This window comes from Sphingobium sp. B2, from assembly GCF_007693735.1.
Lineage (GTDB): Bacteria > Pseudomonadota > Alphaproteobacteria > Sphingomonadales > Sphingomonadaceae > Sphingobium > Sphingobium xenophagum.
Genome location: NZ_VDBZ01000004.1, coordinates 89360 through 147030, shown reverse-complemented (window position 1 = coordinate 147030; position 57671 = coordinate 89360). Strand labels below are relative to the sequence as shown.

The following is a 57671-nucleotide window of genomic DNA, read 5'->3' as shown; positions in this document are numbered from 1 at the left end:
ACGGGTCGAACGCGAGCGGGCTGAGGGTGTAGTCGTCGATGACCTCAAACTTGCCGCGCAAATTGAGCAAGCTAGGCGGGTGGGTTTCACCAAGACTCGCGGAACTGTCGTACCGGGACTATCTGCGACGTCGGTGCCGGTCCTGGATTCTCAAGATCGCTTGGTCGCGACGATGAGTGTTTTGGCTCGTGCAGAACCAAAGACGTTTTTCAGCAAGGTCAAGATCGATAAGATAATTGATGTAGCGCGCAGTGCAAGCAGGGCCATCGGTTGGCAGGGTTAGGGCCGAAACCAAATTAATCACACTAACAGGGTGAGAAGTAAAAAAGTTGAGGCCGAGGCGTATGCACGCAGCATTGCGCCATTGCGACGTACCTAACCTCTCTTATTCACGACGCTCGGTTTCGGGCCCGCTCTGGGCATTTGCTGCGGCTGGCTGTATTGCGCGGACGACCGGCATCGCTGGCGTTTGTTTCACCGCATTCGGATTGATGGGCTTTTCGGGTTGAAGGGCTGGGCTCGGAGTTCTGCGGCGCTGCCGCATGGGCTACGTCGGCGCAGGCTTCAGCCGGAGAACGAGGGCGCGGAACAGGTCGGCATCCGGACAGGCGGAAGCGAAGGCAATGCGGATGCGGCTAGCACTTTCTACGACGCGCGCAGCGACCTTGAGCAGCCGCAGGCGCAAGGTGGTAAACTCCGCGCTTGCCAGAGCAGCGGTCCTGGGCATCGCCTGCTGGATGCGCCATAGCAGCCAGTATGCGGCAGTGTGCAGTATCAGGCGCATCTGATTGGCATTGGCCGAGCGGCACGAGGTTCGGTCGCTGGCGAGCTGGGACTTGTGGCGCTTGATCAGGTTCTCGGCCTGACCACGCGCGCAGTAGAGCGTGTCGTAGATGTGCTCGGCCGATCCTGTTGCCAACGAGGTGACGACATAGCGGATGTCCATGCCCAGCGTGCTGGCCTCGATCCGTGCAACGACGCGACGCTGGCACTTCCAGGTCTTTGCCCCATAGCGGGTCTCGGCATAGTTGCGCAGGACGGGACACTGACGCTGGGCGCGCTTGACCGCGCAGGCATCGGCGACCGCAACAATGGCGGGATCGGCGCGCAGCGCTGAATTGGTGGGCAGGCCGAACACGTAATCGACGCGGGCCGCATCGCAGTAGGCCATGACCTCGGGTCGACCATAGTGCCCGTCGCCGCGGATAGTGATGTGGGTATCGGGCCAATTACGGCGCAGGTGACGCACCAGGCGTCGGATGTGCCCCGCCGCCTCCTTTCCAGAAGGCGTCTTGCCTGTGCGCAGCAGCATGGCCACCGGCCTGCCGGTCGCGGTGTCGTAGATATGGATCGGTAGGAAGCAGCGCTCCCCATGATGCCCGTTCCAGAACGAGAGCTGTTGATAGCCATGCACGACGTCGCACGTGTCGTCGATATCCAGCGTGACCGCTGTCGGAGGGGCGGGATAGCTGGCGCAGTAGATGTCGATCATCGCGGCCATCATGCTGGCCAGTCCGCGCGTAGTCGGTGCATTTTCCCACCGGCTCATCGTCGGTTGGCTGGCCAGCCCCGCGCCCGATTCCGGCAGCTTGCCGAGCGCCAGGCGGAAGCCTGGATCGTCGCGCAGAGCATCGAGATCATCGGCATCCTCATAGCCGCACGCAATCGCGAACACACGGGCACGCAGAATGTCATCCAGGCGATGGATCACCCGCGCTGGATCGCGCGGATCGGCAATACAAGCCGCCAGGCGCTGGCAAATCCCCATCGCGCGCTCGGCCTGTGCAAGCAGTAGAACACCGCCATCCGAGGTAAGCCGGCCACCGTCGAACGCAGCTGTGATTTTCTTGCGGCCGACTGCTGGGAATCCAAATGAGCTTGCGATATCATCGTTCATGGCGGGTGTGGCCCGTGGCATTTTCTGCCCTGCGGCAGGTTCGGCTTAGACACCCAGTTCCTAATTCAGATCAGAGGCTTACGCCACTCCCGCCAACCCTTCAGGACACTTTTGGTGAATAAGGCGGGCTAACCCGGATTATGCATGGGGCTGTGCCTGAAGGGGTGGTGAGAGTAGCGTAAGGTATTGTTCTGCTGTAGGAAAGGATTGATTGGATCAGCCCTGCAGCGAGGCACAAAATGCCACAAGCTACTCCCGCCACCCCTTGGGAGTGTCAGGATGAAGCGCCCCGGGTTTTCAGGAGGCAGTTTTCATTTGGCTATGCAGCCATATCGAGGTTCTCGAGGGCTGCATAGTAATTGTCTTCGGCCTCAGCGGGCGGGATGTGCCCGATAGGGCCGAAGAGCCGGTGATTATTGTACCAATCGACCCAGCGCAGCGTTGCCATTTCCACGGCCGAAACGCTTGGCCATGATCGCTGCCGCCAGATGACCTCGGCCTTGTAAAGGCCGTTGATCGTCTCGGCTAAGGCGTTGTCGTAGGAATCACCGACGCTACCGACCGAGGGGACGAGTTTGGCCTCGGCCAAGCGCTGGGTATAGTTCATGGCAAGATATTGAACTCCCCTGTCGCTATGGTGGATCAGTCCATCATCGGGACCGGGCCTACGGGCATGGATCGCCTGCTCCAGGGCATCCAGAACGAAGTTGGCAGTGGCTGACGTTCTGACCTTCCATCCGACGATCCGCCGGGCAAAAGCGTCAATCACGAAGGCAACATAGACGAAGCCCGTCCAGGTGTGCACGTAGGTAAAATCGACGACCCACAGGGCGTTTGGCCGGCTGACGCGAAATGCCCGATTGACCTTGTCCAGCGGACACGGCGTATTCGGGTTGCTGACGGTGGTGACCGTCTTCTTTCCACGCCGGACGCCTGCCAGCCCCATGGCGCGCATTAATCGTTCCACCGTGCATTTCGCCACCATTATGCCTTCACGCCGCATCTGGTGCCAGACCTTGCGTGCGCCATAGAGGCCGAAGCTGGCCTCATGGACCCGCTTGATCTGCTCCCTGATCTCCTCATCGCGCCGGGTACGTGCCGGACGTCGGCCAGGATCGATACGGCGTGCGGCATGTTCATGGTAGGAGGAAGGGGCGATCGCCAGTTCACGGCAGATCGGCTAGATCCCCAAATCCTCGCGATGGGCGTCGATGAACGCCATCATCATCTTCCGGGGCGGTCAAGCTCCGCCATCGCAAAATACGCAGATGCCTTGCGCAAAATCTCGTTGGCGCGGCGCAGTTCCTTCACTTCGCGCTCTAGCAGCCTTAGCCGCTCACGGTCATCGGCAGCCAACGCCGCTGGCCCCGCTCGTCGGCCCGCCTCCTCGCGGCACCAGCGGCGCAGCGTCTCCAGCGAGCAGCCGAGCTTCGCAGCGATCGACTTCATCACTTCCCATTCCGAGCCATATTCGGCCCGCTGCTCCATCACCATACGAACCGCCCGTTCGCGAACTTCAGGTGAAAATTTGTTGGTTGTCTTGCTCATAACGGATGCTCCTTCTCACAAGTTGGAGCCTCCTGGAAACCCGGGGCGCTTCAGGATTTCCGTGTGCGGGCGGGCATAATGGGTAAAAAGGGAGTCCCACTATGTCTCGACGCAAAGAGCCTGCCATACCGAATGAGCTTCTCGATCAGCTTTTGGCGGGCGGCGCTGCCAGTGCCGCTTTCGAGCAGGGCGGTCTGCTCGATTCGCTGAAGAAGGCGCTGACAGAGCGTGCCCTGAATGCGGAGATGGATCACCACCTCGCTGGCGAAGACGGCGTCGGCAACATGCGCAACGGCTACGGTCGAAAGACGGTAATGACCGACACCGGCAAGTTGGCGATCGACGTGCCGCGCGATCGCCAGTCGAGCTTCGACCCGCAGTTGATCGCCAAGTATCAACGCCGCTTTACCGGCTTCGACGACAAGATCGTGTCGATGTACGCGCGAGGCATGAGCACCCGCGAGATCACCAGGCACCTGCACGATCTTTACGGCATCGACGTCTCACCCGATTTGATCGTAAGCGCGCATTTCGCAGCACGTTGCTTCCGGAGGCAGAGCGGCCATCATAGTTGACGCTGGACGAGACAGGCCACCGCAACGACGTCGGCGGGTCAGGCGTGTCTTTCGAAGTTGAATGGCAGCAGGTCGTCGATATCGGCGTCGTGAGGTCGCTGGGGCAGTTCAGTGAGGACATGGCGTAGCCACGCGAGAGGCTCGACGCCGCAGGCGCGGCAAGTCAGCATCAGGCTGTAGGTGACGGCACTCGCCCGTGCGCCGTCCACGGTGTCAGAAAAGCCAGGATTTTCTTCCTGTTGCAAAAACCCTGATGTCGCGTTCGAGAAGATTGTTATCGATCGGCATCCTGCCGTCTTCGACGTAGCGCGTCAGGTATTCCCACTGGTTGAGGGTGTAGGATACCGCATCACCAAGCTTGGTGTCGGGCACAACCTTAGGTGCGATGTCATCGAGCCACGCCTTGAGTGCGTCCAGGACCGGGACGCTATGTTTCTGGCGGAAGCGGCGCATGTAGCTGGCCTGTGTAGCTTGCGATTACATAGAGTAATCGCGGGGTTGGGAACACCGGCGCGATCAGCGTTGCGTTGGAAGGGTGGTTGCCCCCCGATAGGATGAAAAACGGGCTCACGATTGACACCGGGCCCAGCATCAAACGGGAGACAACCATGGGACAGTTTATCGGCATCGACGTGTCTTTAAAAGAGAGTTTTATCTCGGTGCGCCAAGGTGGCCAGCGGATTTGGCGCGGCACATGCCCATCTGATCCCAAGCTGATAGCGGAGATCATCCGCAAACGTGCGCCGAACGCGGAACGTGTCGTGTTTGAAACCGGACCGCTGTCAGTCTGGTTCTACCACGCGCTGAAGCAGGAAGGCTTGCCCGCGATCTGCATTGATGCGCGCCATGCCAAGCCGGCGCTCGATATGGCGCGGAACAAGACCGATGCGAATGATGCAGACGGCCTGGCGCATCTTGCCGAGGTCGGCTTTTACCGCGCAGTGCGCGTGAAGAGCTTCGATAGTATGCAGACCCGCACGCTGGTTGCAGCACGCAATCAGCTGGTCAAGATGACGACCCAGCTGTCAAACCAGATTCGCGGTCTGATGAAGACGTTTGGCTTGGTCGTTCCCAAAGGCGCCGGGCGCGTGTTCGAGGGTCATGTGCGCAGTTTGCTGGCGAGCAACGCCGGGCTTGAGCAGATCATCCTGCCGGTGCTCGAGGCCTGGCGAAGCATCCGCGCCCGTACTGCCGAATTGAGCAAGCAGCTTATTGCCTCCGCGCGCGTGAGCGAGCAATGCCAGCTGCTTTCGTCGATTCCAGGCGTCGGTGTGGTGACCGCCTCTTCCTTCGTTGCGGCAATCGAGGACCCTGAAAACTTCCGGAAGTCGCGTTCGGTCGGTGCCTGGGTCGGCTTGACGACCAGGCGCTACCAGTCAGGCGAAGTTGATTACGACGGTCATATCTCCCGGCGCGGCGACAACCATCTGCGCGGACTGCTGTACGAAGCGGCGACCGTGATCCTCACGCGCACCACGGCGGATAGCGCGCTGCGTATCTGGGGGCTGAAGCTCAAGGAGAAGATCGGCTTCAAACGAGCCGCCGTCGCGGTCGCGCGCAAACTCGCCGTGATCATGCATACCATGCTTCGAACGGGTGAGCTGTTCGACCGTTCGATCCCTGCCGAGGCCTGACATGAGCAACATGACAGCAAGGACCGCTATGATGCGCTGAACTCAACTTCCCTATCGTTTGCGTCCATGCCGTGGACGCGTCGATCCGTCCCTGTCGGGACGCGGACAGGATCATTCCGCTTTGTGGGCTGCGCTTGCCACTATTCTGGTAGCAAAGTGCGTTAATTACATTGGAAGATCCGTCCCACGAAGACCTATCCTGCGGCGGGCATATCTCGACCGCGTAAACGACCCTGTACCCGACAAACGGTAGTACCGGCGCGACCGAAACTGAAGCCGCTGACAACCTCGCTCACACTATGCCATCTGCGATGCCGCAATCGTAGATCAAAGACAGCTGTACGAAATCGTCCTTGACGGGGCCGCGATTATACGACCCACAAGTATTTGAATCGCTTGCGTGTCTCCGAGAGAAAATTGTTGAATCGGATGAATCAGTTGTGATTCATTCACGAGCACCGTGATTGTGTTCGTGAGGTGCGCGATGCAGGCCGAAAGCGAAAAACTGCTGCCTTTGGGTGACCACTGGTCGCGCAGCGAGGTCGATGAAACAGCTTTCAGAGATGCTCGTCTCGGGCGCCGGTTCGGCGATTTGCTTCGCCGCCTGAGCGACAGAATGGGAGGATCAATTCCTCTGGCCTGTCAGGACTGGGCGAGCACCAAAGCCGCATATCGGTTCTTTTCCAACCCAAAGGTCGAGGAAGGGGACATCCTTGCAGGCCATATCGAGGCGACGAAGGCGCGGTATGCCGCATCTGACGGACCGATCTTGGTGCTTCAGGATACGACAGAGTTCACCTATCAGCGGCGGAACCCGCACGACATCGGTTTCACCAAAAGCGTCAACAGTGGTCGCGACAAGAGTGGTCGGCTCCGCCATCATGCGGTTTGCGGAATACTTATGCATTCCAGCCTCGTTGTCACGGATGAGGGACTGCCCCTCGGCCTGGCCGCGGTCAAATTCTGGAACCGCGATAAGTTCAAGGGTACTGCCCAGCTCAAGCGGAGAATAAACCCGACGCGGGTTCCGATCGAAGCGAAGGAGAGCGTTCGTTGGCTCGATAATCTTCGCCAGTCAGTCGCTCTGTTGGGGCAGCCGGATCGGTGTGTCCATGTCGGCGATCGAGAGAGCGACATTTACGAACTCTATTGCCTCGCCAAAGATCTCGGCACTCACTTCGTCGTCCGCACCGTTGTCGACAGGCTCGCTGGCAACGGCGATCACACCGTGAAAATCGAAATGCAAGAGGCTCCAAGCGCGGGCATGCATAGCATCGAAGTGAGGGTCGATAATGACACGGTCGAACGTGTAACCCTTGATATACGGTACAAACGAATCCACGTCTGCCCGCCGATCGGGAAGCAAAAACGCTACCCGGCGCTCGATCTGACGGTGATCCATGCGTCGGAAGTCGGTGTCCCATTGGGCCGGAAGCCGATACTGTGGAAGCTCGTCACCGATCTGGAAGTTGCCGACCTCGACGCAGCGATCGAGAAAATACGTTGGTATTCGACGCGCTGGAAGATCGAAGTTTTTCATAAGATTCTGAAGTCAGGATGTCGTGCTGAAGATGCCAAGCTTCGCACCGCCGATCGTTTAGCCAACCTTGTCGCGCTGTTTTGTATCGTCAGTTGGCGCGTGATGTGGATGACCATGATGGCACGTGCTGCCCCCGATGCCGATCCGGCGATCGCATTTACAGCAACGGAAATTGCAATCCTCGACCGCCTCGTTACCGATAGCGGGAACCGCCGAGCAAAGCCGGGAACGCTCCAGCTATATCTCACCAAATTGTCCCGCCTTGGCGGTTATCTTGCGCGGATGTCTGACCCCCCGCCTGGCAACACCGTTGTCTGGCGCGGCCTACGACGCCTCGTCGATATCCAAATAGGCGCGGAGCTTGCCACTTGTGGGTAATCGCAAGCCTGTGTAGCTGGCCTGTGTAGCTGGCCTGTGTAGCTGGCCTGCGTTTCTCCCTCATCGGGTATTTCGTCCCGCGCCTGCCTTTCGATCCGGTAGAGCTGGTCGAAGAACTTGAGGGCCTGCGTGGGTGGACCTCGGAACTGGTGTTATCCACCCTGCAGCCTGCGCATTGAAGCAGGGATCAAACCGCAGCCAATGTCGAACCTGAACAGGTGCACGCCCAACAAGCGCAGCGATGCGAGGTATCCACCAACTGTTGATCTGCAAGGGACCAAGATCATAAGAGCCATTGCTGTTACGAACTTCAGCGCCAATCCAGCCCGCTTCCTGATCACGCAATCCCCAAAGCGTTTTCTCGAGCCAGGGCTGACCAAGCGAGGCTTGCCGAATACAGGCGGAGACGGGACGCGACAGCGCGCTGGCCGCATTGCGCCGAGCCGATGTCGTCGCTTGCGATGAAACAGGTGTGCGGATCGAAGGGTGCAATGCCTACCAGTGGGTATTCTGCTCGGCTGAGGCCATCGTCCATACCGCCGACTTTACCCGGGCAGGCCAAGTCGTGCGTGACATCATGAATGGCCACCAGCCCGACGTCTGGATATCTGACCGTTATACCGCCCAGCAAGGGCATGGCCGGCTGCACCAGACGTGTCTCGCCCACCTCGACCGAAAGGCCCGCTTTGTTGCCGAACATGGCAGCGATCTGACAGGCGTGCGTCTTCAGCTCTGGCTTGATCGTGCCTTCAGCCTCGCCCGAAGTATCGCCGAACTGGCCTCTTCCACCGTAAGAAGCCATAAGCGTAAGCTTGAGCGCGACCTCGGCGCCATCCTCGCCAGCGCGACCGATTGTCCGTTGGCCAGTGAACTGCTCGGCCAAATCCGCCGTGCCCGTGACCAATTGCTCACCTTCTGCGACTTTGCCGGAAAGGTCGATGCCACGAACAACGTGAGCGAGCGGGCGCTGAGGCCAAGCGTCATCCAGCGAAAAGTCACCAACGGCTATCGCGCCAAATGGGCTGCGGACGCGGAGGCCGCACTGCGGTCAACCGTCGACACCGCGCGCCTCACCGGACAACTGCCATTCCGCACCATCCTGGGCGCTATCTCCGCCTGAGCGACCCTACGAGGAGGTTGGTAGTTACTTCGAAAGTGTGGGGGTGGTGTACAATGCCATACTGATGACGGCAGTGCATAACAGCCTGGGGATGCCGTATGACGTCATCTGACCCTCCGGATAGCGGTTCCAGGCGTAGTGATCGAATTGGTCGGATCACTGTAAAGTGACAGCGCCGCAGCTGGGCCACCTTTGAGAAATGCAAAGAGCGCTCTCCCCGAATTGATCTCGGCGGCGGCGCTACGACTGACAGAAGTCCTGCTGTGCGGTTTGGTCCATCCAATGCGGCTCAGGGAGACTCTACACCCTCTGGTCTGGCGCGAAGTACTGAATTCAAATAGATACTCAGGCGGGACGGCAACTGCTAAGCGCTTTGCATGGGTCAGCTGAAGGGCAAATTTGGAGCGAAGCATGGGCAGTGACCTTATCGTTCGGGGCCATGGGAGGGTTCGGGTCGAGGTGCAGGAGAGTGATTTTCCCGGTTGATGCCGGTTTTCGGCGCTCTCCCTTCGGCGCGCGCATGGTCGGGAATGCCTGCGAGAAACCTGTCGAGCACCTGCGCGATGCTCCGGGCACCGTCGGCAAGATGCTCAGCCGCGCCACGGGGTGAGCGGTCACGATAGTGGTGTTGTCGATCGAGAGCCCAATCGCGCCGCTCGTTTCGGTCTCGCTCCTGCTCGGCCCTCAGACTTGCCAAATGGTCTTCCCGGCGTTTCGAAAAGGCATCTACGCGGTCAGTCTTCAACCGGCCCAACCCTTCCAACGAAGACGTCTTCTCTCCTGATTGGCGCTCAAGCTTGGCAATCAGTTCCTTGACGTTGTTGGTCCAGAGCCTGGCGCCGAATGCCGCGCGGGTGATAGCCGTGTAGAAATTCTGGGCGTTGACCAGCGGAGATTCGACGGGCGCTAGCACGAAAACGCGCGGATAGGTTTTGGACTGAGCGGAATAGACCGTCTCTGCATAACCATGATCCCAGGTCCGGTGTTCTGACAGATCAACCCGCTGCACGCGCCCATCTCGATCCCATCGTATCGTCGCTAAGGGGCCGTCAAGTTTCTCCACGGTGCCGCGCTCGGCATTGCGCAGACCAAGTTCGCGACTGACGAGCCGCCACTGGATACGGTCGCCCTCGGCGATTTCCCGTTCTTCAGGATTGAACACATTGATGTGACGGGCCCTTGTCGTCTGCGGATCCCAGCGTATGACGCGCCCCTGATCGTCGACAAAACGCACAACCTGGCGCCCATTGACCTCCCGGCCTAGTCCTGCGACGCGATAATCGGCGTGCTGTGCGATACCGTGGCCAGCGATGTCCCGATCAAAGCGCACCACCTGCCCCGCCCCGTAGAAGCGGGCCATATGCTTCTGGATATCGGTCAAGCCCGCCGGGGCCAGGATGGAAAACCGGCTGTCCTCGGCAGCCAGCCCATTCTCGTTTTTCAACACATCGCGAATCTTACTGTTGACGATCAGCCGGGTCGCATTGTCGAGAGCAAGGATATTGGTCCCTGTCCGTGATTCCGGCTTGAGCCGTATCCAGGCATTGACGACCTGCTCCGCCATCTTTTCATTGTCGTCGACGGTGTTGACGCTATCGAGCTTCGCCAATGCCTCGGCAAAGTTCCCCGTCCGCGCGGCTGTGACGGCGGCCTTGATTGATTTGGTTTCCTGCCGCACGGCGTGCGTCAACTCGACCGTTGGCAAGCCCAGCCTTCGCATCAACCAGAAGGGTTTACCCTGCTCGATTGCCCCTGTCTGTTTCTCGTCTCCAAGGAAAAGCAGCCGTGCGCCGGTTGTCCTGCTGATCTCCAGCATCCGCTGGGCCTGCCGGTTGCCGAGCTGCCCTGCTTCATCGAGAACCAGCACATGGCGGTCCGTGATCCCCTGCCCGCCGCGCGCGACGAAGCTGGCGACAGTATGAGACATGATGTTCGCCTTACTTCCCAGTTCCGCAGCGGCCGATGATGTGGGTGCTAATGCAATCAATGACGTTCCCGGCTCGGCCGCCTCAGCGAGAACTCTCACCAGCGTAGATTTTCCAGAACCGGCAACACCGTGAATCGCCGTGACCCGATCCCGCGTCAGCGCCGTCTCGACAAGTGCGCGCTGCTGCTGCGTGTTGAGCGACGTCCCGTCGAGCACGGCCAGCAAGCGATCGCTGGTGGCGATTGGACGCGCGTCATCAAGGCCAAGCGCGATATGCTGGGTCAATGCCAGCTCCAGACGCCACGACTTCCGGCTGGTGCGGCCACGGGTCAACAACCTGTCACCGGTCTGATCAGGGGTCGGCAGCAATTTGCGCAGGACCTCATGTGCTGCGATCCGGGGACGGATATGGTCGAGCCGGACTTCACCGACATAGGCAGCAAGACCAGTGCGCAATATATCGCCTAAATTGTTGACCGCCTCGGATGTCTCCAGTTGCCGCAAGCCGAAAAGAGCCGCACGCGACGCATCGCGTTCCGTGGGCGCCGGATGCTCCCCTTCCCGACCCCGCGCCAGCGCAGCAATCTCCTGCAGCGTTTCGAGACGCTGGCCTGTCCGCTGATGCCATTGCGCGCCGAGTTCTTCCTGGCTGATCTTAACCTTCGCCTTGCGGGTGGCGTAGAAGGAAGCACGCTGGGCTTTCTGTCCCACCAGACCATGCTCGCGCGCATGATCCTCGATCGCTTCGGCGCGCTGCGAGAATTGGTCAATCAGGTCCTTCGGCACGCCTTGTATCTCGAACAATCCGGAACGCGGATCAGCATCGATTTCGTAGCCCGCTTCGCGCAAGCCGAAAGCCAGCGCGTTGCGATAGATCTGCCCGGCCACGCGCTGTTCGCCATACATGACCCGGCTTTCGAGGCTTGCCATGGGATCGCCATTCTCGCGGTTCGTCATGTTGAGCACGACGAGATGCGTATGCAGATGCGGATCAAGTTCCCGGCTGCCATGCTCGGTAAAGCGAGCAACCAGGATCCGACCCGTTGTTTCATGAACAATCTTGCCCTCATCGCGGCGGCGCAACTGCGCCTGCTCCTCCAGATAGGAAATAGCTGCGGTCACCCCGTCCTCATGGGCGGCAAGCACGCGTTCGTCACCTGCCACCAGCCCCATGATCGAAACCGACTTTGGCGCATTGACCGCAAAATCCCAACCGGGGTGATGCTGAATTTCGCCATCCGCGCGGTGCCGCCCGAGTTGTTGATCGCCGACTTTTCCAGCAAGAAGGTCGCGCAGCAGCTTCGGATCAACAGCGCCGAAGAGGCCGAGATCGGCTGCAAGCTGCCCACTCCATGCAGACGGTTCATTGCCGCCCTTGGTGTAGTAATCGCCAACCGTGTAGTAGCGGGCGATATTGGCTGGTGTACCATGGAGACGTTGCGGCTGGATCATGCTGGCCTCGCCCGCTCACGCGGTCCGTCATCCCGGCCATGCTGGACAAGATCGGACCGGATTTCTCCCTGCCTGCCGGCAAGGATCGTCCAAAGGGTGCGGGCGGGCGCAGGAAGCTCGGCATTCTCGTCATTGAGCAATATATCTTCCACGCGCTGCGGGTCGATGTTCTGCGCTGGAAGCGTAAACAGTTCCGGCTGCGGTGGTGGCGTCGGGACGGATTCTGAAGATACCGAAGGCTTCGCTGGCTTGATCTCGCCATGTGTCGCCGGCGGAGATGACTGCGTGGCTTCCCGCTCCATCGCTTCGCGAACACGCGCTTCGGCGTGAGCGATGCGAACGAGCATCCCGGCCTTGTCGATCTGAATGGGGGGCGTCGTGCGTTCGAGGAAAGCTGGTCCCAACGATGGTACATTGTTGAACCGGCTATCGAACCTCACCACGGGCAAATTGCGGCCGAAGCGCAGGAAGCCCACCAGGTTTGGCAGGTTGGTGACCTCGGTCGACATGACCAGTGGCCGCGTCACCTGCATCCGCGACAGATTGACCCCATCGCGCATGTCGTTGACCCCATAGGACATGCCCTCGTTGGCTTCGACCTGTTCGACCTGACCAAGGTTGATCGAAACATGCTCGGCGGTATCGGTGTCGTTCGCGCGCAGCGCCACCCAGGTCGAGCAATAGCCAGTGATAGCGGCCGCATCGTCCTTGCCGTAGGTCGCCTTGAGCTGGGGATAGGACTGGAAGCCCAATATGCCGCACCCCCCATATTTGCGGGCACGGGCGAGAAAGTCCGAGAGCGACGGCAGCTTATGCAGCGTCGGCAGTTCATCGATCACGCAATAAAGCCGTCGGTCGCGATCGGGCGCCAGGCTCATGATCGCGCTGATTGCGATGTCGAGCCAGACGGTGATAAGCGGGCGTAGCGAGGGAAGCTGGTCGGCTTTCACTGTGATGAAGAGCCAGCTTCCATCAGCGCCCTTTTCCACCCAGTCTCGGATCGAGAAGCCGTCTTCGGTATCATCGAGATAGCCGAAGCTGCGCATGACCGATGCAAGTTCGGCCTGGATGCCGGCGGATGTCCGTTCGCCTTCGGTGCTGATGAAGGCGGCGGCATCAGTGCCGGTGACAAAGGCGGCGAGGTCCTTCAGTTTGGAGCGCAGCAGACGATCGAGCAGCACCGATACATAGGTATGTTTCTGGCGCGCCAGCTTGCGCATGACCGCAACCAGCGTGCCCCGCGCCGCCTTCGCCCAGAAGGGATCGCCATGCTTGTCGGGAATGGTCGATTCCGCGATCTGATCATAATGATAATCGCGTGGCACATCGACCCAGGGCGACCAGCGCGCCGCGCGTTGGTCGAGTGGGTTGAGCAACATGTCAGTGCCCTGCCGATAGAATTTCTCGACGAAGGTACCGGCGGTATCATAGACGATGGCGCGCCGACCCGATTTGCGGATGCCGTCGAGCATGCCGACGATGAGGTTTGTCTTTCCCGTGCCAGGCGCACCGCACAGCAGGATATGCTCAGGCTCATAGGCCTCAGGCACCGGCACATTGCCGATCACCAGAGGTCCCTTGGTCTGTCGCCATAGCGCACGTTTCACCTGGCGGATCGTGCCGAACCTTGCCCCTCGCAGATATTCGTTGGAGCCAAGGCCCCTACCCGTCCGGGTGAAGTAGAACCAGGCCCAGGCGAGCATAACAAGGGTGAACAGGCCAGAGAGCAGTGCGCCATGCAGCAGATAGACTTCAAATGCATGCATGGTCTTTTTCGCAAGGGTGGAGGCAACCAGCCAGTCCGCCGAGGTCCAGTAAGCCTGGCCTTCGGGGGTGCGAAACTGCACCGGATCATTGGTCCCGGCGGCCGCATCCACCTTGATCGTCGCCTCAGCCAGTTTGACCAGAACGAACCGCTCATACTCGGTCGATTTCTCGAACGCATACCAGAGTGTGCCGATGATCCAGATGATGAAACCCGCTAATATGGTCTGATAAAAGACCTGGGTCGTCATGCGGACATTGTGGACGATCGCCTGGCCACCGCGCGTCCAGGAGCCTAATGTGTCGTTGCGAAAGATGCTCATGGGATCTCCTCCCCGCCAAGCAGTCCGCGTTCGGCAAGGATCATTCGGGCTTGCGCCATGCCCTGTTCCAGCGCTTTGGGGGATTGCTGGCCGACGGACGTCGCGACAATCGATAGGATCTGGATCGACGTGGCGAGGATTTCATCCTGGGAGGAGAAAACATAGCGTTTGCGCTCATCGACCGCCTGTTCAAGGAGCTGACGGATGAACCCCGATAAGGACAGGTTCGCACCGAGCGCACGGCGCATCAAGGCGGCATGCAGCGATTCATCGAGGCGGAAATTAAGTTTGGGCAAGCGAAGGGTCTCCTTATCCAGAGACCTTCGAAAATATCATGAAGCGGTCGCATATTACCGGAATGGCAATATTGGCGCAAGCCGCCCTATCACCAGATTGATCCAGAGATTGAGCGCTGAGGATATGTGCCGACAGGAACAGGCTGAGCAGCTCAATCAGTTGCCTCTGATGATGATGGACGGCGGCGGCGTTCCGCCTGTCTCGTCGCGGTATCGACGGATTTCGCCGATCCCCAGTCTGATCTTCTTGGCTACAACGTCCGACATGCGCCGCACCTCACTGGGCGTATCGAGACCAGGGACGCCCTCCAGAAACTCGGCCAGCAAAATCGTGAGCATCTGACAGACTTCGGCTGAGCCGATATAGAGTGTGTCCCCCTTCCCCGCTTCCGGAGAGTGCTGCCTTTGCGCCGACACTTCGCAGATGGCCTTGACCACCGCCCGGCGGAGGTCGCTGATATATTCCTCGTTCAATTCCGTCATGGCGCTATCCTTTCTGCCGCGGCAAAAAGACCATGAATTCGGCCAGGATTCAACGGGCGGTGACCTGCCGTCACAGCATTCTGGGATCCGCAATGGCGTACGACGCGTATCACGAAATTCCCGAAGTCATTTCAATACGATATGTGGCCCCGTGTGAGCCCTGTGTTCCGCGTACGACAGCCCACCGGTTCGACGTGTGACATGTGATACAGACTTATCTCGATGTTTTCAGGGCATAATGCGCCCGCAGCACCCGTGCGTAGGGTCCATTACAAAACGGCCTTGCGCCGTGCGTCCCGCCTTACGCAGCGCGCTCGCGCTGCGCTGCCTCGTGCCGGTAGGCGCGGGGCAACCTTTCGGTTGATTTTCGGGGGCCGATATCGGGGTGGTTTGACGGGTAGAGCTCATTGGGTTGTTCTCCAAGAATATAAAAGAGAGGACCTTGCATCAGGGCCGGTCCCGCGAGCGGGATTACCTTCATCAGGGGATTTAACGACAGGCTTCGCATGCCAGCATCGCCCCCTCGTCGGCGCGCCCTCCACCCCGCCAGTTCCGCAAGAAGCGACAAGCCGCTCTTGCTTTGGCCTATCGATATGGCACAGTTGCGTATGACGGGCAGCCCATCTGGGAAGGACGATGGAAATGCCAAAGATGACCGAAAGGGATCGGCTTGCCGATCTCGAAACACGTCAGCGCAAGCTGACGGAAGATCTGGAAACCGCCCGCCGCGCTCTGCGCGGAAAATATGCAGCCATGGTGAACGACGTGCCGATCGAGACGCTGACGGAGCGCGAGTTTCGCGAACTTCTGATGCAGGCGATCCAGGTTGGTGGCAGCGCAGCGCTGACGGCCCTGAAGAAGTTGCCGCCGGTGACCTAACCCGCCGCGAAGCGGCAATCTGAAGATGACCGGCAGGGGTGGAGCATAAGAAGCCCATTCCTGTCGGTATCAGAGCGCAGGATGACGATGTGGTCTTCCGGGCAAACCCGTTAGTGCTGAAGCATCCCCGTTCTGCACATCGACGGATATTGGCGAGACTTCCCCTGCTCCGATCATTCTAGATGATAAAGCCATAGGAGGTATTCCGCGCTATGGCCCACCCCTCCTCAGATGGTCACGCTGAACGTTTCCGCGACGGCCCGCCCTTCCAAACCGCACCCGAAGGGTGTCCCTGCGACGAGCACGGCGAAGCCGCGCGCAGGAGGCCGGGACCGCGCTGGCGGTTCCGCATCGCCCCCGCGACGGGCCCGCTTGCGGGTCCCTGAGCGGGGGCGAGTGCTGCGCTCGAAAAAGAAATGAGGACCGGCCCGACAAAACGGACCGATCCTCTCGGGCGTCACTGCGCCTCCCATTCCTGATCGCTGAGCCTCACAAACCGTGCCGGGATACGCTTCTCTCTGACCAGCCGCGCGAGGTGCGATTGCAATCCCGATCCTTCGCAGACCAGCGCTTCGACGGGACGTAATCCGACCATCTGTTCGTTGCGTACGAACCCCGCCCGTTTGCCAAGCTTTGCGCTGAGCCGGAATGTTATGAGCGTGACTTTGCGCGACGCTGCCCACGCTGCGGCCATGGCGTCGCACCCCTTGTCTTGCGCGGTCGTCGCCAGCATCATCATCGGATTTCGGGATTTGGCTTCATCGAGCTTCTCCCAGATGAGGGAGACGTCGAACCAGCATTCCGCTCCTCCTGAGAAGATCACGATGGGCCCTTGCGGATTGTGCGCGTCGGTTCTGCGCTGGCGACGGGCGGCGAGGAAATCGGTGGCGGCGATAACCGACGCGGTGCGCTTACTCGATACCAGCGATCCCTTGGGCGCGGACCATGGCCGTCCGGTTTCGGTATGGAAGACGTCAGCGGCATGGTCGCGCATGCACCGCAGTGCATCGGTAGCTTCGTCGAGATATTCAAGTTCGTCGCGTGCCTGCTCGAGTTCGACGCTGTGGATTTCGCTGCCATCGGCGCGACGCAGCAGGTCTTGAACCTGCCGTATCGCCTTGTCAGCCTGGCCCTCCCACTGGTCAGCGACGTGATGGAAGCTGTTGACAATGCCCCATGCCAGGCGTTGCGCGGCAGGTTCCAAACGCGTGTCCCGCAGGACATCGAAAAGTGTCGTGACAATCAGTTCGACGGCGAGTTGTGCCTCCCTCGGATCGGGCATGTCGGTCGCCATTTCCTCACCGCTTCGTCCGATGCGGATGCCTTCGAGACCGGAGGCGAAGGCGGCGTGGAAGTCGTCGGTGGTGGTCGCTGTCTCCTGCGTGATGAATGCGGCGATGTTGGAAAACGTGCGGTCAGACTGGTTGATCTTCGTCATGTGAACCTCCTGTTGAAACGAAAGAGGTTCCCCCTCGGGCACGGGCTCCGAGCGGCGGGGTCAAGGATCGCGGAACGCGACCGGCGTAGCCGGCGATGGGGGTCACGATTTTTTGGGGCGGCCACAAGTGTGGAAGGCTGGACGCAATGCCTGACCCGCCCCGAAAAATGGTGGGGCCCCGTCGTCCTTGAGGCCGACGCGGTCCCGTGCCACCCTTGGAATTCTTGAGAGAGAGAAGAGGCGTTGCGAATCTGGGGCTCGATGCCCCTGATTCGCAAATGGGTGCCTCCAGGCGCTGCCCTTGCGGGAGAGAGCTAGCCACGCTTGCCCTCATCGCCAGGGTCAGCATCTGTTCCATGAAAAAGGGGACAGCACGCGTAGCGCTGTCCCCGAACGGAATGCGAGCGATGTGATGTCAGGCGGCGCGGCGAAGTCGGTTGCGTTGGGGCAGAGTGACATTTTCGACCGGAACCTGATCGGCCTTACGGAAGGCATGGATCGGAACGCCGGCCTTGCGCAGAGCCTGATAAAGATTGGCCTGAATACCCGATCCCTCACCCAGCAAAGCTTCGACAGGTTTCAGGTCCACAAGCTTGCGATTGCGGGCGAAGGGCGCACCGCGCCCCGACCCCGTCAGCGAATATGTCACAAGTTGCACCTCCCGATTGCCAGCCCAGGAGGCCACTATCGCGTCGAAGCCCTTGCGCTGCGCGGTCGTCACCAGCGTCATATGCGGGATGCGTTCGAGGATAGTGTCGAGCCGATCCCAGAGCAATTGCCAATCATGCCACTCGGCATGGCCTGAGGCGATGACGATCGGTCCACGCGGGCGGTACCGCTCGCGTTCGGCCAATTCCCGGGCACGCAGGAAATCCTGTATCGATACTTGCGTGGCGGTAGCCGCCGTCGAGACACGCGATCCGCGTGCCGGCGACCAGGGGCGACCAGACAGCACGCGGAAAGTTTCGGCGGCATAATCACGCATGCACTCGACCGCCTCGCGCTGTTCGGTCAGCGACTGGCACAGAAGCTGTTTCTCCTCCAGTTCGCTGTTGAAAACCTCGGAAGGCTCGGTCCGCCGGATCATATCGCGCAGCTCATGGACCAGCATGTCTTCCTGTCGTTCAAGCTTGCCAGCGACGAAGTGGAAGCTGTTGACCATGCCCCAGGCGATCTCGGGCGCAAGCGCGTCGAGGCGGGTATCGGTCAAGAGATCGAAGATGGTGGCGATCACACCCGCGCAATCGGCCTGCGCGTGGAGCGGTTCGGGCATGTCATGCTCGCCCGGCTCATCGCCCGGCGTGATGATCGAAAGCGGGATGGGATCGCCAAAAGCGCGTTTGAAGTCGGGTGTCGCCGTCATCTGCGCAAACAGCGCCGGCAGGTCTGCAAAGTGGTTGATACTGTGCGAATGGTCGTGGGTCATGGGACTTCTCCTCATCATGGAAAAGGAAAAGAGGCGCGAACGCGCAAAAGCGTCCCGCCCCATTATGTCGATCAGTGCATGTTCGCCCGTACGCTGGCGAAAGCGGTTGAGCGCGTCAGGACGGCATCGACGATTTGCGCCGCATGGGGCGCAAAGGGCGTGCCTTCGAGCAGGTCATAGATAGCAGCGATGATCTCGCCGCATGTAACGCCGCCAGGTATTTCCAGCGAGCGGACCGCAAGCGTGTTTTGGGGTGCCAGCAGATCCCGGATAGCGGGACTGGCGATGATCGCGGCGCAGAGCGCCGAGAGATCGGACAACGGCGCGATGTCATGAAAAGAAGGAAGCGGCATGGACTGTCTCCTCATGCGAAGAAAGGAAAAGGGCCGGGGAAGCCTGACGCCTCCCCGGCCCCGAACGGGTTCCGATCAACGGGTGATCAGAACGGGTCCTCCTCGCCAAACGGCGCGCCTGCACCGGCCAGCTCGCCGTCAGCCCCTGCGGTGCTGTCGCCGAAGCCGCCTTCGTCGCGCGAACCGCGATCGTCATAATTGGTGCGGCTGGTCCCCATGCTGCCCCCGAAGTCGGAGCGCATGGTGTCGCGCCGCCATGCGACCATGTAGCCGCCATGATCGGCCGGGAAGAGCGCGATCGGCAGCGGTTCAGGGAGGCTGGGATCGTCGATATTGCCGGCAAGGAAGACCTCGCCGGTGCGCTTGGACGCAGCCTCCCACAATGCGCCGACCTGAACCCAGCGACGCGCGACGTTGAGCGCCAGGATCTCGTAGACCGGAGCCTTCTCATTCTCGCTCATGACCTTGCGCAGCCCGATGCGCGGGAGATCGATCGTGCGGGTGGCGATCGAGCCCGTCAGGCGGCCGTTCTGATTGAAGATTTCACCGATGTTCATCGTCTTGACCTTTCGAATGTCGCTCGAAATCCATTTTCCGGCGACACTTTCCCCGTCCCTTCTCTCCTCTCTGTCCCGCCCTTGCCCCGCGCGCCGCCCGCCCCGGGAACAGCGCTCCACATCGTCCGGCGCGACGCTCTCCCATTCCCTCCACGCGCAACGCCACGCCAGGCCCACAATTCTGCGCAAACCTGCAGCACGACTAGGCTCGAATGCAGACGAGCAGGCGACGGCCACATTGAATTGGGGGGTGAGGCGGTAGCCGCGTTGGCGCTAGGGTCGAGCGGGTAGTGGTAGCGGTGCGCGAGGCAAGATCAGGGGGCACCTGCAGGCAGAACCGACAGCATTGCGAGGACCCGCACGGACCGGTGCGTTTCCAGTCTCAAGCAATCAACTGATGGCGGCGGACCGCATGGCAGGATCCTCGGAGACATTGATCGCGTTGGCAGGCAATTAGGAGCAGGCCTGTCCGGCATTGAAGCGTTCGATCCATGTGCCGATATGGGCGCGGCGTTCGATCGGAACAGCGGCGGCCGCACGCTGGAATTCGAGAAGATCGAGCGGTGCGTTGGCTACGATCTCGTCAATATCGGCAGGATCGAGCAAGCCCTCGGCCCGAATGAAGGCCGTCATCGATCCGGGGCGCTTTCGGGTCGATTTGCGCCATAGTCCTTCTATCGTGCGCAGGCGCGGTGCAGCACGCGCTTCGAGAAGGACGATGAGGCGCAATTCCTCGCGCGGCAGCGCGCGCACCTCCGACACCTGCATGGCGGTACAAAAGAAGCACGAGCTTTTATGGAAAGTCGGTAAGCCCTCTTGCGCTATGACACGCTCGCAATCTTCACGCGTAAAGCCCCAATCCCGCAGTGGATATCGGTATTCATAAAGATCTGAGATATGCCCTTCACGATGGGCATAACGCTGATTGTCACGGGTCGAGCAGTCATAACCAATGAGCCGGACGACCTTCTGGCCATTGGCCCAGCCATGCTGTGCCGCAGGCCATGCCTTGACCCATTTGTCCTGCGGGGAAATTTTATGCCGCGCCGAACAACTATGTTGGCCAAATGCGATCGAGGGCAAAGTGCCATTGGTTAAACAGGCATCGAGAAGCGAGGTGTAAGGCGGCCAATGCTTGAAGAACCTGGGCTGATATTCGACAATCTCATTGGGAACGCCATGATCGTCCATCCACTGACGGAAGACAGGGATAAGCCGGCGGGTATGAGGCTGCTCGGGCATTGCCGCCAACAAAGTCATGTCAGGGATTTCGCCCCGACGGACAAGTTCGATGATCATCGCGGTCGAGTTGGTGCCTGCCCCCCATGCTGCGACCACGGGCGCACGCTTGCCCGCGCTCATGCCGCCATCGCCAGCCAGCGGTCCGGCCAGACCGGCGGCGTTGTCGTTACCCGATAGGCCTGCAAGGGCACGATCCCGCGAATGACATAATGCGGGATGCCCGTGTCCCGCCGAAGATTGAGGGCGATTTTATAGGCGTGATCGAATGAGCATAAGCGGTGCCGGCAAGGTGACAACCGGGCGGGCAGATCGGACGAGGGCATCATGGTCTCCATGCTGGAATGGGTTCAGGCAGCGATTGACCGGTCGGCATCGACCGCCGCAGCGGCGTTAAGTGCAAGTAGGCTTTGGAGCGTGACGGGTATGCGCTTTGCCCGCCGGGTCCTGGGGCCTCGGGAGGGCCTGGCCGGATCATTGAACCGACAGCCGATACGCGCAGCGCGCTTGCCAATGACGGCGGGATCGCGGCCGAGCGCCTGGGCGACGTCGACCATCGAGATGCCATGGATCCAGGCGTTGCGGATGGCGCAATCCTCGTCCGTACTGAACGCGCGCATGAAGCCATGCACCAGCCCCAGGCGATTGGCATGATAGAGGACAGCGCGCACGCCGCGACCAAGGTCCCGGGCAATGTCCCGTGTCGGGACCTTGCCATAATCCGCTCGCAATCGGGCTTCTTCCCTGGCTGTCCAGACAGGTCCCTGCCGAAACCCGTCGCGGCGGACATGCGTGCCGCGCAAGCCAAGCGCCTCTGCACGCCAGCGGATGGAATGCGGGCTGCGGCCAAGCCGCTCCCGCAGGGGCGTCAGGCTCGTACCAGTCGCATAAGCGTGGCGCAGCAGCTCATCTTCTTCGGTGATCCAAGGGCGACCCCAACCCCTTCCGTAACCCAGTTTGCGAAGACGCTGTCCAAGGCTGCGACTGTTCCGGGTTGGAAAACCTTCGGCGGCAAGCGCCTGCGCGATGGCGACATAGCGCGCGCCGGTGGCCGCGAGTTCAAGTGCGCGGGTCATTTCCGCGTCGCTCCAGTCGTCCGGCTGGCAGGCATGGCGCAGACCCAGCGCCGAAGCGCGGGAGATGACGCCAGCGAAGGGACGGCCGATGAGGCTGGCAATCTGGGCGACGGGAACACCCATGGCGTACCCGGCGCGAAGCTGTGCATCTTCCCAACCGCTATAGGGCGGCGATCCGGGCTCGGAGAGTCCGAGCAGTTGCGCACGGGCATAGAGGGCGCTCACAGCGCGGCCGAGGCGGGCAGCCAGTGTCGCGGTTGGTTCGTGCATATAGCAGCGCGCCAGTTCCTCATCCTCCCACGCGATCCAGGATCGCCGCGAGTTTCGGCGGAGGCCAAAATCATAGATACGCGTGGCGATGCTGGCACGCGATCGGCCCAGCACTGTGGCAATCTCCTCTAGCGTGCAGTCATCGGCGAAGGCGGCGCGCAAACGCAGCGTTTCATCGGGGAGCCATGCGTCGGCACGGAAAGCCAGTTCGGCAAGTGGCGCGGTTGTACCCGTTTGCTGGTCAGGGACGAACGGGATGAGTTCGACGATTTCAGCGTCGAGATCGAAGCTTGTCTCTTTCATGGCACTCTCCGTTCAGACCAGGCCGATAACGGGCGTATCGACGACACGCAGGCGCAACCGGGCAGACAGCCGCGCGATCCGCGTATCGCCGCGCGGCATGGTGTCGGACGCACCGATCGCGGCGAGCAGGTCGAGCCCGGCATCGATATCGTTCGCAGGCAGGGCAAGGTGCCGCACCAGATCGTCAGCCGTGGTGGCGTTGGGCGCTATGCTGCCCAGCGCGCCGACAATCCGTGCAGCGGCGGGGGCGGCGGGATCGAGGAGGAAGGCGTCGAGCGCGCGTTGGCCTCGCATGGTCACCTGGTTCCCTCTGGTCGGCGCGACCTCGCGCAGGGTGTCAAGATCGAGCAGGGTCCGGCTCTCGTCCGCGTCGAGATCGGCGGCAGGAACGAGATCAGGCGTGCGCCCGATATGGGGAGTGATCGTGGTATCGATCTTCGCCAGCACCGGCGTTGCCGCGAGCGCCGGGCCGAAGGCGAAGAACTCTCCGGGCGGAAGCTGGCGCAGCAGCGCCGCCTGATCGCTGCCGAACCCCAGAAGGTCGGCAGCGCGCGCGACATCGCGGTCGAAGACGTTGAGGCCGATCAGATGATTGTGAAGTTCGGAAACCACCGAACTTGCAAGCTTGGCGAGGCGCTGGGTCGCGATTATCGTGCCAATGCCGCGCTTGCGACCCCGCGCGCACATATCCGTCAAGGTGGCGACCCCGAGGCGGCGGGTCTCCGCGTCGCGGGCCGAGGCTGCCATATGTGGCGCGAGCAGATGCGCCTCGTCGATACATACCAGCACGGTGTGAGCCCAATGTTCGCGCGGCGTCGAAAGCAGGCCCGCAAAGAAGGCCGCCGCTTTCTCGATGCGATGATCGGGCTCCAGATCGGTAAGGTCGAGATGGAGGGCGATACGATGCTGCCGCGTTCGCAGCGCGAGCGCTGTGAGACCATCATTGGCATATTCGCGTGCGATGACCGTCGTTGCGCCGATATGGGTAGCAAGGTTGGCGAACTCGCCTTCCGGGTCGATGATGATGGTCGTGAGATAGTCGAAGGCTTCTTCGATGATCCGGCGCAGCGTCTGGCTTTTGCCCGCGCCCGAAGATCCCTGGATCAGACAGCGCCCCGCCATCAGCTTGCCCAGATCCAGTTCGAGCGGACTGGTCGATGAGCGGCCGAGCGGGACTTTCGTGTCGCGGGTGAAATCATGATTGGCGATCGTCATGGGATATGCGCCTTTGCCCGGCGGCGCTGAGAGCGGCCGGAGATTCTGGTCGAGGGAAAGGGCTTGAGGCGACAAATGGCCAGCGGGCCTGGCGATCAGGGATGCTTGTGCTGCGATCCCTCGATCGACTGTTCGGAGAGCGTGGCGTCCTTTTCACAGGCCTCGCAAAAAGCTGCGTCGAACACGGCGCCGAGCGCCCAGTCCTGGGCATCATCGTCCCAGCGCGCCCAGGCATCGCGCATCACCTCGGCGCTGCCACATGCAGAACAGCGGATCGTGATCCTGGCAGCGGGGTTTGCGGTCCCGGCGTCGCCCGTTGCCTCCCCCTGCCCGGCCGCGAAGACCGGGAACCGATCGGAAGGCGGTTCATCACGGTCGAAGCTCAGCCAGTTCGCTCCAGCCTTGCGGGCGTCCGACAGCAAAGCCCAGAATTCGGGCGAAAGCCCATCGGGGCGGTCGGGCCAGTCATCGATAAAGCCAAGATGGGCCCAGAAGCCATATTGGTGCGCTTCGATCGACAAGATCGGATGATCGACGATGATCCGACCGCGCCTTCGCGGCGCGTGCTGGATCAGCCGGTCGATGGCGTCATGCTCGGCGCACGGAAGATGCGCTGTCGAACAGGCGCACACGGGGAAGCGGCGCATGGCCGGTCTCCTTGATTGGGTTGGGACAGGGGTGACAGGCGCGGCGAGCAAACTCGGGCACCCTTTTAATTCGGCAAGAAATCGACCGTGATGGCACCGCGCTCGGCGTGAATGACGATCTTGCGATCGAGCGGGATCAGCCAGCTCAGATTATCCCATGCGCTCATGTTGATGGCTTCGAGGGTGGCAGCGTCCTCCCCAAGGAGGATATGCGTAGCGTGCTGCCGCGCCTCGCGTTCGAAGGATCGCGACTGGGTGTCCCAGCTGTCGCAGTCGCCATCATCAGCCCCACAGAAGATCGTCGCATAGATCATGCGGCTCAGTCGGTCCGGGGTGATACCATCATCGCGCGTGGCCAGGATGATGGCCTCCGCAATATCCCAACCGCCATTGCGGCAGACGAGCGCCGGGATTTCGATGGAATGGAAGCTGTGTGGCGCGTCCGTGCGACCGGTTTCACAAACCGTCAGCTCGATGACGATCCGGTCGACCAGGCCACAAGCGAAATCGGCGGGGAGACACATGTCGTCGTCATAGCGATGCACGGAGCCTTCCCGGTCGATGCGCAGTGAAATATCCCGGATGACCGGGAGATCATCATACCAGGCGTAGCCTTGCAGCGCGTCTTCCGCCTCGACGAGTTGCACATCCTCAATGGGCGGTTTGCCCCGCGCCAGCGCAAGCGCCTGCGCGATATCGGGCTCCAGCGCCGGCACGATCAGCATTGCGCCTTCAGGAGCGATCATGCGGCTGCTTCGCCCATGACAGTCATCGGCGGTCTGCGGCCGCCAGATCGCCAGCCCTGAGCGCGCCTGCGGCAGCGTGACGCCCAGCTCGCACGCCCGCTGCCAGGCGGTAAAGGGCAGCCGATGGTCCGGTCGGGTCGCGATGGCCTTGTACAGGATCTGCTCGGCAGCGTCTCGAAGGGCCTTCAATGCCGCGTTGTCGATAACCTCCTTGCGCGCCGGCAGAACCATATGAATTTCCGGCGCATCCATAATATCGATCCGGACCGTCCAGAGACTGCCATTGTCTTTTTCTTCCCGAACCGTCGGCAAGGCGCATTTGACGCGGTGCCCGTGAAAATTGATGCGTTGGTCTCTTGGCCAATCAGGATCCCGGTCATAGACACCGATACGGCAGCCGCAGGCGTTTTCGACAAACATGGCGTCCTTGAGAAAGTCTTCCCGGAGCAGCATCGTTTCGTTCAAGGTGACCGGTAAGGGATAGTGACGGGCTGCATCGGCGACGACCGCAGACAAGCCTTGCTTCCAGTCGGGCGGCAGTTCGATCGAGATCAGCGTGCCCCAACCGATCATGGCCGGGGCGATGGCAAGCGGCGCGCCGCTGTCCCATGCGTCTGCCGGAATCTGGACTTTCCAGGCCATGCCCGCAGAGGGAGAGAAGGACTGGATTTCGACCGCGCGGCCGGCAAGGCTGAACATGCCCATGCCGGCCGGGTCTTCGCTGCGGGCAATGTCATCGCCCCAGCCCGAATGGCCCAGCATCAGCAGGGCGGCGGGATCATCGATGCCGCAGCCATCATCGCGGATCTGCAGAAGGTATCGGCCGTCCTGTTCGGTCAGATCGACCGCGATGCAGGTGGCACCGGCGCGCCTGGCATTCTGGAACATCTCATGAAGGCAGTCCCGGCTGTCGCCTGAAAAAAGGCGTGAAGCGCGGCGGATCGCGTCCGGACTGACGGCACTATGGATCGTTGGGGGAAGGGGCATGGCGGTCTCCCTGGTTCCGGACTGGAACCCATCATCCCTTCCCCTCTTCCTCCCCTCCATTTGTCGTCAAAGGGCATGGTGCCCGTTGAGGCCCATGTGCAAGCTGCTGTTGCGGCAGCGGTCCCCGGCTGCGAAGAACGAGGAATGCCTCAGGATATGGATTCGCAACTGACCGCCTTGCTCCGGCGCCTGCCGGACTGGATGCGCCGGGACATCGCCGCCACCGATCCAGCACGGCGCGAACGCGCCGAGGAGGCACTGCACGCCATGCTGCTTGCCCTGATCCAGGGAACAGCAGGGTCGGTATCAGGGCAGGACGGCTGATGGCGGCCTCCAGGAAGGGCAGTCGCGGTTCGGGCAAGATGACGTCCGAAGCGATCGCGGCGCTGGGAGCCGGTCGCCTTGCCCGGCTTGTTCTCGCCCAGGCCGAGCGTGACGCCGTCTTCGCCCGCGCCGTCCGCATGGAACTGGCGGCCAAGCACCATGGCGGCGCGCTGGCCCACGAGATCGACAAGCGACTGAAGACCATCCGGCGTTCGCGCGGGTTCGTCGAATGGGACAAGGCCCCTGCACTCGCGCGCGAACTCGATCAGTTACGCGAAGCGATCATGGGGCCGCTGGCCGAACACTCTCTGAGCCAGGCGATCGATAGCATGCAGTTGTTCCTGAGCCTTGCCGAGCCGGTGTTCGAAAGGTCGGACGACAGCAGCGGGTCGCTTGGCGAGATATTCCGGCAGGGCGGTGAGGATCTTGGCCGACTATGGTGCCAGGCGGACATGTCCGATGTCGAGCTGCTGGCAGGTGACATTCTGATGCTTGTCGAGGGCGACGGTTATGGCGTCTTCGACGATCTGCCGGAAGCGGCTTCTCCAGCCTTGGGGCAGAAGGGCCGCGCAGCCTTGCGCGGGATGCTGCTTGAGCGGCAGGCGGCCAAGACAGGGAATGACCGGCGACAGTTCGACTATAAGGTCGGCTGGCTGCTACCCAAACTCGCCGATCTCGACGGCGATGTGGACGCCTATATTGCAACGGTCGATCCCGATCGTCGCAACCCCCTGCTCAATGCGCAGGTGGCCGCCCGATTGATCGCACATGGTCGTGCGGCAGAAGCCCTTGACTGGATCGACGCACCGGTTGAGCGCAGCCATAACGAGCGCGAGCTTGCCGATCTCAAATTACGGGCCTTTGAGGCGCTCGGCCGCGGGGACGATGTACAGGCGCAGCGCAAGGCGATCTTCGACCGCTGGCTCGACGGGCAGGCGTTGCGCGACTGGCTCAAGGCTTTGCCTGATTTCGAGGATGTCGCCGCAGAGAGGCAGGCTCTCGATCAGGCCATGACCTATGATCGAGCGACATCGGCACTGGAATTCCTCATTGCCTGGCCCGATCTCAAGCGCGCGGGCAGGCTGACCAGGGAAAGGCTCGAAGGTCTGGAAGCCCGGGCCTATGACATTCTGCGTCCTGCCGCCGAGGCATTGTCTCAGGCCGATCCGGGTGGGGCCACCTTGCTCTATCGCCGACTGGTGACTGGCGTACTCGACCGGGCGAGTTCGAAATATTACCCCTATGCCGCGCGGGACTTTGCAGCCGCGACGGATTTGGCCGACCGTATCGCAGGCGATGTCGATGTCGTACCGCATGAGGACTGGCTGGCCGATCTTCGCAAGGTGCATGGACGCAAGATCGGCTTCTGGAATCAAGTCGCGGGGAAATTCGGATAATCGCGGAGAAGCCGGGGCGGCCAGATTGGAAACCTCCCTACCAATGGTGCAGCGGCAGTCCGTCGACGTCACTGCCGTCACAGTCGAAGAGCAGGAACTGGAAGCCGTGCGCGCGGCCGAAGGCGATGAGCCGCAGCAGATCCTGCGGCAATTGCGCACGGCGGTCATCATCAATGGCGCGCGTCGGTACGAACCAGCCATAGACCGAAGCCGCGATGTCGATCGGTCGATCACTGGGCGGCCAGGACGCCCATTTATCGAGGCATGAGGCGGTATGAACCGTCAGATGGGCGGTCGATAGTACACAATAGCGGCCTTGCTCGATCGATCCGGCAGCAAGGGGAGACGGGTTTGCGACGGGCGCAATACGTATGCGATCCTTCGTGCAGCTTTCCGACGGATGACATTCGAAATAGCTTGATATCGCTTCTGTGTCGGACAGGTTATCCGGGTCGCGCGCGTCGTCGATCTCGCTCCAATACTCACGGCAATAAGCAGCGATTTCCACGTCGAGAGCCATCGCATCGACCGCGACGTGGATATTCATTCCATGCCGATGTTCAATCACGGCAGTGTGGACCTCTATCGCCAGATGGTCCTCATGGCTGGTCCCGATCGCGGTTTGGGGGGGTGCGTCATATCCTATAGGTGGAAACGACGTCGATCTGACGTACCGAACGGGCGCAGTTGCGCGAATGACCGGACGGCGCGGATCTGACCAGTCGATCGTGTCGTCAATCCAACGGGGCACGAAATCCCAATCGAACGACAACGGATATTCGCCTTCGACGGTGCGCCATGCAGCCTCGACCGCATCGACCCAGCCTACCACGATCAGACGCAGCGCCGCCGTGCCGAGCGTATCGACGCATTTGCGTAAGGCGAGCGCCAGACTGCTTGCATCGGGAGTGGTCTCTGGCCGATCGCGCAATTCAAGGACGGCTTCCCAAAGACAAGCAGCGGTTTCGAGATGGGATAATGTGTAGCGGGTCATGGAGATGGCTCCAGGGGGAGGTGGCACGGCGCCCACGGTTCGGACAGCGGCTGGATCGGCACACCCGTCCCAGGATTCCGGTTCGCAAGTTCTGTCATCGAGATTGATCTCAGAGCATGATCAGGCCGTGCGGACGGTGGCGGTTCGGCTGAGGTCGGGAATGCGCGCATCGTCATAGACGCTGTTTACCGACATCTGCAGTGCCTGTTGCTCCGCAGCAAACCAGGTGGATGCAGGAACGGTGTAAGTCTCGGTGGCATATCGCTCGCCGCTGCTGAAGAAGGCGATGTCCACCACGAATTGCGGCAGGGGAAGGGACGAATGGGCGCGCATGGCGGCATCCTTTCATGACGATGGCCACCCCGGCGAATGACCGGGATGGCGAGGAGGGAGGTGGAGAAGGCATGAGAGCGGCGGCGTCGGGCCTCAAAGCGCCTGTTCGAGCAGCTTTCTGGCCTTGTTTTCCAGATCGAGGCGGTTGTCCTGATGCGGCTTCGCGCGCGCGAGCGCCGTTATGCCCTGGACGAAGTCATAGATGGATTCAGGCGGACGGCCTTCCTCGGCCAGCACGGTCTGGATGATCTTTGCCGTCTCGGCCTTGGAAAAGCCGCGCTTGCGCAGGAAGGGTTCGCGCTCTTCCTCCTTGCGCGCGACGATCCGCTCGCGAGCGGCCTTGATGCCGGAGATGAAATGCGACGGCGAGGAGTTTGCGAAATGCTCGAGCGCGGGCGCGGCCTGATGCGCGAAACGGGCACCGGCGAATTTCGAGTGGCGGATATTGACCTCCTCGAAATTCTCGACACCCCACAGGCAGCGGTTGGCACACACGCCGCGCAGATAAAAGGTCGCGATCCCGAGCGTTTTGGAGCCGACCTCACTGTTCCAGGCGTAGAACCCTCGAAAATAAAGGTCGGGATCGCCATTAGGAAGCTTGCCGGCCTCGATAGGGTGCGTGTCGTCCACGAGGAACAGGAAAATGTCCCGGTCCGATGCGTAGAGCGTGGTCGTCTCCCTGGTGATATCGACATGAGGGTTGTAGGTCATGCTGCCCCAATCGATGGTTCCGGGCACCTTCCAGCGCGTGTCGCCGACGCCATCGCCGGCAAAGGCCATCACCGCCTGGACCAGTTCCCAGTCGAAGATCCTGCCATATTCCGACCCGGTAGCCGCCCGCAATTCGGTGCGACCATTCTCGGTCTGGAGTAGTTTAACCTGCTCGCCCCGGTGGTTGATCAACCCATGCTGCAGGTTGATGCCGGCAAGCGCGGCAGGAAGCTGGCGCAGATAAGAGGCCGGGACACCGACGAGACTTGCGACCTGGCCGAAAGACCAGTTGGTGGGGGCAAGCGGTCGATCATCGCCAGGCGCCACCAGCATCAGCCGCTCTGGATTGTCGCTTTTCGCCTCGACCCGGATCGACCGGCTTTCAACGATACGCGTGGTCGCACGGTCCGCGCGGCCGCGCACGGCATCATAGAGACTGGTCAGCGAGAGATATTTCTCGTCGTCGGGACGGGAGAACCACTCGGACGATACGCGGCTGCTCATGCGTCCGCGCGAGACATCGATCCGATAGGGTGCCGTGACGCGGGGGCTTTCGTTCATGGGGGCAAGGGTCGCCATGGAAATCGTCTCCTTGAGATGCAGAGCGACAGGTGCTTCACCGCTCCTGTCACATCCCCGCCCCTCCCTTCCCTTTCGCGCACCGCGATATCGGGTTCACGAGACCCCGACCGGCGGCGGCAGGTACGACGGCGGCTTGTATGTTTTACAAATTGGCGTATATGTTCAACGAAAGGAGGCCATGATGGCGACGAAGCACGAGGATCATCTGTCCCAGCGACATGGAGCGGTCGTGGCCGCTGCCAAGGCGGCGGGTTTGCTGTCGGGCACGAACAGCGCGGTCGGCGCCCGTGTCCCGCGTGAACTCATCGATCGCGCCAAGATGCGCAGCGGCATCGCCTCGACCACCGATCTTGTCGAATATGCGCTCGCCAAAGTGGCGCTTGAGGATGATTTCGGAGCCAGGCTTGTGCGCCGAAAGGGCACGATCCCTGCGGATATTGCGCTTGGGATTTGATCGCAAGGCCTCGTTGCGCCGGATAAGGCCGCAGCGATCTGGTGCCAGGCTGTCGCGACGACCCGAAGAGGAATTGCCGCTGGTTCACAAGGCAGCTGTCATAGGCCGCGAGCTTCTGCTCGACACGTGTGTCTATATTGATGTGCTCCAGGGCAAGACACCGGTTGAAGTAGACTGTTTGCTGGAAAACAGGATCGTCAATCATTCCTGCGTGGCGCTTGCCGAGATGACCCACCTGATGGGCGCGCTCGATCCGGCCGACAAACGCACCGCGGCGGTCCTCAAGACGCTGGGACGGACAATCGACGATATCCCGGAGCATCGTCTGAGCGCCCCCTCCTCCCGCATGTTCGGAGAGGCCGGTATGCTGGCAGGCATGGTCACGAGGCTTTCTGGCCAACCCCATTCGATCGCCCTGCTCAACGACGCCCTGCTGTTTCTGCAGGCGGCGGCGACCGGCTGTGACCTGCTGACAGGCAACCGGCGCGACTTCGATTTTTTCGATCAGATCATTCCCGGGACGGGCGTCATCCTGTATTGAACCGTCACATAGGCACGGGAAACCGACCATGCTCGCGACCGCCAGGATCGGTCAGGCAACATGCCAGCAGCACCAGCGTTCAGCGGCCTGCCGAGGACTGAGCAGGCCATGATTGTCGGCACACCATGTACGGAAGGAAGGATCGAGCGCGAGCCCCTGATCGGCGAGCCGGTCGATGACGTCCTGCATGAAGCGATCGACTGGAGCGATGGCGGCCCCGGCTCGAGCATGAGCGACCGCAGCCTGAAGTTGCGTCACCAGTTTCTCGGCTTCATCGATCGAAATATCCTCGACGGCGCGTAATCCGCCGCGCGGTCCGCAGATGGCCAATGTTATGATTGCCGTGCCGGACGTCATCCGGCCCAGGGCGTCGATATGGACATGTCGGGACATGCCAATCTCCTATGATGTCAGGCGTGAGAATGTCAGAAGAGGCTCAACTGTCGCGGCATGGATCGCTGCGATCCCCCTGGTTCGTGCGATGGCGAAACGGCGCCTTGCGATGGTGATGTCGCGGCGGTGACGGTGGTCGCGCGTTGGGCGGTATCAGCCAGAGGTTCGCGATGCCGACGAAGGGCGAGCCGAGCGGTCCATCCCCCCAATATATGCGCCGGGGTGAACCAATTGTCCTGCATCTCACCCGATAGGGAGTTTCCGACCATGAGATGTGCTGGAATATGAAGCAATGAGAACTGGATATAGGCCATGTGGATCGCCCGCGGATCGTATCGCTCGCTGTCACATGAAGGTGCCGCTGATAATTTGCCCGATATCGCGCATGGCCTCGGCGAGCGCGATCACCATAGGAAATGGCGCTCAGGAAGCCCTTAGCCATTCGTAGAGAAGATGTTCGTCAGGACCATATTGCGAGCCGATGGCGATCCGGATCAGGCGGCCGTCGCAGGCGAAGGCGGAGGCCCTGGGAAAGGACAGGTAGGAACGACCTTCGAGGATCAGGTCGCCCGAGCGCACTTTGGTGATGTCGCGGGTCGTTCCAAGAAGTCGATGACCAGACGGCGCGTCCAGAAGCTTCAGCCGATCACCTGCTTTTACGCGCTTCTTGAACGCCGCCAGTGATAGGACCGTATCGACGGGATTGCGGATACCCTGACGTTTTGCCAATGCCGCCCAATAGGCCTGGCCGATGCGGACCTCACCGTAGAAACTGCATGACCAGAAATCCTGCAACGGATTGGTCCGCGTGAACCCGAACCGTTCCATCTGATCGCGCACCTCGACGATGAAGGCGTCCTGCGCTTCACGGCTGGTGAGGTCGTCAGGTGTATCGAGGATTTCCGCGATGACCTTGCGTCCGCCCGCAAATGTCTCGGTGCGGATCGCAAAGCTGGTGCCAGTCAAATGCTGGGCGAGATGGCGATCGATCCGGGAGGCGAGCGATGGCAACGCTTCGCCGGCGCGGTAGAGATCGCCTTCATAATGGAAATTGCCGCGTTCGTCATGGTCGGTCTGGCTATAGAGGCGCGCGGACGCGCCCGGCGCGTTAGCGTCGGTCATGATGTCATCCTTATGGTTCGATCAGATTTGGAGGGGCGAGTGCGTCAGGCCGGCGGCACTTCCATTGAGGGAGGCACGCTGTGGTCTGCTTCAGTTCGGGCAAGAGCCTAGTCGAGATAGCCAAGACGCGTGTCGCCATTGGCGACCTCGGCCTGACAATCGCCCGGGGGGATATTGTGGATAGTCGATCCGTGGATCAGGCGGTTCCACTGGTGGGGCCACTGCAGATCGGACCAAACGGCGCGCCAGCTCTTCCTGGGTGCTGGCAAATTCGACATGATCGGCAAATATCGCGCACCACCCTCCACCAAAACTGTCGCGACGTGGGCGCGAACAGCCATAGCTCCAGTCGAACCCGACAGGCGCGGCCTGCAAGCTCTCCTGGCAACAGCGCCGGATGAGTTCTGCAATCGGACCTGGCTGGAAGTCGGTCGTGCCATAAATGGCGACGATGCACTCGGCTGCTCCCGCGATCTCGATCTCGGCCCCGAAATGCGGGAAGTCCGGATCATCGAAAATCTCAAGGAGGCCGTTGAACGGATTGGCGAGATCGGTCGGCATGAAGGCGGCGAGGAATTCAGCGCTCGGTTCCCCCGGGGCAAAATCACCCAACAGGTCGGACGCGTGCTGCCACGCCTCCTCGATCAGCGCGCCGTCACCGGCCGTGCAGATGAACGCGAAGGACGCTTGAACATAATGGTCAGCCATGGACCGGCTCCATCATTGCTTCATCGATCGGTTCTTCATCGATGAGCACCAGCGGCGGCGGGTTCTGGCGTGCAAGCTGGTAGTCATTTTCGACTGCCACGATGCCTCCCAATTCCCGAATGCGTTCGATCGAGAAGAGCTGCTGGTCATCTTCAGTCGTCAGATAGTGTCGCGGTTCGCCATGGCCCCTGTAAACGGCGCGCACGGAGGGGAAGCTTTCCGCATATCCGCCCGACCATCGGACATAATGAAGGCCAAGACATCGACAGCTTTCTTCGATTCTCCCGAAGCATCCATTGGCCACTTCGTGATCCATTAAGGTGAGAGGATAATTTACAGGAAGATAGGCGGGATCGAAGGGCGTTCCGTCCCAGTCGACAGCCGCATTGTCGTTGCCGATCGACTGAACGAGAACGGGGTATTGCGAACGGGGAAGCACACCCCCTATCATGATATGCGCGGATACACGGTCGGCCATGACATGCCTTTCATAGTTACTGAACTCCAGTCGGTCTCTCCATCCTCACCCCCTCCCCTTTACCGGACCGTATGACCGTCACTCATTCCCGTCTTGCATGAGCTGCAGATTCCCGCTTAGCTACAGCGCAGTTCCAGTCCGGCGATAACCGGCATCCTCCATTCGTTTCTCAACCAGGAGTCCTTTCGTGGCCGATACCGAGCAGCCTGATTTTACCGCAATGACGGTGCAGTTACTGAGCGCCTATTTTTCCAACAATCAGGTCCCGGCCGGCGACATCGCCGGCATCATCGAAGCGACCCGCGGCGCGCTCGAACGGAAGGCCGATGTGGAAGTGCCAGCGGCACCCGAGCATGTTCCTGCTGTATCGATCCGCAAGAGCCTTGGCTCACGCGAACACATCATCAGTATGCTCGATGGAAAACCGTACAAGACCCTCAAGCGGCATCTGGCGGTCAACGGGCTGACACCCGCCGAATATCGCGAGCGCTATAATCTTCCCAGGGATTATCCCCTGGTTGCCCCTGCTTATTCGGAACAGCGGCGCACCGTCGCGCAAAAGCTCGGCCTTGGACGGCGGGTTGGCGCGAAAGCACAGGATGCAGTTCCGGTAGTGGAAGCATCACCCGTGGTAGAGGCGGCACCAGTTCTCGAAGCGACACCGGTTGTCGAAGTCGCGCCGGTAAGTACAACGGAAGCAAAGCCAAAGCGCGCCCGTGGTAAGGCAGCCGCTGCCAAACCCAGCGATCAAGCCGAAATCGTTGCGCCCGAGCCAAAGCCTGAACCTGCGAATGTGCCCGCACAAGCGGAGGCCGCGGCAATAAAGCCTGCCAGAAAGAAACTGGGCGTACAAACCACACCGCGAACTGCGAAGGCCCCGACAGCATCCGTGAAGGAGCCTTTGGAACCCGCAGTAGCAGAGCCCGCAAAGGCCAAACCTGCCAAGCCAGCCAATGGGAAAAGGGCAGTTGTAAAGACCGCAACGCCAACAGCTGCGGCATCCACGAAGCCGAAAGGTGCAGGGCGGCGGGTATCCGGTGTAAAGCAGAAGAAAGCGCCTGTTCCAGCACCGACATCTACGGAATAATGGTCACCGACGAGATATGGGTTTATCCAAACCCATATCTCGTCTGAACGCTGACCTTGCGAGCGTCATCGGTCGCGCGATGGGGCGCACCGCGGCGAAGACTAGCTCCGCTCTGCCATAATCCTGGCAAGGATGTCGCACGCACGGTCAGGAGGCAGGAAAATCCTGGTCTTGAAAGCGACGATCTCACTGAATGCTCCGCAAGCCTTCAACCAGGTCCGATCCTCGGGTCGATAGTCTCGTATTTCGAGGCGCGCACTGTCGTTGACATGAACCCGGGCAAGTCTGGCCGGACCAAGACCTGGGATCGATACTCCGCCCACCGAACGCGCACCATCGATGATTTCGTCGGGACCAAGAGCTGTCGCGCCATCGAGGCCGAACTCCCTTTGGATCCGTTCGACGGCTGCTGGATGGATGATGCGCCCCAGGATTGAACCGCCAGCGCCATCGTCGATCCGCCAGACGCGCACGTCATCTTCCGGCAATTTGTGCCATACGGGCAGCAGCAGCCCGGTGGCCAACGTGATCGTTTCGACCAAGAGATTTTTCGTCGCTTCACCCACTTCCCCCTCCCAAAAGACCTGGAAAGCATCGGGTTCGATCTCGCTCCAATGGCTGGCTTTTAGGGCCGCTCTATCCATGCGGAGCTGACCGCTGGGACGAATGAGATAGCAGCGTTCGATCCATTTGCCATCGTCGTCCTGTCCCGGCCATGTCGGCATGCACAGTGCGACCCGGCCGGACCGGGCATTGCGGAGCCAGGCAATATTGTCCGTGTTCTTGCAAATAAGCTGCAACGCAGCCCAGTTGGTAACCGGTGGCCGCCGGTGCAGTTCCAGACGCAAAAGCCGTGTCTCGGCGCCGATTACAGGATCGGTGCGCAGCAGACGGTCGGAAAGCAGAACCACTTTCTCGGCGCGGATGGTTTCAATACCCAGGTCAAGCGTGCCGGCAGCGCGCGCCGCTTCGACGCGGTCCTCGACCAACCCTAGAAACTCCTCGAATATGCTGTTCTGCGTTGCGATCCGCAGTGCCAATATGCGGTTGAGCCAGCGATGAATGGGCGGCAGACGTTCCAGAAGTTCCCCGCCTTCGTCGCAAAGCTCAAGGCCCGTCATCTCCTGGAAATCAGCGAGCGAGACGCTGCGGAGTTTGCCCTCATAGAGGAGATGGAACCATTGAACGAGCGCATCGTGGGCATAGTCGGATTCCAGATTGTCGGAAGGATCGAACAGGTTTTGCGATCCGGTCTGGCGTTGCCCTCTGGTCAACGCGCCCAACGCTTCCAGACCGCGGATGATGGTGCTGAGGAAGCGCCGCGCCCCCCGGCAATCGGTGGTGAGCGGGCGATAGACGGGCGGCGTCAGCTGGTTCGTCCGATGGCTACGACCAAAGCCCTGTACCGCCGAGAGGATGCGGAACCCAAGTTCCAGCAGAAAATGCGCGCGGCGCCTGTGCGCGCTGGCACAGTTCCGATCGGAATGCATGGATCGTCCGGTACTCCCGGCCAGGGAAAAGGCGGCGATGGGTTTGCGGCCATCCTGAAAGGCCTGAACCTCGAACAGATTGGCGCGCGCGCTGCGCCTCTCGACCTTTTGTCGCCCGGTGGTGTCGGTCACGATACGCCGCGAGCGCCCCGTAATCTCGGCGACGCGGTCGGTCCCGAAATGCGCGATAAGTGCATCGAGCGCGGTCGGGATCGCGGGCAGCGCACATAGTTCCTCGATCAGTTCGTCACGTGCGACTATCGCCTGCCGACAAAGCACCGGATTGCCGTGCGCATCGGCCATTGGTTCGGCGCACATCGCGCCATCGTCGGCACGAAAGACCCGCATCTGGCGCACGGGAAAGCCATTCTTCAAATAGTCAATCAACGTCTCCTTTGGCGAAACCTGAATATCCATCATCGCCAGTTCCTGGACGGAGAGTTCGGAGAGACGCCGATCCATGATAGCCTCGCCCGTGCTGGCGAGTTGTACCAGCACTACATTGTCCGACGCCAGCTCCTGCTCGATCGCGTTGATGAGCGAGGGCATTTTCATGCTGACCAGGAGACTGGAAAAGAAGCGCAATTTCGCGGATTCAAAGGCGCTGAGGGCTGATCCCCGCGCCCGGGCGTTCTGGGTCTTGCCCGACATTCTATCGACTATGCCGATCTCGGCCAGCACATCGCGCAATCCGCGATGAATAATGCTCCAGCTATCGGCATAAGCATCGTAGATCGAAATCTGATCTGGCGTCAGCGCATGTTCCAACGGCTCATATTCGACGCCCGCAAAGCTCAACGCCCGGGCGGTGTAGAGACCCATCGCTTTGAGATCGCGGCAAACGACCTCAAGGGCTGCGATCCCCCCCTCTTCCATCGCCTTCATGAACATGTCGCGCGTGGCAAAGGCAGTGCCCGGTCCCCAGAGCCCCAGGCGAACAGCATAGGAGAGATTGTCCGGCCTGGCCGCGCCGGTCGCGGACATGTAGAGAATGCGAGCGCGCGGAAGCGCATTTTGCAATCGAACGCCGGCAAGCCCCTGTTCCGAGCCTTGCGCTTTGCCAAAATCCGTCTCAGTCCCGCCTGCGTGCGCCATCGCATGAGACTCGTCGAAGACGATCACGCCGACGAAATCCTCGCCAGTCCAGTCCAGTAGTTGTTGCAGGCGGGAGGCTGTATCGTGGCGCGCGGAGCGCAAGGCGGCGTAAGTGAGGAAGATAATGCCGCTTTCCATCGTGATCGACGTACCCAGGGGAAAGTTTGAAATCGGCTGAATATCGATGGCAAGCCCGCCCAGCGCCGTCCAGTCGCGGCGGGCGTCCTCGATGAGGTCGGCCATGGAAATCCAGATCGCGCGGCGATTGGCCCGGTTCCATTGATCAAGGATGATGCCCGCCGCCTCGCGACCCTTGCCCACACCAGTACCGTCAGCGATGAAAAAGCCGGTCCGATAGGCTTTGCCATCCCTGTCCTCGATCAGGCGATCGCCGGCGAGGTTAGATGAAAAGCGGCCGACAAGATCGCGCGTATGCGCTTCCCCGGCATAAATGACGGTTTCAAGCTGCGCCTCAGACAGTGCCTTGGCCGCGCGGTCCTGGAGCAGAGGTTGATAGCGCGGCACCGGCAGGGACACCGAGGCCATGGCAATGGATTCGACAAGAACATCGGGATGCCTGGAGGCACCATCGATGGAGATCCGTGCGGGCCGCCAGGCAGAATAGATGCCCACGGTCTCGCCGGGAGTAAGCGGCTCCTCCCGAACCACATATGTGATTGGCCGCGCGTCCTTTGCCACCGCTGCAACGCGCGACGGCGGCGCAAGCCTTTGCCCGCTCATATGCGCAAAGAGGCTTCCTCGCGCAACATTAGTGGCTGGTCGGGAAGGCAAAAGACCAACGGCTGGCGGAGGAAGGAGAGGTGGAGGCTGCAGGGGATCCAGCCGATCAGGGATGGCGAGGACAAGGTCCAGTGCTGCCTCGATGTTGCAGGCGACGTGCCGCTCCGGCGCGCCGATCCATCCCTTGTCGAAGATCAGCAGACGCACATCGATCCCCGTTCCATGTTTGGCGTAGGGGCTACCCGATATGGCGATTTCGATGCGGGGCGGCACAAGCTCCGCGACTACATTGTAGCCAAGCGCGGCCGAACCTTCTGGCGAGAAGCTTGTCGGCATGATGGCGACGCATCGCCCGCCTTGTGCGAGAGATGCAAGCGCGCCGCGCAGGTGGCGCGCGCCGGCATGGCGATCGATCCCGCGGCCAACGCTCCGACTGAAGGGAGGATTGATCAGCACCAGCGTGGGAATCTGCTCGGTGGTCAGCATATCTTGAATATGTTCGGCATCATGGCCCGTCACGATCTCGCCCAAGCTTCGCGACAGCAGGTCGGCGCGGGCGGGATCATGCTTATTGAGCAGCAGCCGCGCGCCTGCGCGTGCGCCATGGACTGCCAGCATGCCGGTGCTGGCCGAGGGTTCGAGCAGGATATCGTCAGAGCGACAGCGTGCCGCCATGGCTGCGAGCCAGGCGATGCTGAGGGGCGTGCTGAACTGCTGGAGCTCGACCTGCTTTTCCGAGCGGTAGGTCTGTGTGGGCAATCCGCGCTCAAATTGCCGCAGTCGTTTGAAGATGTCGGCAGGTGTTCCTGCCAGAAGCGCGCATTGCGGATCGGCGAGGTGCAAGACCTGCGCGGTTTCCAGCGCATCATATGCATCGCGCATCGACCATGCACCGCCGGCATCATCTTCGCCGAACGCCTGGGTCATCATGCGCTTGAGGGACTGGCGATTGACGATGCCGCCATTGCGCAGGCGGTGGGCAAGGGACTGGGCAACCTCGAACAGGCGTTCGGGCGCGTCGTGGGTTTGCGACAAAGCGAGTTGGGGCAAGGTCATGGGCACCTCATGCGAAAATGGGACAATCCGGCTCTCCCTTTCCCGCTCTCCTTCATTCCGGCCCCTGACTGTGCATGAAGGATAGATCAGACCCGGTGACGGGGGATTGGCTCGAGGCTATGGAAGAGCATGGCTATTCCATTCGACTATCTCGGCGAACTTGATCGGCTCCTGCTTGATCAGGGCGAGGATTGCATGCTGCTGTCGCAGCTGGACGGCTTCCTCACCGGAATCCTCGTCAGCCCCGATCTGCTTGCACCCAGCCAATGGCTGAAGATGATCTGGGTCGGCGAAGATGGCACGGGCATGCTGAATTTCGGCAACGTGGGCGGACTTCAGCATTTCACAGACCTCGTCATGCACCATTATCATGTCATCCTGGCCTGCCTAGGTCAGCCGGGCAGCTTCGAACCGGTGCTGGAGATCGACACACGGTCGGACGAGACATTGTGGGAGTTGTGGATCGAGGGCTTTGGACAGGCGATGGATCTTGCCCCTTCGGGCTGGCAGCGTGTCCTCAATGACGAGGAACCCGGTTGCCGCGCCGCGATCGAGGGTATCCGCGAACTTCGCGCGTTTGCCGATGGGACGAAGAAGCTGACTCTCACTGCGGAAGACCAATGGGATCGGGAAGCACCTGACCTGATCCCGACTTGGGTTGAGATGCTGCACCAGTGGCGGATTGAAAATGACCCCTACCGACCGGTCACCATCAAGCGCGAAAAGACGGGGCGTAACGATCCATGCCGCTGCGGGTCAGGCGCCAAGTATAAGAAATGCTGCGGTCTGAATTAAATGATCGCAAACAGAGAAGGGGACAGCTTGGCCGTCAGTTCGACGGTTCTCTGCCCTTGCAAACGGCGAGCAGCCTGCCTCAATTCGCTGAAGGCAACGGGCGATCGACATCTGTCCGGCTAAAGTCGTCTCCGATGAACAGCAGCGGGCAGTTCCGCTCCTTCGCGATCTCATAGGCGAAGCAGTCCCCAAAATTAAGACCAGCAGGATGAACGCCCTTGCCCCATTGGGCATAAGCGTCTGCGACGCGTTTGGCAGAAGCGGCATTCACTAGCACGATCTCGATGCCGAGCCCCTCAATGAGGCGACGCGCCTCTGGGCCCACGTTACGGCGTCCGGCGACAATCAAGGTCTCGGCCAGTGTCCCTGATGACATCACTATCGCGTCATCTTCGCGTTCAAGAGCGGCGATACAGGTTTCTGCTTCCGGTTCATTCAACAATATTGCCATGATCGCCGACGTATCGACCGCGATCATCCGGGCATGCCCTCATCGCCATAAAGGAAATCCTGACTATGCGCCGCATCCGGGCCGGCCGTAGCCTTGGCGGCCATGCGCACCTCTTCCAGCAATGCGCGGCGGCTGGCCCGATCGGAAGGCATTTTGACGGGTACAAGACGGACTGCAGCATGGCCATGACGGGTCAGGATGATTTCGTCCCCTGCTTCCGCGCGTCGAACGAGGTCGGTGAGTTGGCCTTTCGCGTCAGATACGGAAATATGCATAGATGGTCATCCCTGACTATGGCGATCGTTTTTTATTTTAGACCATTGAATAGTCCAATTCAAGGCGCAAGCCCGGGGGGCGGGAATGAATTCCCGACCCCCGGGGTCGCATTCAGGCGGCTTGCGCGAAGCTTTCGTCACCTTCGCTGTCGCCTTCCTCGTTCACTCGGTCCGCAAGGTCGTTCCCGCCATGGTCCGACGAGGGCGGCGCGGCCCAGTTTTCCGGCGCGGCGAACCGCATTTCATCCGGTAGCCAAGCGAGCGCCCGTTCCTGGATTTCGGGCTCGATGATGACATCGCCACAGAACAACCGCTCGGCCGACGCGGCCAGATCGTGCTTCTTCGACCCGGAATAACGCATGCGGAGTTCCAGTCCGCCAATCTCCTCGAACAAGGCGAGGATGCCTGGCTTGGTCAGCTTGTCGAAATAGGTGAGCGCCGTCGGCCGCCACCAGGCCGCGACATCGATCCCGAGCTTGCGCCCCAGATGATCGAGAAAGCCTGCCTCGCGTCGTCCGGCAGGAACGGCATGAAGCGTGCGCGCGATCGCCCATCCGAGCCAGGCCGCACGTGCATCGTCGGGCAGCGCACAGAAGGCATGATAACGATCTGGAACGGCCTGGTGGTGGAGCCAGCTCCGATCGAGTGCCTCGTCGAGCTTCGTCCATTCACCCGCCGCCGCCGTTTCCGGCTTGAAGTCGGGCAAGAGACGGGAAGGCACCGAGGCCCGCAGATCGCTCGGCATGTCGAAGGACGCCAGGCAGGATTCACGATCGACCATGATGAAGGTGCCCAGATCTAACGCGAACGCGGGATCACTGGCGACGTGGACCGCCAGAAGCTCCGTCTTCATCATCGCCAGCATTTCGCGAAGGCGCTGGCTCATCACCGGGCGAGCGTCATTGGCGGTATCGTTCTCCTGCGTTTCAACGCTGGCATTATCGTCACCCTCCTCCCCGTCATCATCGGCCTCGCCGCTCTCCTCGTCAGACACTGGCGCGATATAGAGTTGATGATGGATTTGCGGCGTGCCGTCTTGGCCGAGCACCACATAGCCCAGAGCCGTCGCTTTCTGCTCAGGATCGATCACAACCTCGCCCTCAATGATCGCCGTGAGTTCCGCCTGGAGGGCAGCATAGCGCTGTTCCTCATCCTCTTCCGGCTCATAGGCCTCGTTTTCGGCGAGCAGTTCGATTTCGGCAATCTCCTCCTCAATCTCCCGTTTACGCGCTTCCTGCGCCTGCGTGAGCGGTTCGGCGACGCCGGTCAGCGGTTGCAGCGCATAAGTTTCCATATAGGGGATTCGCGCGCCGGTGACGATGCGCACTTCCCCCAGGCCTTCGCGCTCACGCAGTGCCTCGGCCTGCGCGGCAAGTTTCGTCTCCGCCAGATCATCGAGAATATGGGTGTCGATCCAGCGCTCGTCGGCTGCAGTGGAGAACAGGTCCGCGTCCTCTACACGGCCGCCTGCCGCGGTATAGGAATCCCGCCCGACCAGCAGGGCCTTGGGATCGGTTGCGCGATAGCTGTAGCCATTGAGGGCCCGCCGGATTTCATTCACATTGTCGCGGGAGTAGCTGCCTCGCAACGACGCCCAGATCGCGGTCTGACGGGCGGTGTCGGCGGTCGTTGCATAGGCCTTGGCTACATCGAGCGTGATTTCGTCAGCCTCGAGCGCATCGAAGATCGGCTGAGCGAGGTTCGCGAGACGCAGGCGCCCGACAACAAAACGTTCCTCGATGCCGAAGCGCTTGGCGATCTCCGCCGTGCTGCGGCCCTCGACCTCGATCAGATCGCGAAATGCGAGGCAATCTTCGGCAGGCGACATCTGCAGCCGGTCGTAATTTTCAGCAAGGCTGATTTCGCGGCCGTCCTTCGCTTTGGCAAGGACAAGGACGGGCACTTCATAGTCGGCAGGCAACCTTCCCTTCTCGATCAGGCGATGGATCGCATCAAGGCGGCGGCCACCGGCAGTGATGCGATAATGACCTTTTTTACGGGAGACCGGCACGCCGACGAGATTCTGGATAAGTCCATGTCCGGCGATGCTGGCTTCGAGTTCAGCGTCGGCGCGCGGATCGGTCCGCTTGCGCACATTGACGGGCGACTTGGTGAGATGGGTTGCCGGGACGAGGATGGATGGCTTGGTCATGCAACAAACTCCGCAAAAGCTGCGGCCCGCACATCGAACCGCGCATTCGCTTCCTTCCCCCTCTCCTTTCGTTTGCACCGGTTTGGGGCGTGACGGCACGGCGCCGTGCCGCTAGACACGGCAGCTGCATAATTTCAGGAGGACGTTTTATGAACAATTCCGAGCTGGCTGAAGCGCTCAGCGCCGATCATGGACTGACCAAGGCTGAAGCACGCAAACTCGTCGACGCCCTGTTTGGGGTCATTGCCGACGCGGCGGCCAAAGGCGACGAAATTTCGCTGAACGGCTTCGGCAAGTTCAAGGTGAAGGACACAGCGGCGCGCGAGGGCCGCAATCCGGCAACCGGCGAAACTATCGCCATCAAGGCGTCCAAGAAGCTGACGTTCACGCCCGCCAAGGCGATCAAGGATCGCCTGAACGGCTGATCGAAATCGCTGCCCTGTTGCCGACAGGTGCAGGGCAGCGGAGCCGCATCATGGTAATCAGGCAGCGCGTGACTGCCCTTCCAGCACATCCGCCCAATCATTATTGGGCGGCGGCGGCCATGCGCTGATGATCTCAAGGCCAGGACGCTCATAGGCGAGGCGCGCATTTTTGTTGGCTTTCCATCCAGCCTCATCCCGGTCGAACAGCAGAACGAGGCGTTCGAGACTGTCGGGTAGCACGATATGTCCGGCCCGTTCTGTCCCGAGGATCGCCCATACCGGGATCTTGTGCAGTTGCATTGCCGCCAGCGCGGTCTCGATGCCTTCGGCCAGGCCGAGCACAGGGCCGGGAGGCATGAGTTGTACCGCGCCGCGCCCCGGACGTCCGAGCATCATGCGGGGATCGGCAAGATCCTTTGCTTTGGTGGCGGTTGCGGGATCAAGGAAGGTGCGGTGAATGGCGACGAGCCGTCGTCTCTCCCGCACGGCTGCTATCATGGCGGGCCGGAACAGCGCGCGGCTGCCTCGTCCCAGCGGCGTGCGTAGATTATAGCGCAGATCATGCCAGGGCGGCGTGAGCAGGCGCCCAGACAGGTAGCTTTGCGCAGGCGTGCCCACGAGGGATGCGGATGCGTTCCATATGCGTAGGGCTGGCCCTGCACCCGCGCGAGGCGAGGGCACGTTGCGCGACAAATCGGAAATGTGCCGGTCCGCAAAAGGCAGGCGTAAATGCCGGATTGCTCGCAGAACGTCTCTCGTGTCGCAACCGGCAAAGCATTTGAACAGCAGCGCGCTTCTGCCAACACGGATCGACAGGCTGGGATTATGGTCATCATGGGCCGGACACAGGCATAGACCGCGATCTTTCTGCCATGTTCCGCCTAGCTTTCGGCAAAGGGCTTCGCCCTGAAATTCCAGTTCAAGAGATTTCATCGTTGTCAGCCGCCCTGGCGAATTATCCTTCATGTTTCGTCGAGGGCCTGCGAAAGTATCAAAAGCGCCGACGCCAGTTCGCGCTGGACCTCAGCAACTTCGAGACTCAGCCTGCGGGCTATCGCCGGGTAGGCAGAACCCTCGACGCAATGGGCAAGGAAAACGGCGCGCGTTTGCTGCGGCAAATCCGCAATCGCGTTGCGCAACTTCATCATTCGCATGGCATCGCAGGACGCCAAGGCTTGCTGCTCCACCCATATCCATCCACTGACCCACACGCCTTCAGGCGTCTCCTCGATATAGGCCTCTTCTGCGTCGATGCGCAGGACCGGCGCGCCTTCCAGTCTGGTCATGGCGACTGCGACTGCTGGATGCGCCCCCGCGTCCAATAGCGCTGCAATGGCATCGAGACGCCGCAACAGATGCGCGCGACGCCGACGGCGTGATGGCGGCCAGCCTCCGGTCACAAGATATGTTTTGATGTCTTGCAGAAGAGCACGGACTTCTAAGTATTGCATGGCAACTGGATCCCTCTGGGTTCTTCCGCTCGCCTTGCCCCCTCCCTCCTTCGCGAGGCTCGATCGCTGCAGAGCAGCGCCCGGCCGACCGTCTTGTGTCCGGCGACCATGGGAGAGGTTGGTGAAGCGCCAAGCCTATCTCTAGCTATGATCCTCTGGCGTCGCTGTCGTAGCGTGACCGGTTTGGATTGCTTGCAAAACAATCTGTTAAACCGGATGCAGAACGATTATGTTTTCGAAAGGTTTTTGTTTGAAACAGAATGGCTGCAACCGGATACTGACGGCAAAATAAACTCGAATGATATGGTTGGAGAGGACGCCGCTTCCGGTTGCCATGAACTGGCGAAGGGACACGCCCTTGAACGAGGAAGACTATTCGGACCGGCTTGAACGGCTCAGCACGCGCAAGGGCGACTGCCTGCGAGAAGCCGCCAAAGGCCTATCGTCCAAAGAGATCGGGCGGGTCCTGAATCTGTCCCCTCATACAGTGAACAATCATATTCTCGAAACCCGGCAGATACTTGGGAACGTGTCGCGATGGAAAGCAGCCCAGCTTTTCGTGGATTGGGAGGCTGGCAAGGGGGGGCAGATTATACCCCCCTATCCAATGACTATTCCCGGCGGCGCCAATTGCGAGTCAAATGCGTCCATCGAAACCAAGGCGGACGCACGGCCGACACACGAGGAACTCAAGGATCTGTTCGCAGAAGGACAACGCCCATATGGCGTTCGCAAACAGCCCTCCTCCTTGCTCGACATTGTGCCACTCCGCGTAGCCGGGAGGCAACGCAATGACCTGAATGGACCCTCCACCCTGATCGCCTTCGCGATCCTCACTCCCATGATGCTCTTTGCCGTAGGGGCTGGAATATCCCTCCTGTTGGTACTCAACGACCTCGTGGCAAAATAGAGCGGCAAATCCTCAAATCCATCACCATAGCCTGCCCTGATGGGCGGGAAGGAGAAACCATGCGTGCTCAACGCCAATCCGTCGCCAAACATGTTGCCGAGCGTTTGTTCGCTGCCGAAGAGGCCATCGACATCGCAGCTGCGCGTATCGCCGAACTCAACGCGGCATTGCCTCTCGCGCGGCTGGATGCCCGCCTCTCGGCCATGATCGGTCAGGACGCCATTCAAAGCTCCGCCTCGGCCATGCTGCTTGTTGCAGAAACGCGCGAAAAGATCGTCACCACCCACGCCAATCTCAAACATGCCAGTGACGCAATGGGATTACCGGAGACCAGCTATGGCGACCTTCTCAAGGTGGCAAGGGCAGGGTCGCCCGCCCAGGGACAGCATCTCCGAGCGGTGTGATGCTTTCGTCGAGAGAAATTGACGGATCGGGACTTTTGTCGTTCCTTTACGTCATGACGCGACAAGCTCTGTTTCTGGCTCTTCTGCTTCTGAGCAGCGCCTATGCCTTCATAAAGGGCGGCCAACCCGAACGTATCGGTGCGGCCACGCTTTTATGCGGCGCAAGCCTGACTGTGTTTGTCGCGTCGCCTTTCGGGATCCGGTTTCAGGGAGTCGAAGTCGGCATCCTGATCATCGATTTGCTGATATTGGGCATTTTCCTATGGCTTTCAATTCGGAGCACCCGTTTCTGGCCGATCTGGATCGCCGGGATGCTGGGTGCCGAAGTCGTCATTCATGTAGCGCTGATGGTTGCACCAGCTGTGGTTCCCCGTGCCTACATGCAGGCGCTGGCGGTATGGAGTTGGTTCGCCCAACTGGGCCTGATCATCGCCACCTGGCGGCACCAGATGCGATTGACGCATCTGGGTGTCGACGCGCCTTGGAAGAACTGATCGGCCTTACCTGCCCTGATCGCGCGCAGGAACTTTCAGAACGCCTCTTTACCCGATTTGGCTCTCTTGGCGAGGCTGTCTCAGCACGCTCGGCGGCAAGGATCGAATTGCTGAATGGTTCGATCCAGGTCGAGCAAACCTTCCTGAGCTTCCGGCGTGCGATGACACAGATGCTGAGGGCTCCCCTGATGCAGCGGCCCATATTATCCAACGATCAGTCTTTGCTCGATTATTTGAGGGCGCAAATGGCCTATGACCCGATCGAGCGGTTTCGGGTTCTGTTCCTTAATGCGGGCAACGAGTTGATAGCGGACGAGGTGATGGGCGTTGGAACCGTATCGGCCGTTCAGGCCTGGCCCCGCGAAATCCTGAAACGCTGCCTGGACTTGGAGGCAACAGCGATTCTCCTCGTCCACAATCATCCCTCCGGTTGCTCCAGGCCATCCCTGGCAGATCGGGATTTAACCGAAAGGATCGCCAAGGCAGCATCCAGCCTCAGCGTCATCGTCCATGATCATCTGGTCGTAGCGCGAAAAGGCACGACGAGCTTTCGAATGGCGGGCTATTTATGACGGGCACCGGCCTTCTTTCAGACATGCCCGGCAGAGGATGGACGCAAGAGTGGTCTTCCCTTCGCTCCATCGGAAGTCATGGATGATGCCCGCGTCGAACATATCGGCGCAGATTCGCGATCGAGGCGGCTGGCCTCTATCCTGCCGGGCAATCGCGTGCCGAACCATCCTGAAAATGCAAGCTGCAATCCTTAAGAAGATGGGGCGCAAATTATCGTCCAGTCCCTATCTGGGTTCTTTGCTCCAAGTCTATCTTGCCGAGATCGAGGGTGAAAGAATTTATCAGGCGTGTCTTTCCACGGACCATGCATCATCAACAGCGCATCGTCGCTCGACGCGTCTGGAGGAGTTCGGTGCGCTGGTGCGTGGGGATGACCCAGTCGATGGCAGGTGCACTGATCTGAAACTGGCTGACCTGACGAAACAGGCGCTAGATGAAGCGATCGATATCCTGATCGGACATTGCATCAACCTCGGCGACGAGATCTCCGCATTTACGCCTGAAAATAGCGTGATACCGAAGAGCCCAATAAGATATAGCCGCCACATCGGCACCAGCGAGGAAAGATGTGCCATGACTGTCCTGCGAGGCAAGGTCATTGCAGGGGGGCGTATAGCCCTTCCCGCCGATGTTCGCCGCACTCTGGGTTTGCAGAGTGGTGATACGGTTCTCTTCGAACTCACTGGCCAGGAAGTTCGTATACGACCAGCGCGTACGGCCTTGCGACAGGCGCAGGAACGATTACGCGCCTTCGCGCCGAATGAGGGCCTCGTCTCCGAGGCGTTGATTGCCGAGCGGCGAGCCGAGGCTGCACGTGACTGACAAAAGGCCCAATGCCGTGTATGCTCTTGATGCATCGGCGCTTTTATGTCTCCTATTTGGCGAACCCGGCTCGGATCAGGTGGAGAAGCGATTGAGCGGTGCTCTGGTGTCGGCGGTAAACTACCATGAGGTGTTGGCAATGCTTGCGGATCAAGGTGTCGATTTTGCAGAGGCGCAGACGATGCTGGCAGCGCTGGACATCGACGTCGTACCGGTCGATCGAAACCAGGCTGACGTCGGCGGGAAATTGCACAGCGATACGCGCAGTATCGGCTTGTCTCTTGGTGCTCGTTCCTGTCTGGCGCTGGCACTATGTAGGGAAGCGATTGCAGTGACGGCTGACCGGGCATGGGAGACACTCGACTTTGGTGTCGTGGTAGAACGGGTCCGGTGACCCGCATGGCGGGCGTTGATAACAGGATTAGAGATTGAACTGATGCGGACCGACCTCAATCATCTTCCGATGTCCAAGCAGCGCGAACTCGATCGCGTTGTGGAGATCCTCTTCCAGGGATTTCGCGAGGCGACACAAGAGGCAACGGGACGACGCAAGTCCGCGCGGATTCTCAAGGTCATCCTTTTCGGATCCTATGCCAGGGGCGATTGGGTCGATGCACCATTCGATGCCAACCAGTTCACCTCCGACTATGACATCCTGGTGATCGTCAATCAGAAGGAATTGACTGACGGCGTGCTTTACTGGGAAGGGACCGAGCAACGCCTTTTCGACGCACATCAAGTCGAGAAAATCATCCGCACGCCGGTCAACTTCATCGTCCATACGTTGCAGCAGGTGAATGACGGCCTTTCTCATGGGCGACTTCTCTTTACCGAGATCGCCAGGGATGGTGTGATCCTTTACCAGTCTGATGATCGACCGCTGGCAGAAGCCAAGCCCAAAACGCCTGAACAGGCTTATCTTATGGCAGCGGAATACTTTAAAGAACTATTTCCTGGAGCAATGTGGCGATTCGAGTTAGCAAAATTTAGTCATACTAATAATCGGCACAGTGACGCCGCGTTTGATTTTCACCAGGCTACGGAAAAGCTTTACCGATGCGTTCTGACAACCCTCACATTCTATGCTCCACGCAGTACGAATATCGTATTTCTCAGGGGCATGGCTGAAGGCTTGGACCGGCGGCTCTTTGATGCCTGGCCTCGCGCAACGCACGCGGAACGTGCCATGTATCAAAAATTGAAGGACGCCTATCGCAAGGGCCAACATTCGAAGCATTTTGAGATTTCGTCCGAAGAGCTCGTCTGGCTTCAAGGCAGAATTCAGATACTCGGAGAGCTTGTGCATGAGGTATGCTCTGGGCGCATCGCAAAGTTGAAAATCAATGCGGAAGCCGCGGTGAAATAAGCAATTGAAGGGAAATGGCCGAAGGAGAGATAGTATGGTACTGCGCGGCACAAGGAGATCGTGAGACTTGTAGCTGCGGGGCGAGCTGATCCCTGATCTTCTCCTACTATCTCTCCCGGCGGAAGCTAAGCCCAGCGATCGCACGCCCAAACGCCGATCGCTGTCTCACAATTTTCGCAATGGCAGGCTTCAATATCTTCTCGCGGTAGCGGGCGTCGATCCGGTCATCATCCACAAACGCTACCATGACGTCGAGGGGGTCCCTGGCTACCAACCGGTGCGCTTGCCGGCCTGACGGATCTCGAGAGAGGAAACGAAACAGCCCTTGCAAGGTACGGGTCGCCTCCCGATGATCGCCGTCTCGCAGGGCGTGACTGATATATTCCTGCAGCACGATGGGAGCTGCTGCAGCCTGCCGTCGGGCGGTATCATCTGGTCGTTTCAGTATGTGCAGATTGGCGATCCGACTTTGCAGGCAGTGAAGTGGATTCATCACAGGGATGGCAACCTGCCCTGCGAAGCCAGCTCGCTCATAAGGCACGATGATTTCGGCGACGCCTGCCGTCAGCTCCTTGGGCCTAACGCCAAGGACATGGCCCAAAAAATCAATACGAATGGCTATCCCGTCCACCACCGCCTCAACGATCGCGGTTTCGGGTGTCTGATTGTCGATCCCTGGGATAAGCAGCTTGCCTCCGAGCGCTTGCGCCAACTTTTGCGCGGCTTCACGCCGTCCAAAATAGTCGATATCCTTGGAGGTATATGGGCGGTAGAGATGAAGCTCGTCGGCTGCGGAATAGAATTCCGCCCAGAGGTTCAATGCCTGTCCGCCGATGACGAATGCGCCATCCTCCAGAACAAGATGGGAAGCAATATCGAGAACGGCGGCTGGATCTAAGTGATTGTCGCTCAGGCAGCGCCCCGCCGCGAACGGCGCACAGAGGCGCGCGAAAAATCGATGCCGGAGAAAAAGCCGTTGCGCTGCCCCAATGCCTCGGGCGAGATGACACCAGATCTCAGGTCGTGATCATCCTGCTCGCGGGCGCGCTGCTTCTCGCGCCGACGATCAAGCGAATCGAATTGATCAACTTTCTGCATGTCTAACTCCACCCACATATCTATATGCGATGCGCTTTCCGGTCAATTAACGCCTCAATGGAGGGGACCGGCTGGAACTTCTCCCACAAGCGACGGCAGCCACATATGCCGACTGGACGTTAATCGACCGGGCTTGATCGAACGCCGATACCAAGGCATGATCGCTATGCGAGAGGACTATGGCAGTCGCTCGCAGGATTGTCCTGTAGGTATCTCGAAGCTCGACATGCGGGTCGAGCGCCGACGTTGTTCTGTTACGACAGCGATACGGCTCACCTCACTCAAGATAACGCCTGGCTTGGGCCAGGGGATCTTTGCCGTGCTGTGAGGAACCGTGATTTCATGTCGTCAAATAATTGCAACGCCCCACACGGGATGAGCCAGGATGCTGCTCAGCAAAATGCCGGACCGGATGTCAGTGACATTCGGCATATCTACGAAACTGAGGCGCCGCGGCTGCGACGCTATTTTCAGGCGCGCTTGCGTTCGCGGGATGATGCAGGTGATCTCGTACAGGAATCTTTTCTCCGCCTCATTGGGTGCATGGCCAGAGCCGAGCTTCCCCGACCAGCCGCGTATCTCCAGCGCATCGCGCAAAATCTCCTACTGGATCGCTACAAACGACTCGAGACACGCCTCGCGGCCTTCCACGTGCCGATCGGCGAGGACTTTGAACTGGCGATACCGCCGGACCAGGCCGTCCGCATCGAGGCCGAAGACGTGATGCGGGTCTACCGGCGCGCACTTGAGGAGCTTCCTCAAAAAACGCGAGAAATCTTCCTGGCACATCGTGTCGACGAGTTGACCTACCGGCAGATCGCGCAAAACATGGGAATTTCCATCCCGACTGTGCAATATCATGTTGCCCGCGCCCTCGCCCATATCGACGCAGCCCTGGAACAGGAATAATGGAAGACACCGAGCCGCCGCGTCGCCATGGCCAACTTAGGGAGGAGGCCGCCGATTGGTTCGCGATCATGCGCGACCAGGAAGAAGCGCAGATCAAGCGAAAGGATTTCGAGGCGTGGCTGGCGCGTGGCGCGCTTCACCGTGCCGCCTACAACCGCATCGCCGAAGCCTACAGTATCGGCAAGCGGTTGAAGGAGTTGCCCGAAGATGCGGACGTGACCATGAGCGAGGCGCTTGACATCGACACCCGGCAAAACCGGTCTCGCACGAAAGCAACAAAATATGCCCTGCTACTGGTCGGTTTGCTCGGAGCGACAGCCCTTGTCGCGCATTGGGCGCGGAGTGCCCCCATTCGAGACGAGCCAACGACCCAGTTCGCCACGAAAGACGCTTCACGGTTCTCCGATCAGGCCGTGGCAACGCTTGTTACCGCCACCGGCGACATTAAATCCTTTCATCTTAAGGATGGCTCCGTCGTCACGCTCGATACAAACAGCCTTGTGCTGGTGAATTTTGACGATATCCAAAGAAGCCTCCGACTATTACGTGGTCGCGCGCGCTTTACCGTCGCCCATGAGAGCAGGCCTTTCACGGTTCATGTCGGCCGCGGGAAGGTTGTAGCTCGAGGCACGATATTCGACGTCGACCTTCTGCCGGGCAACCATGTTGTCGTTCGGCTGGTAAGAGGCGCTGTTGACGTCGAGATCGAAACCGCGGCCAAAGTGGCGCTTCTCCAGCGGCCAGTCCAACTCATCCCTGGCGAGCAGGTTGAACTTGAGAATGATACCATCGCCCGGCCCACAAAGATCAGAGAGGTGGACGTTAATGACAGCGACTGGCCCAATGGCTTGAGGAATTTCACGAATGTTCGCCTTGGGGATCTGTTCGCAGAAGTTAACCGCTATGCTTCTATTCCGCTGGTCAGCGAGGCACCCGATATCGAGGATATTCGCGTATCGGGAAGTTTTCGTATTTCTCATAGCGCACGGCTGGCGCGAAATCTCGGAGACATGCTGGGCTTAGTCGTCATGAGCAGCCCCAGTTCCATTCATCTTGCGCGCCACTGCTCGACGCCGTCGAAAGGAAATTGTCGAATGCCATCATAATTGGCGCAACCCGCTCGTCGCTACTCCCAATGGAACCGGCTTTGAACCACGCCGGAAAATATAGGGGACAACGATGAGCAAGGTTAGATGGCAGTCGGTCAGTTCGGTTTTCGCTCTGGCTCTGATGAGTATGGCCACGCCCTCGTTGGCCAAACCGGAGCATAAGCTGAACTGGAACCTCGACCAGCAAAATCTGGACGCCGCATTACGCGCTATCGGCAACATAGCCAGCCAAGACATCATCTTTCCTACAGAGGCGGTCAAGGGACGCCGGGCTCCCGCGCTCAACGGAACTTATACCGCGCTCGAAGCGGTCGGAATCATTCTGAAGGGAACATCTTGGACGGCTGTCGAGCGCGACGGAGCCATTCTGATCCGGGAGCGATTTTCAAAAGTCGCTAAGGAGGTGAGTCAGGACAGCGCCAGTACCGAGATCGTGGTTACAGGATCGCTGATTGCGGGCGTCGCGTCGCCCTCACCAATACAGGTTATCAATCGCGAGAGGATGCTCGACAACGGATATAATAGTCTTGGCGAGGCGATCAGAGCTTTGCCGGTCGCTTCAGGCGCGGGGCAAAATCCGGGAATTGGCCAGAATGTACCAGAAAGCATTGGCAGCAATCTGGGAGGAGGCACATCGATTAACCTGCGTGGTCTGGGTTCCGATGCCACCATCACGCTGCTCAATGGCCACCGACTAGCATTCAACACAGCGGTTCAGTCGATCGACATTTCGGCCATTCCTCTTGCTGCTGTGGAAAGGATGGAAATTGTAACCGATGGAGCATCAGCCATTTATGGCTCCGACGCCATAGCTGGCGTCGCCAATATCATCCTGCGCAAGGACTATAGTGGACTGACAACACGCGCCTATTGGGGCGCTTCCACCGATGGCGGGAACGTACAGCAGAATTATAGCGTGACCGGCGGCACAACCTGGAACACCGGCGGCTTCATCTTGGCCTATGATTTCGGGCACTCAACGCCGATTCTATCAAGTCAACGTGGATATGCAGCAGTTCGCTCGCCCGGTCTGACCCTGTATCCAGGATTCGAGCGCGATAATATATTGTTTAGCGGCCACCAGGACCTCATGCCAGGCGTGACGTTGAGCATCGATGGCTTGTATGGCGAACGCACGACAGATCGGGCATTTGGATCGTCAGCAGCTGGAGACTATCGAATACAGGGATTGCGCCGAGTAACGGACACCAGAACGATTAGCGTGGCACCCAATATCAGCCTGGACGTAGGCAATTCTTGGAAGGTGAATTTTTCGGGCGTCTATGCCAAGGATCGAACTCTCGCAAAGTCCGATGATTACTGGAACAGCGTTCTTACGAGAACTGAACTCTGTTATTGCAACAAAGCATTCAGCGTCGAAGGCATCGCCCAAGGGACGTTGTTGGATGTCGGCGCAGGTGCGATCAAAGCTGCACTGGGCGGTGGATATCGTAAGAACTTCCTCCATTCCTATAATCGCCTGGTCGAAAACGGCCAGAGCATCAGAGCAAGTCAGGATAACCGTTATGGGTTCCTCGAAATCAACGCCCCGATAGTCAGATCAAACGATAGCAGCGCGTTCCTCCAATCGCTCATTCTCAATGGCGCAGTTCGTTACGAGGACTATCCTGGAATAGGAGATGTGGCGACGCCGAAGCTCGGCGCGGTGTTATCGACGGGCTATGGGGTGATGTTCAAGCTCTCGTGGGGCAAGTCGTTCAAGGCGCCCACTCTCTACCAATTGCATAGTGTCCGCGGCGCAAGCGTCTACAATATTGGGGTATTTGGCGGAACTGGGTTTCCGACAGGGACAGTGGGACTGTACAGCGGCGGCGGAAACCCTGATTTGAAACCGGAACGATCCACGAACTGGACCGCATCAGCGATACTTCAACCCGCGATATCACCCAATTCGAAGATTGAGATAACCTATTATTCGATCCGCTATCGGAATCGGATCGTGACCCCAGTCACTTACATCACCCAGGCGCTCAGCAATCCGATTTATGCTGATCTTGTAAGCGTGAACCCGGCCGTTGACGAGATCAATGCGGCGCTCGACGGCGCCTTGTTGTTCAACAATTCCAGCAATCCTTGGAACCCTGCGAAAGTGGGAGCGATCATTTACAGTCAATATGCCAATGCGGCACGTCAGAAAATCGACGGCGTCGACATTAGTGTAAGCCATCATGCCGACGTCGGTAGAATGGGGGACATCTCTTTCTGGGCAAATGCGAGCTATATTGAAAGTCAACAACGCCTGAGCGCTTTGCAGCCCGATACCGAATTGGCCGGCACCTTATTCTTTCCACCGCATCTGCGGGGTAGCGCTGGCTTCACATGGGACCACGGGCCATTCAGGCTAACCCCGATCTTGAACTATATCGGTGGGGTGGAAGATCGACGCGCAACGGTGACATATGACGTCGCTTCGATGACCACATTCGATCTGACTGCCAGGCTGAAAATAGACAGTTCAACGCCGGTTTTTCGCGGCATGGACCTCTCGCTTTCCGCACAAAATATCTTCAACAACAAGCCATCTGTGATTGCGACAACCCAGGTCAGTCAGGCGCCGTACGATTCCGCGAATTACTCACCATGGGGTCGATATATCAGCTTTTCGATCTCGAAGTCGTGGTGAAGGGCCGTGAATTTCTTTGCCCTGCTGGCGACATGCGCCGGCATAATCGTGGCGGCTTCTCATGCAGAGGCAACCGCCACTGAAGCCCCGCTGGTTTGCCGTAATCTTATTGACGATGATGCAAATGGGCATGCGGACAATCGCGGTGTCACAACGACCGATCTGATCGGTCTGCGCGATATCGGGCCGAACTTCGGCACCGATCTGCCCAAAAGCCCGTTGGCGCTATCACCTGATGGCAAGCATGTCGCTTTTGTCCTCAGCCGGGCCGGTCCGGCGCTGAATGACTATTGTCAGGCATTGGTCACCATCGATTCCCAAAGCCAGAGGCCTTTGAAAATCCTGGACATGACCCGCGGCCTCATCAACGACGTGCAGAGCATTCGCGGGTTCCGCACAACCAACGGGACGTCCCTCATCAACAATCCGCTCTGGTCGCCAGACGGCCAGTATCTCGCATATCTGGTACTGGTTTCCAGCATCCCGCAGGCCCGTGTCGTATCGGTCGATAGCGCAAGCGTGGTCTTTACCACGACGTCTGAAACAGCCGTTCGCGAGATCGGATGGACGTCTGCGGGAATGCTATTGTTTGGCAACGAGCCAGAGGCAGCGAAATTAGAGGCTGATATCGATCAGCGAGGCCGCGCTGGCTTTCTTTATGACGACAGCTTCATACCTAATAGGGCAGCCCGTCCCTCCATCCCTGCCCCCATACCGATCCGATTCCAATCTTTGACGGCCAGCGGCGCTGACTTGCGTCTCGCGACGATTGAAGAAATTTCCGAGCGCGCCGAACGATCGGATTATCGCACGTCAAAGGGGCTTCTTCGCTCAGTACCGGGGAGCAGAGGCCTTGCGGTTCAGCTAGTGCGGCGGGATTGGACCAGCCTTTCATCCCCCACAGATCTGTGGATTCAAAATGCTGATGGCCGCCGCGAGCGCTGCAATGATCCTGCTTGTGCAAGCGGGATTCAGAATATGTGGTGGATTGAGGGAGCGAAAAGGCTGCTGTTTCTCCGGCGCGCGGGCTGGGGCAATAGCGAGCTGCAATTCTATAGCTGGGATATGAAATCTGCCCCGAAGGCCATATTGAAGACCGAAGACCTTATCACCGGTTGTCGGTTGGCTTCTGACACGCTCATCTGCCTTCACGAAGCGTCCAATCAGCCGCGGCGGATCGTTCGTATCAACTCCGATAGCGGCGCAAGAACAATCTTGTTCGACCCCAATCCGTCGTTTCGCGGGTTACGGATGGGAGGAGTAAAGCGCCTGCGCTGGAAAAATTCAATTGGCATCGAATGCTTCGGAGATTTGGTCTTGCCGCAGAAGCATTCTAACCGATCGAAAATCCCACTGATTGTGGTCCAGTATCTCACAAGAGGCTTTTTGCGTGGCGGTGTCGGAGACGAGTATCCGATTTTTCCACTCGCTGAACAGGGTTTTGCAGTCCTAAGCCTGCAGAGACCTGCCGACTATTATATGACGGTCAAGGATGGCTCGATCCGAACAGCGCTGGACGCAAGAACCATCAATCAACGCGACTGGAATGACCGACGCAGTGTGCATTCCGCCCTGATGAACGGCATCGCCTTGGTTGAATCTCACGGCGGCATTGATATCGATCATGTAGGTATCACAGGTTTGAGCGACGGAGTTTCGACCGTGCAATTTGCATTGGTCAACGCCCCTGGCCGGTTCGCGGCCGCATCCATTTCGACCGGCTTTCAGGAACCGAAGTCGACGCAGATCTACGGCGGCTCGGCATGGGCAAAGCAGCTTATCGCTATGGGGTATCCATCTTTAAGCGATGATCAAACGCATTTCTGGTCAACCACGTCCATCGAACGCAACGTCGACAAATTCAATCTCCCAATCCTGATGCAGGTTTCGGACAACGAATATTTGATGGCGATGGAGAGCTACGGGATCCTAAAGGCGAATAATCGCCCAACGGAATTGTATATTTTCCCGAATGAAAACCATATCAAGACCGGCCCTGCCCACCGTTTTGCTATCTATGAAAGGAACATAGACTGGTTCAAATTCTGGCTGAAGCATGAGGAGGACCCGTCAGCTAAAAAGAAATCAACCTATGATCGGTGGCGGGCGATGGCGGCTCAAAAAAATTTGGCACCATAGGATATCGTCATGACGCCTTCATCGCGGCTACCCATGCTTCTGCATCAACGAGTTCGAGGATTCGGAAATGCATAT

The 57671-nt window shown here is 59.9% G+C and carries 54 protein-coding genes, 3 pseudogenes and 1 other annotated feature (2 of these 58 running past the window's edge); of the genes and pseudogenes, 25 read left to right on the top strand and 32 right to left on the bottom strand.

Features of this window, described 5'->3' with window-relative positions:
• On the top strand, positions 1-283 hold the 3' end of the coding sequence (locus tag FE851_RS21580; protein ID WP_186378961.1) for an IclR family transcriptional regulator. It extends 521 nt beyond the left edge of the window; 283 of the gene's 804 nt are visible here — the last part of the coding sequence; the start codon falls outside the window, past its left edge; its stop codon occupies positions 281-283.
• 264 nt (positions 284-547) lie between these two features.
• Here the strand turns inward: FE851_RS21580 and FE851_RS21570 are convergent, their stop codons facing one another.
• Both FE851_RS21570 and FE851_RS21565 read right to left on the bottom strand, forming a co-directional pair.
• Positions 548-1897 (bottom strand): IS1380-like element ISSp1 family transposase, encoded by a 1350-nt coding sequence (locus FE851_RS21570; protein ID WP_010338249.1) that lies wholly within the window; start codon positions 1895-1897, stop codon positions 548-550.
• A 319-nt stretch (positions 1898-2216) separates the two neighbouring features.
• A pseudogene (locus FE851_RS21565) lies at positions 2217-3445 on the bottom strand (IS3 family transposase).
• Positions 3048-3164 (bottom strand) — a sequence feature (AL1L pseudoknot). Its footprint overlaps the pseudogene before it by 117 nt.
• A 101-nt stretch (positions 3446-3546) precedes the next feature.
• On the opposite strand from FE851_RS21565, the pseudogene FE851_RS21560 reads away from it, so the two are divergent.
• Positions 3547-3963 (top strand): annotated as a pseudogene (locus tag FE851_RS21560) (transposase); the annotation flags it as partial.
• A 95-nt stretch (positions 3964-4058) separates the two neighbouring features.
• Here FE851_RS21560 and FE851_RS21555 read toward each other — a convergent pair.
• Positions 4059-4488 (bottom strand): annotated as a pseudogene (locus FE851_RS21555) (transposase); the annotation flags it as partial.
• Between the two features lie 140 nt (positions 4489-4628).
• Here FE851_RS21555 and FE851_RS21550 point away from each other — a divergent pair.
• From FE851_RS21550 to FE851_RS21535, 3 genes are all read left to right on the top strand, one after another.
• On the top strand, positions 4629-5654 hold the full coding sequence (locus FE851_RS21550; protein ID WP_145205433.1) for an IS110 family transposase: 1026 nt from the start codon (positions 4629-4631) through the stop codon (positions 5652-5654).
• A 484-nt stretch (positions 5655-6138) separates the two neighbouring features.
• Positions 6139-7572 carry an IS4 family transposase gene (locus FE851_RS21545; RefSeq protein WP_043152376.1) on the top strand — a complete coding sequence of 478 codons (1434 nt, stop codon included), beginning with the start codon at positions 6139-6141 and terminating at the stop codon, positions 7570-7572.
• 472 nt (positions 7573-8044) lie between these two features.
• Positions 8045-8692: a transposase gene (locus FE851_RS21535; RefSeq protein ID WP_235209790.1), complete on the top strand. Its 648-nt coding sequence runs from the start codon at positions 8045-8047 to the stop codon at positions 8690-8692.
• A gap of 424 nt (positions 8693-9116) precedes the next feature.
• Here FE851_RS21535 and mobF read toward each other — a convergent pair whose 3' ends face one another.
• The 4 genes from mobF to FE851_RS21515 form a co-directional block, all read right to left on the bottom strand.
• Positions 9117-12071 carry a MobF family relaxase gene (gene mobF / locus FE851_RS21530; RefSeq protein WP_043152370.1) on the bottom strand — a complete coding sequence of 985 codons (2955 nt, stop codon included), beginning with the start codon at positions 12069-12071 and terminating at the stop codon, positions 9117-9119.
• Positions 12068-14158: a type IV secretion system DNA-binding domain-containing protein gene (locus FE851_RS21525; protein WP_043152368.1), complete on the bottom strand. Its 2091-nt coding sequence runs from the start codon at positions 14156-14158 to the stop codon at positions 12068-12070. The genes mobF and FE851_RS21525 overlap by 4 nt, the downstream gene beginning before the upstream one ends.
• Complete coding sequence (locus FE851_RS21520) at positions 14155-14454, bottom strand: CopG family transcriptional regulator (RefSeq protein ID WP_043152366.1); 300 nt, start codon at positions 14452-14454, stop codon at positions 14155-14157. The genes FE851_RS21525 and FE851_RS21520 overlap by 4 nt, the downstream gene beginning before the upstream one ends.
• 156 nt (positions 14455-14610) lie before the next feature.
• A complete protein-coding gene (locus FE851_RS21515) occupies positions 14611-14937 on the bottom strand; it encodes a hypothetical protein (RefSeq protein WP_043152364.1) in 327 nt (108 codons plus the stop codon).
• Positions 14938-15588: 651 nt separating this feature from the next.
• Between FE851_RS21515 and FE851_RS21510 the strand changes: the two genes are divergently transcribed.
• On the top strand, positions 15589-15816 hold the full coding sequence (locus FE851_RS21510; protein ID WP_261371151.1) for a hypothetical protein: 228 nt from the start codon (positions 15589-15591) through the stop codon (positions 15814-15816).
• 457 nt (positions 15817-16273) lie between these two features.
• Here FE851_RS21510 and FE851_RS21505 read toward each other — a convergent pair whose 3' ends face one another.
• From FE851_RS21505 to FE851_RS21460, 10 genes are all read right to left on the bottom strand, one after another.
• Entirely contained in the window at positions 16274-17254 is a 981-nt protein-coding gene (locus FE851_RS21505) for an SLOG family protein (RefSeq protein WP_145206729.1), read from the bottom strand.
• Positions 17255-17669: 415 nt separating this feature from the next.
• Positions 17670-18680, bottom strand: a complete 1011-nt coding sequence (locus FE851_RS21500) for a DUF2493 domain-containing protein (protein ID WP_145206728.1) — start codon at positions 18678-18680, stop codon at positions 17670-17672.
• A 71-nt stretch (positions 18681-18751) separates the two neighbouring features.
• Positions 18752-19033: a hypothetical protein gene (locus FE851_RS21495; RefSeq protein WP_088189813.1), complete on the bottom strand. Its 282-nt coding sequence runs from the start codon at positions 19031-19033 to the stop codon at positions 18752-18754.
• Positions 19034-19119: 86 nt separating this feature from the next.
• Positions 19120-19590 carry a DUF736 domain-containing protein gene (locus FE851_RS21490; protein ID WP_088189812.1) on the bottom strand — a complete coding sequence of 157 codons (471 nt, stop codon included), beginning with the start codon at positions 19588-19590 and terminating at the stop codon, positions 19120-19122.
• Between the two features lie 453 nt (positions 19591-20043).
• Positions 20044-20952, bottom strand: coding sequence for a hypothetical protein (locus FE851_RS21485; protein ID WP_145206727.1), 909 nt, complete (start codon positions 20950-20952; stop codon positions 20044-20046).
• On the bottom strand, positions 20949-21158 hold the full coding sequence (locus FE851_RS21480; RefSeq protein WP_261371150.1) for a hypothetical protein: 210 nt from the start codon (positions 21156-21158) through the stop codon (positions 20949-20951). Before FE851_RS21480 ends, FE851_RS21485 begins: the two co-directional genes overlap by 4 nt.
• Positions 21159-21179: 21 nt before the next feature.
• Positions 21180-22478 carry a hypothetical protein gene (locus FE851_RS21475; RefSeq protein ID WP_145206725.1) on the bottom strand — a complete coding sequence of 433 codons (1299 nt, stop codon included), beginning with the start codon at positions 22476-22478 and terminating at the stop codon, positions 21180-21182.
• Between the two features lie 12 nt (positions 22479-22490).
• Positions 22491-23693, bottom strand: coding sequence for an ATP-binding protein (locus FE851_RS21470; protein WP_145206724.1), 1203 nt, complete (start codon positions 23691-23693; stop codon positions 22491-22493).
• 95 nt (positions 23694-23788) lie between these two features.
• Positions 23789-24340 (bottom strand): hypothetical protein, encoded by a 552-nt coding sequence (locus FE851_RS21465; RefSeq protein ID WP_261371149.1) that lies wholly within the window; start codon positions 24338-24340, stop codon positions 23789-23791.
• Between the two features lie 65 nt (positions 24341-24405).
• Positions 24406-26073, bottom strand: a complete 1668-nt coding sequence (locus FE851_RS21460) for a sensor histidine kinase (RefSeq protein WP_145206722.1) — start codon at positions 26071-26073, stop codon at positions 24406-24408.
• Between the two features lie 156 nt (positions 26074-26229).
• Between FE851_RS21460 and FE851_RS21455 the strand changes: the two genes are divergently transcribed.
• Positions 26230-26397 carry a hypothetical protein gene (locus FE851_RS21455; protein ID WP_232016558.1) on the top strand — a complete coding sequence of 56 codons (168 nt, stop codon included), beginning with the start codon at positions 26230-26232 and terminating at the stop codon, positions 26395-26397.
• Positions 26397-27794, top strand: a complete 1398-nt coding sequence (locus FE851_RS21450; protein WP_145206721.1) for a DUF6880 family protein — start codon at positions 26397-26399, stop codon at positions 27792-27794. Before FE851_RS21455 ends, FE851_RS21450 begins: the two co-directional genes overlap by 1 nt.
• Positions 27795-27831: 37 nt before the next feature.
• Here the strand turns inward: FE851_RS21450 and FE851_RS21445 are convergent, their stop codons facing one another.
• The 3 genes from FE851_RS21445 to FE851_RS21435 form a co-directional block, all read right to left on the bottom strand.
• Entirely contained in the window at positions 27832-28788 is a 957-nt protein-coding gene (locus tag FE851_RS21445; protein WP_145206720.1) for a hypothetical protein, read from the bottom strand.
• A gap of 120 nt (positions 28789-28908) precedes the next feature.
• A complete protein-coding gene (locus FE851_RS21440) occupies positions 28909-29121 on the bottom strand; it encodes a hypothetical protein (RefSeq protein ID WP_145206719.1) in 213 nt (70 codons plus the stop codon).
• A 93-nt stretch (positions 29122-29214) separates the two neighbouring features.
• On the bottom strand, positions 29215-30411 hold the full coding sequence (locus tag FE851_RS21435; protein ID WP_145206718.1) for a DUF932 domain-containing protein: 1197 nt from the start codon (positions 30409-30411) through the stop codon (positions 29215-29217).
• Positions 30412-30595: 184 nt separating this feature from the next.
• On the opposite strand from FE851_RS21435, the gene FE851_RS21430 reads away from it, so the two are divergent.
• Both FE851_RS21430 and FE851_RS21425 read left to right on the top strand, forming a co-directional pair.
• Positions 30596-30868, top strand: coding sequence for a hypothetical protein (locus tag FE851_RS21430; protein WP_019052737.1), 273 nt, complete (start codon positions 30596-30598; stop codon positions 30866-30868).
• Entirely contained in the window at positions 30858-31409 is a 552-nt protein-coding gene (locus FE851_RS21425; RefSeq protein ID WP_186378960.1) for a type II toxin-antitoxin system VapC family toxin, read from the top strand. Before FE851_RS21430 ends, FE851_RS21425 begins: the two co-directional genes overlap by 11 nt.
• Positions 31410-31460: 51 nt before the next feature.
• Here FE851_RS21425 and FE851_RS21420 read toward each other — a convergent pair whose 3' ends face one another.
• The 4 genes from FE851_RS21420 to FE851_RS21400 form a co-directional block, all read right to left on the bottom strand.
• The gene (locus FE851_RS21420; protein ID WP_145206717.1) at positions 31461-31802 is read right to left on the bottom strand and encodes a hypothetical protein; all 342 of its coding nucleotides are present in this window, start codon (positions 31800-31802) and stop codon (positions 31461-31463) included.
• Positions 31803-32225: 423 nt separating this feature from the next.
• Positions 32226-32924 carry a hypothetical protein gene (locus FE851_RS21410; RefSeq protein WP_145206716.1) on the bottom strand — a complete coding sequence of 233 codons (699 nt, stop codon included), beginning with the start codon at positions 32922-32924 and terminating at the stop codon, positions 32226-32228.
• Between the two features lie 90 nt (positions 32925-33014).
• Complete coding sequence (locus FE851_RS21405; protein ID WP_261371148.1) at positions 33015-33632, bottom strand: hypothetical protein; 618 nt, start codon at positions 33630-33632, stop codon at positions 33015-33017.
• A complete protein-coding gene (locus FE851_RS21400; RefSeq protein ID WP_145206715.1) occupies positions 33625-34110 on the bottom strand; it encodes a hypothetical protein in 486 nt (161 codons plus the stop codon). Before FE851_RS21400 ends, FE851_RS21405 begins: the two co-directional genes overlap by 8 nt.
• 187 nt (positions 34111-34297) lie before the next feature.
• On the opposite strand from FE851_RS21400, the gene FE851_RS21395 reads away from it, so the two are divergent.
• Complete coding sequence (locus FE851_RS21395) at positions 34298-35197, top strand: MucR family transcriptional regulator (protein WP_145206714.1); 900 nt, start codon at positions 34298-34300, stop codon at positions 35195-35197.
• 101 nt (positions 35198-35298) lie between these two features.
• Here the strand turns inward: FE851_RS21395 and FE851_RS21390 are convergent, their stop codons facing one another.
• Positions 35299-39579: a strawberry notch family protein gene (locus FE851_RS21390; RefSeq protein ID WP_145206713.1), complete on the bottom strand. Its 4281-nt coding sequence runs from the start codon at positions 39577-39579 to the stop codon at positions 35299-35301.
• Positions 39580-39708: 129 nt separating this feature from the next.
• On the opposite strand from FE851_RS21390, the gene FE851_RS21385 reads away from it, so the two are divergent.
• Positions 39709-40374, top strand: coding sequence for a UPF0149 family protein (locus FE851_RS21385; RefSeq protein ID WP_145206712.1), 666 nt, complete (start codon positions 39709-39711; stop codon positions 40372-40374).
• Between the two features lie 79 nt (positions 40375-40453).
• Here the strand turns inward: FE851_RS21385 and FE851_RS21380 are convergent, their stop codons facing one another.
• The 3 genes from FE851_RS21380 to FE851_RS21370 all read right to left on the bottom strand — a co-directional run bounded on the left by FE851_RS21380 (position 40454) and on the right by FE851_RS21370 (position 43252).
• Positions 40454-40852, bottom strand: coding sequence for a type II toxin-antitoxin system VapC family toxin (locus tag FE851_RS21380; RefSeq protein ID WP_145206711.1), 399 nt, complete (start codon positions 40850-40852; stop codon positions 40454-40456).
• Entirely contained in the window at positions 40849-41100 is a 252-nt protein-coding gene (locus FE851_RS21375; protein ID WP_145206710.1) for a type II toxin-antitoxin system Phd/YefM family antitoxin, read from the bottom strand. The genes FE851_RS21380 and FE851_RS21375 overlap by 4 nt, the downstream gene beginning before the upstream one ends.
• A gap of 112 nt (positions 41101-41212) precedes the next feature.
• Positions 41213-43252, bottom strand: coding sequence for a ParB/RepB/Spo0J family partition protein (locus FE851_RS21370; RefSeq protein WP_145206709.1), 2040 nt, complete (start codon positions 43250-43252; stop codon positions 41213-41215).
• Between the two features lie 149 nt (positions 43253-43401).
• On the opposite strand from FE851_RS21370, the gene FE851_RS21365 reads away from it, so the two are divergent.
• The gene (locus FE851_RS21365; RefSeq protein ID WP_145206708.1) at positions 43402-43677 is read left to right on the top strand and encodes an HU family DNA-binding protein; all 276 of its coding nucleotides are present in this window, start codon (positions 43402-43404) and stop codon (positions 43675-43677) included.
• A 57-nt stretch (positions 43678-43734) separates the two neighbouring features.
• On the opposite strand, the gene FE851_RS21360 is transcribed toward FE851_RS21365, so the two are convergent.
• Together FE851_RS21360 and FE851_RS21355 are read right to left on the bottom strand one after the other, a co-directional pair.
• Positions 43735-44610: a toprim domain-containing protein gene (locus tag FE851_RS21360; RefSeq protein ID WP_145206707.1), complete on the bottom strand. Its 876-nt coding sequence runs from the start codon at positions 44608-44610 to the stop codon at positions 43735-43737.
• A gap of 29 nt (positions 44611-44639) precedes the next feature.
• On the bottom strand, positions 44640-44999 hold the full coding sequence (locus FE851_RS21355; RefSeq protein ID WP_186378958.1) for a sigma factor-like helix-turn-helix DNA-binding protein: 360 nt from the start codon (positions 44997-44999) through the stop codon (positions 44640-44642).
• Between the two features lie 487 nt (positions 45000-45486).
• Here FE851_RS21355 and FE851_RS21350 point away from each other — a divergent pair, with 487 nt between their 5' ends.
• The 8 genes from FE851_RS21350 (at position 45487) to FE851_RS21315 (ending at position 50595) form a co-directional block, all read left to right on the top strand.
• Positions 45487-46038, top strand: coding sequence for a helix-turn-helix domain-containing protein (locus FE851_RS21350; protein WP_157410142.1), 552 nt, complete (start codon positions 45487-45489; stop codon positions 46036-46038).
• Between the two features lie 59 nt (positions 46039-46097).
• Complete coding sequence (locus FE851_RS21345; protein ID WP_019052721.1) at positions 46098-46442, top strand: hypothetical protein; 345 nt, start codon at positions 46098-46100, stop codon at positions 46440-46442.
• Between the two features lie 35 nt (positions 46443-46477).
• Complete coding sequence (locus tag FE851_RS21340) at positions 46478-46936, top strand: hypothetical protein (RefSeq protein WP_222422988.1); 459 nt, start codon at positions 46478-46480, stop codon at positions 46934-46936.
• The gene (locus tag FE851_RS21335) at positions 46924-47508 is read left to right on the top strand and encodes a RadC family protein (protein ID WP_186378957.1); all 585 of its coding nucleotides are present in this window, start codon (positions 46924-46926) and stop codon (positions 47506-47508) included. Before FE851_RS21340 ends, FE851_RS21335 begins: the two co-directional genes overlap by 13 nt.
• 82 nt (positions 47509-47590) lie before the next feature.
• Complete coding sequence (locus FE851_RS26570; RefSeq protein ID WP_217996404.1) at positions 47591-48331, top strand: AbrB/MazE/SpoVT family DNA-binding domain-containing protein; 741 nt, start codon at positions 47591-47593, stop codon at positions 48329-48331.
• A 16-nt stretch (positions 48332-48347) separates the two neighbouring features.
• Positions 48348-48725 (top strand): type II toxin-antitoxin system VapC family toxin, encoded by a 378-nt coding sequence (locus tag FE851_RS21325; RefSeq protein WP_145206704.1) that lies wholly within the window; start codon positions 48348-48350, stop codon positions 48723-48725.
• A 42-nt stretch (positions 48726-48767) separates the two neighbouring features.
• A complete protein-coding gene (locus tag FE851_RS21320; RefSeq protein WP_145206703.1) occupies positions 48768-49697 on the top strand; it encodes a nucleotidyltransferase domain-containing protein in 930 nt (309 codons plus the stop codon).
• A 349-nt stretch (positions 49698-50046) separates the two neighbouring features.
• Positions 50047-50595 (top strand): hypothetical protein, encoded by a 549-nt coding sequence (locus FE851_RS21315; protein ID WP_019052714.1) that lies wholly within the window; start codon positions 50047-50049, stop codon positions 50593-50595.
• Between the two features lie 11 nt (positions 50596-50606).
• Here FE851_RS21315 and FE851_RS21310 read toward each other — a convergent pair whose 3' ends face one another.
• Positions 50607-50795 (bottom strand): hypothetical protein, encoded by a 189-nt coding sequence (locus FE851_RS21310; protein WP_145206702.1) that lies wholly within the window; start codon positions 50793-50795, stop codon positions 50607-50609.
• A gap of 375 nt (positions 50796-51170) precedes the next feature.
• On the opposite strand from FE851_RS21310, the gene FE851_RS21305 reads away from it, so the two are divergent.
• From FE851_RS21305 to FE851_RS21290, 4 genes are all read left to right on the top strand, one after another.
• On the top strand, positions 51171-51704 hold the full coding sequence (locus FE851_RS21305) for an RNA polymerase sigma factor (protein WP_019052713.1): 534 nt from the start codon (positions 51171-51173) through the stop codon (positions 51702-51704).
• On the top strand, positions 51704-52810 hold the full coding sequence (locus FE851_RS21300; protein WP_145206700.1) for a FecR family protein: 1107 nt from the start codon (positions 51704-51706) through the stop codon (positions 52808-52810). The genes FE851_RS21305 and FE851_RS21300 overlap by 1 nt, the downstream gene beginning before the upstream one ends.
• Positions 52811-52883: 73 nt before the next feature.
• On the top strand, positions 52884-55457 hold the full coding sequence (locus FE851_RS21295; protein WP_145206699.1) for a TonB-dependent receptor: 2574 nt from the start codon (positions 52884-52886) through the stop codon (positions 55455-55457).
• A 6-nt stretch (positions 55458-55463) separates the two neighbouring features.
• Positions 55464-57596, top strand: coding sequence for an Atxe2 family lasso peptide isopeptidase (locus FE851_RS21290; protein WP_145206698.1), 2133 nt, complete (start codon positions 55464-55466; stop codon positions 57594-57596).
• A gap of 7 nt (positions 57597-57603) precedes the next feature.
• On the opposite strand, the gene FE851_RS21285 is transcribed toward FE851_RS21290, so the two are convergent.
• Positions 57604-57671 carry the 3' portion of an asparagine synthase-related protein gene (locus FE851_RS21285; RefSeq protein WP_145206697.1) on the bottom strand. The gene runs 1639 nt beyond the window's last position, so the window shows 68 of its 1707 coding nt (coding positions 1640-1707); the start codon falls outside the window, past its right edge — the gene reads right to left on this strand; it ends in the stop codon at positions 57604-57606.

Bases quoted from the DNA above. Each gene is read 5' to 3' on its own strand.
- FE851_RS21445 (WP_145206720.1), bottom strand. From the start codon at position 28,788: ATGACCCGCTACACATTATCCCATCTCGAAACCGCTGCTTGTCTTTGG.
- FE851_RS21485 (WP_145206727.1), bottom strand. From the start codon at position 20,952: ATGAGCGCGGGCAAGCGTGCGCCCGTGGTCGCAGCATGGGGGGCAGGC.
- FE851_RS21405 (WP_261371148.1), bottom strand. From the start codon at position 33,632: ATGGCTGACCATTATGTTCAAGCGTCCTTCGCGTTCATCTGCACGGCC.
- FE851_RS21370 (WP_145206709.1), bottom strand. From the start codon at position 43,252: ATGACCAAGCCATCCATCCTCGTCCCGGCAACCCATCTCACCAAGTCG.
- FE851_RS21310 (WP_145206702.1), bottom strand. From the start codon at position 50,795: ATGCAGAAAGTTGATCAATTCGATTCGCTTGATCGTCGGCGCGAGAAG.
- FE851_RS21435 (WP_145206718.1), bottom strand. From the start codon at position 30,411: ATGGCGACCCTTGCCCCCATGAACGAAAGCCCCCGCGTCACGGCACCC.
- FE851_RS21295 (WP_145206699.1), top strand. From the start codon at position 52,884: ATGAGCAAGGTTAGATGGCAGTCGGTCAGTTCGGTTTTCGCTCTGGCT.
- FE851_RS21505 (WP_145206729.1), bottom strand. From the start codon at position 17,254: ATGACGAAGATCAACCAGTCTGACCGCACGTTTTCCAACATCGCCGCA.
- FE851_RS21570 (WP_010338249.1), bottom strand. From the start codon at position 1,897: ATGAACGATGATATCGCAAGCTCATTTGGATTCCCAGCAGTCGGCCGC.
- FE851_RS21320 (WP_145206703.1), top strand. From the start codon at position 48,768: ATGCGGACCGACCTCAATCATCTTCCGATGTCCAAGCAGCGCGAACTC.
- FE851_RS21525 (WP_043152368.1), bottom strand. From the start codon at position 14,158: ATGAGCATCTTTCGCAACGACACATTAGGCTCCTGGACGCGCGGTGGC.
- FE851_RS21380 (WP_145206711.1), bottom strand. From the start codon at position 40,852: ATGATCGCGGTCGATACGTCGGCGATCATGGCAATATTGTTGAATGAA.
- FE851_RS21315 (WP_019052714.1), top strand. From the start codon at position 50,047: ATGATCGCCGTCTCGCAGGGCGTGACTGATATATTCCTGCAGCACGAT.
- FE851_RS21450 (WP_145206721.1), top strand. From the start codon at position 26,397: ATGGCGGCCTCCAGGAAGGGCAGTCGCGGTTCGGGCAAGATGACGTCC.
- FE851_RS21495 (WP_088189813.1), bottom strand. From the start codon at position 19,033: ATGCCGCTTCCTTCTTTTCATGACATCGCGCCGTTGTCCGATCTCTCG.
- FE851_RS21305 (WP_019052713.1), top strand. From the start codon at position 51,171: ATGAGCCAGGATGCTGCTCAGCAAAATGCCGGACCGGATGTCAGTGAC.
- FE851_RS21390 (WP_145206713.1), bottom strand. From the start codon at position 39,579: ATGACCTTGCCCCAACTCGCTTTGTCGCAAACCCACGACGCGCCCGAA.
- FE851_RS21545 (WP_043152376.1), top strand. From the start codon at position 6,139: ATGCAGGCCGAAAGCGAAAAACTGCTGCCTTTGGGTGACCACTGGTCG.
- FE851_RS21440 (WP_145206719.1), bottom strand. From the start codon at position 29,121: ATGCGCGCCCATTCGTCCCTTCCCCTGCCGCAATTCGTGGTGGACATC.
- FE851_RS21475 (WP_145206725.1), bottom strand. From the start codon at position 22,478: ATGAAAGAGACAAGCTTCGATCTCGACGCTGAAATCGTCGAACTCATC.
- FE851_RS21385 (WP_145206712.1), top strand. From the start codon at position 39,709: ATGGCTATTCCATTCGACTATCTCGGCGAACTTGATCGGCTCCTGCTT.
- mobF (WP_043152370.1), bottom strand. From the start codon at position 12,071: ATGATCCAGCCGCAACGTCTCCATGGTACACCAGCCAATATCGCCCGC.
- FE851_RS21550 (WP_145205433.1), top strand. From the start codon at position 4,629: ATGGGACAGTTTATCGGCATCGACGTGTCTTTAAAAGAGAGTTTTATC.
- FE851_RS21430 (WP_019052737.1), top strand. From the start codon at position 30,596: ATGGCGACGAAGCACGAGGATCATCTGTCCCAGCGACATGGAGCGGTC.
- FE851_RS21455 (WP_232016558.1), top strand. From the start codon at position 26,230: ATGGATTCGCAACTGACCGCCTTGCTCCGGCGCCTGCCGGACTGGATG.
- FE851_RS21460 (WP_145206722.1), bottom strand. From the start codon at position 26,073: ATGCCCCTTCCCCCAACGATCCATAGTGCCGTCAGTCCGGACGCGATC.
- FE851_RS21420 (WP_145206717.1), bottom strand. From the start codon at position 31,802: ATGTCCCGACATGTCCATATCGACGCCCTGGGCCGGATGACGTCCGGC.
- FE851_RS21300 (WP_145206700.1), top strand. From the start codon at position 51,704: ATGGAAGACACCGAGCCGCCGCGTCGCCATGGCCAACTTAGGGAGGAG.
- FE851_RS21465 (WP_261371149.1), bottom strand. From the start codon at position 24,340: ATGCGCCGCTTCCCCGTGTGCGCCTGTTCGACAGCGCATCTTCCGTGC.
- FE851_RS21345 (WP_019052721.1), top strand. From the start codon at position 46,098: ATGCGTGCTCAACGCCAATCCGTCGCCAAACATGTTGCCGAGCGTTTG.
- FE851_RS26570 (WP_217996404.1), top strand. From the start codon at position 47,591: ATGATGCCCGCGTCGAACATATCGGCGCAGATTCGCGATCGAGGCGGC.
- FE851_RS21400 (WP_145206715.1), bottom strand. From the start codon at position 34,110: ATGGCCGACCGTGTATCCGCGCATATCATGATAGGGGGTGTGCTTCCC.
- FE851_RS21410 (WP_145206716.1), bottom strand. From the start codon at position 32,924: ATGACCGACGCTAACGCGCCGGGCGCGTCCGCGCGCCTCTATAGCCAG.
- FE851_RS21365 (WP_145206708.1), top strand. From the start codon at position 43,402: ATGAACAATTCCGAGCTGGCTGAAGCGCTCAGCGCCGATCATGGACTG.
- FE851_RS21515 (WP_043152364.1), bottom strand. From the start codon at position 14,937: ATGACGGAATTGAACGAGGAATATATCAGCGACCTCCGCCGGGCGGTG.
- FE851_RS21470 (WP_145206724.1), bottom strand. From the start codon at position 23,693: ATGACGATCGCCAATCATGATTTCACCCGCGACACGAAAGTCCCGCTC.
- FE851_RS21375 (WP_145206710.1), bottom strand. From the start codon at position 41,100: ATGCATATTTCCGTATCTGACGCGAAAGGCCAACTCACCGACCTCGTT.
- FE851_RS21360 (WP_145206707.1), bottom strand. From the start codon at position 44,610: ATGAAATCTCTTGAACTGGAATTTCAGGGCGAAGCCCTTTGCCGAAAG.
- FE851_RS21500 (WP_145206728.1), bottom strand. From the start codon at position 18,680: ATGACCCACGACCATTCGCACAGTATCAACCACTTTGCAGACCTGCCG.
- FE851_RS21510 (WP_261371151.1), top strand. From the start codon at position 15,589: ATGACCGAAAGGGATCGGCTTGCCGATCTCGAAACACGTCAGCGCAAG.
- FE851_RS21480 (WP_261371150.1), bottom strand. From the start codon at position 21,158: ATGATGCCCTCGTCCGATCTGCCCGCCCGGTTGTCACCTTGCCGGCAC.
- FE851_RS21490 (WP_088189812.1), bottom strand. From the start codon at position 19,590: ATGAACATCGGTGAAATCTTCAATCAGAACGGCCGCCTGACGGGCTCG.